Annotated in this window: 48 protein-coding genes, 1 tRNA gene and 1 pseudogene; 38 read left to right on the plus strand and 12 right to left on the minus strand. The window is 71.0% G+C overall.

Annotated elements, in window-relative coordinates; all coding sequences use genetic code 11:
• Positions 1 to 740 (minus strand): hypothetical protein (locus ACWGPF_RS11970; protein ID WP_452333036.1); only part of this gene is annotated, 740 nt, incomplete at its 3' end.
• 36 nt (positions 741 to 776) lie between these two features.
• Here ACWGPF_RS11970 and ACWGPF_RS11975 point away from each other — a divergent pair.
• The 22 genes from ACWGPF_RS11975 (at position 777) to ACWGPF_RS12080 (ending at position 23574) form a co-directional block, all read left to right on the plus strand.
• Complete coding sequence (locus ACWGPF_RS11975) at positions 777 to 2024, plus strand: hypothetical protein (protein ID WP_452333037.1); 1248 nt, start codon at positions 777 to 779, stop codon at positions 2022 to 2024.
• A 4-nt stretch (positions 2025 to 2028) separates the two neighbouring features.
• Complete coding sequence (locus tag ACWGPF_RS11980; RefSeq protein ID WP_452333038.1) at positions 2029 to 3054, plus strand: HAD-IIA family hydrolase; 1026 nt, start codon at positions 2029 to 2031, stop codon at positions 3052 to 3054.
• Between the two features lie 48 nt (positions 3055 to 3102).
• Positions 3103 to 3252 carry a hypothetical protein gene (locus tag ACWGPF_RS11985; RefSeq protein WP_452333039.1) on the plus strand — a complete coding sequence of 50 codons (150 nt, stop codon included), beginning with the start codon at positions 3103 to 3105 and terminating at the stop codon, positions 3250 to 3252.
• Positions 3249 to 4049 (plus strand): TlyA family RNA methyltransferase, encoded by an 801-nt coding sequence (locus tag ACWGPF_RS11990; protein WP_452333040.1) that lies wholly within the window; start codon positions 3249 to 3251, stop codon positions 4047 to 4049. Before ACWGPF_RS11985 ends, ACWGPF_RS11990 begins: the two co-directional genes overlap by 4 nt.
• A complete protein-coding gene (locus tag ACWGPF_RS11995; RefSeq protein ID WP_452333041.1) occupies positions 4046 to 5056 on the plus strand; it encodes an NAD kinase in 1011 nt (336 codons plus the stop codon). Before ACWGPF_RS11990 ends, ACWGPF_RS11995 begins: the two co-directional genes overlap by 4 nt.
• Positions 5053 to 6744: a DNA repair protein RecN gene (recN, locus tag ACWGPF_RS12000; protein ID WP_452333042.1), complete on the plus strand. Its 1692-nt coding sequence runs from the start codon at positions 5053 to 5055 to the stop codon at positions 6742 to 6744. Before ACWGPF_RS11995 ends, recN begins: the two co-directional genes overlap by 4 nt.
• Positions 6745 to 6925: 181 nt before the next feature.
• Complete coding sequence (locus ACWGPF_RS12005) at positions 6926 to 8614, plus strand: CTP synthase (protein ID WP_452333076.1); 1689 nt, start codon at positions 6926 to 6928, stop codon at positions 8612 to 8614.
• Positions 8615 to 8618: 4 nt separating this feature from the next.
• Positions 8619 to 9194 (plus strand): NUDIX domain-containing protein, encoded by a 576-nt coding sequence (locus ACWGPF_RS12010; protein ID WP_452333043.1) that lies wholly within the window; start codon positions 8619 to 8621, stop codon positions 9192 to 9194.
• Between the two features lie 6 nt (positions 9195 to 9200).
• Positions 9201 to 10103 (plus strand): site-specific tyrosine recombinase XerD, encoded by a 903-nt coding sequence (xerD, locus tag ACWGPF_RS12015; RefSeq protein WP_452333044.1) that lies wholly within the window; start codon positions 9201 to 9203, stop codon positions 10101 to 10103.
• A gap of 179 nt (positions 10104 to 10282) precedes the next feature.
• Positions 10283 to 11356: a hypothetical protein gene (locus ACWGPF_RS12020; protein ID WP_452333045.1), complete on the plus strand. Its 1074-nt coding sequence runs from the start codon at positions 10283 to 10285 to the stop codon at positions 11354 to 11356.
• A gap of 2 nt (positions 11357 to 11358) precedes the next feature.
• Positions 11359 to 12969, plus strand: a complete 1611-nt coding sequence (locus ACWGPF_RS12025) for a hypothetical protein (protein WP_452333046.1) — start codon at positions 11359 to 11361, stop codon at positions 12967 to 12969.
• The gene (locus ACWGPF_RS12030) at positions 12966 to 13643 is read left to right on the plus strand and encodes an ABC transporter ATP-binding protein (RefSeq protein ID WP_452333047.1); all 678 of its coding nucleotides are present in this window, start codon (positions 12966 to 12968) and stop codon (positions 13641 to 13643) included. Before ACWGPF_RS12025 ends, ACWGPF_RS12030 begins: the two co-directional genes overlap by 4 nt.
• Positions 13640 to 15004, plus strand: a complete 1365-nt coding sequence (locus ACWGPF_RS12035; protein ID WP_452333048.1) for an ABC transporter permease — start codon at positions 13640 to 13642, stop codon at positions 15002 to 15004. Before ACWGPF_RS12030 ends, ACWGPF_RS12035 begins: the two co-directional genes overlap by 4 nt.
• Before the next feature lie 76 nt (positions 15005 to 15080).
• Positions 15081 to 15983 carry a ParA family protein gene (locus tag ACWGPF_RS12040; protein WP_452333049.1) on the plus strand — a complete coding sequence of 301 codons (903 nt, stop codon included), beginning with the start codon at positions 15081 to 15083 and terminating at the stop codon, positions 15981 to 15983.
• Complete coding sequence (locus ACWGPF_RS12045; protein WP_452333050.1) at positions 15967 to 16791, plus strand: segregation and condensation protein A; 825 nt, start codon at positions 15967 to 15969, stop codon at positions 16789 to 16791. The genes ACWGPF_RS12040 and ACWGPF_RS12045 overlap by 17 nt, the downstream gene beginning before the upstream one ends.
• Entirely contained in the window at positions 16781 to 17377 is a 597-nt protein-coding gene (scpB, locus tag ACWGPF_RS12050) for an SMC-Scp complex subunit ScpB (protein ID WP_452333051.1), read from the plus strand. Before ACWGPF_RS12045 ends, scpB begins: the two co-directional genes overlap by 11 nt.
• Positions 17374 to 18171 (plus strand): pseudouridine synthase, encoded by a 798-nt coding sequence (locus ACWGPF_RS12055; RefSeq protein WP_452333052.1) that lies wholly within the window; start codon positions 17374 to 17376, stop codon positions 18169 to 18171. Before scpB ends, ACWGPF_RS12055 begins: the two co-directional genes overlap by 4 nt.
• 26 nt (positions 18172 to 18197) lie before the next feature.
• The gene (locus ACWGPF_RS12060) at positions 18198 to 19319 is read left to right on the plus strand and encodes a prephenate dehydrogenase (RefSeq protein ID WP_452333077.1); all 1122 of its coding nucleotides are present in this window, start codon (positions 18198 to 18200) and stop codon (positions 19317 to 19319) included.
• Positions 19312 to 19995 carry a (d)CMP kinase gene (cmk, locus tag ACWGPF_RS12065; RefSeq protein ID WP_452333053.1) on the plus strand — a complete coding sequence of 228 codons (684 nt, stop codon included), beginning with the start codon at positions 19312 to 19314 and terminating at the stop codon, positions 19993 to 19995. The genes ACWGPF_RS12060 and cmk overlap by 8 nt, the downstream gene beginning before the upstream one ends.
• The gene (gene der, locus ACWGPF_RS12070; RefSeq protein ID WP_345442279.1) at positions 19985 to 21511 is read left to right on the plus strand and encodes a ribosome biogenesis GTPase Der; all 1527 of its coding nucleotides are present in this window, start codon (positions 19985 to 19987) and stop codon (positions 21509 to 21511) included. The genes cmk and der overlap by 11 nt, the downstream gene beginning before the upstream one ends.
• Before the next feature lie 239 nt (positions 21512 to 21750).
• A complete protein-coding gene (locus ACWGPF_RS12075; RefSeq protein WP_452333054.1) occupies positions 21751 to 22650 on the plus strand; it encodes an NUDIX hydrolase in 900 nt (299 codons plus the stop codon).
• A 159-nt stretch (positions 22651 to 22809) separates the two neighbouring features.
• Positions 22810 to 23574 carry a hypothetical protein gene (locus ACWGPF_RS12080; RefSeq protein ID WP_452333055.1) on the plus strand — a complete coding sequence of 255 codons (765 nt, stop codon included), beginning with the start codon at positions 22810 to 22812 and terminating at the stop codon, positions 23572 to 23574.
• On the opposite strand, the gene ACWGPF_RS12085 is transcribed toward ACWGPF_RS12080, so the two are convergent.
• Entirely contained in the window at positions 23575 to 23952 is a 378-nt protein-coding gene (locus tag ACWGPF_RS12085; RefSeq protein WP_345442274.1) for an RNA-binding S4 domain-containing protein, read from the minus strand.
• Positions 23953 to 23974: 22 nt separating this feature from the next.
• Positions 23975 to 24553: a GNAT family N-acetyltransferase gene (locus ACWGPF_RS12090; protein ID WP_452333056.1), complete on the minus strand. Its 579-nt coding sequence runs from the start codon at positions 24551 to 24553 to the stop codon at positions 23975 to 23977.
• A 105-nt stretch (positions 24554 to 24658) separates the two neighbouring features.
• On the opposite strand from ACWGPF_RS12090, the gene ACWGPF_RS12095 reads away from it, so the two are divergent.
• The 4 genes and pseudogenes from ACWGPF_RS12095 to ACWGPF_RS12110 all read left to right on the plus strand — a co-directional run.
• A tRNA-Pro gene (locus tag ACWGPF_RS12095) sits at positions 24659 to 24732 on the plus strand.
• A gap of 181 nt (positions 24733 to 24913) precedes the next feature.
• Positions 24914 to 25153 carry a helix-turn-helix domain-containing protein gene (locus tag ACWGPF_RS12100; RefSeq protein ID WP_452333057.1) on the plus strand — a complete coding sequence of 80 codons (240 nt, stop codon included), beginning with the start codon at positions 24914 to 24916 and terminating at the stop codon, positions 25151 to 25153.
• A 4-nt stretch (positions 25154 to 25157) separates the two neighbouring features.
• Positions 25158 to 25961, plus strand: coding sequence for a tyrosine-type recombinase/integrase (locus ACWGPF_RS12105; RefSeq protein WP_452333058.1), 804 nt, complete (start codon positions 25158 to 25160; stop codon positions 25959 to 25961).
• Between the two features lie 18 nt (positions 25962 to 25979).
• Positions 25980 to 26339: pseudogene (locus tag ACWGPF_RS12110) on the plus strand (tyrosine-type recombinase/integrase); the annotation flags it as partial.
• Positions 26340 to 26343: 4 nt separating this feature from the next.
• Here ACWGPF_RS12110 and ACWGPF_RS12115 read toward each other — a convergent pair.
• The 6 genes from ACWGPF_RS12115 to ACWGPF_RS12140 all read right to left on the minus strand — a co-directional run bounded on the left by ACWGPF_RS12115 (position 26344) and on the right by ACWGPF_RS12140 (position 33316).
• Entirely contained in the window at positions 26344 to 26574 is a 231-nt protein-coding gene (locus ACWGPF_RS12115; protein ID WP_452333059.1) for a hypothetical protein, read from the minus strand.
• A gap of 166 nt (positions 26575 to 26740) precedes the next feature.
• Entirely contained in the window at positions 26741 to 27811 is a 1071-nt protein-coding gene (locus ACWGPF_RS12120; RefSeq protein WP_452333060.1) for a DUF4236 domain-containing protein, read from the minus strand.
• Positions 27812 to 28047: 236 nt separating this feature from the next.
• The gene (locus tag ACWGPF_RS12125) at positions 28048 to 29037 is read right to left on the minus strand and encodes a hypothetical protein (protein WP_452333061.1); all 990 of its coding nucleotides are present in this window, start codon (positions 29035 to 29037) and stop codon (positions 28048 to 28050) included.
• Complete coding sequence (locus ACWGPF_RS12130) at positions 29037 to 31013, minus strand: ORC-CDC6 family AAA ATPase (RefSeq protein WP_452333078.1); 1977 nt, start codon at positions 31011 to 31013, stop codon at positions 29037 to 29039. The genes ACWGPF_RS12125 and ACWGPF_RS12130 overlap by 1 nt, the downstream gene beginning before the upstream one ends.
• Positions 31006 to 31995, minus strand: a complete 990-nt coding sequence (locus ACWGPF_RS12135; RefSeq protein ID WP_452333062.1) for a phosphoribosyltransferase-like protein — start codon at positions 31993 to 31995, stop codon at positions 31006 to 31008. Before ACWGPF_RS12135 ends, ACWGPF_RS12130 begins: the two co-directional genes overlap by 8 nt.
• Positions 31988 to 33316 carry a hypothetical protein gene (locus ACWGPF_RS12140; RefSeq protein ID WP_452333063.1) on the minus strand — a complete coding sequence of 443 codons (1329 nt, stop codon included), beginning with the start codon at positions 33314 to 33316 and terminating at the stop codon, positions 31988 to 31990. The genes ACWGPF_RS12135 and ACWGPF_RS12140 overlap by 8 nt, the downstream gene beginning before the upstream one ends.
• A 191-nt stretch (positions 33317 to 33507) precedes the next feature.
• On the opposite strand from ACWGPF_RS12140, the gene ACWGPF_RS12145 reads away from it, so the two are divergent.
• The 4 genes from ACWGPF_RS12145 (at position 33508) to ACWGPF_RS12160 (ending at position 37207) form a co-directional block, all read left to right on the plus strand.
• Positions 33508 to 33750: a hypothetical protein gene (locus tag ACWGPF_RS12145; RefSeq protein ID WP_452333064.1), complete on the plus strand. Its 243-nt coding sequence runs from the start codon at positions 33508 to 33510 to the stop codon at positions 33748 to 33750.
• Positions 33751 to 33754: 4 nt separating this feature from the next.
• Entirely contained in the window at positions 33755 to 35302 is a 1548-nt protein-coding gene (locus ACWGPF_RS12150) for a deoxyguanosinetriphosphate triphosphohydrolase family protein (protein ID WP_452333065.1), read from the plus strand.
• A 714-nt stretch (positions 35303 to 36016) separates the two neighbouring features.
• Positions 36017 to 36496 (plus strand): DUF6389 family protein, encoded by a 480-nt coding sequence (locus ACWGPF_RS12155; protein ID WP_452333066.1) that lies wholly within the window; start codon positions 36017 to 36019, stop codon positions 36494 to 36496.
• Between the two features lie 9 nt (positions 36497 to 36505).
• Positions 36506 to 37207 carry a lysophospholipid acyltransferase family protein gene (locus tag ACWGPF_RS12160; protein ID WP_452333067.1) on the plus strand — a complete coding sequence of 234 codons (702 nt, stop codon included), beginning with the start codon at positions 36506 to 36508 and terminating at the stop codon, positions 37205 to 37207.
• Here ACWGPF_RS12160 and ACWGPF_RS12165 read toward each other — a convergent pair.
• Genes ACWGPF_RS12165 through ACWGPF_RS12175 form a run of 3 tightly spaced genes read right to left on the minus strand, consistent with a single transcriptional unit; the run spans position 37196 to position 39022 of the window.
• The gene (locus tag ACWGPF_RS12165; RefSeq protein WP_452333068.1) at positions 37196 to 38050 is read right to left on the minus strand and encodes an ADP-dependent NAD(P)H-hydrate dehydratase; all 855 of its coding nucleotides are present in this window, start codon (positions 38048 to 38050) and stop codon (positions 37196 to 37198) included. The two genes, ACWGPF_RS12160 and ACWGPF_RS12165, sit on opposite strands and share 12 nt — an antisense overlap.
• A gap of 4 nt (positions 38051 to 38054) precedes the next feature.
• A complete protein-coding gene (locus ACWGPF_RS12170; RefSeq protein WP_452333069.1) occupies positions 38055 to 38819 on the minus strand; it encodes a histidine phosphatase family protein in 765 nt (254 codons plus the stop codon).
• Between the two features lie 50 nt (positions 38820 to 38869).
• Positions 38870 to 39022 carry a hypothetical protein gene (locus ACWGPF_RS12175; protein ID WP_345442237.1) on the minus strand — a complete coding sequence of 51 codons (153 nt, stop codon included), beginning with the start codon at positions 39020 to 39022 and terminating at the stop codon, positions 38870 to 38872.
• Positions 39023 to 39129: 107 nt separating this feature from the next.
• Here ACWGPF_RS12175 and ACWGPF_RS12180 point away from each other — a divergent pair, with 107 nt between their 5' ends.
• From ACWGPF_RS12180 to ACWGPF_RS12215, 8 genes are all read left to right on the plus strand, one after another.
• Positions 39130 to 39729, plus strand: a complete 600-nt coding sequence (locus tag ACWGPF_RS12180; protein ID WP_452333070.1) for an NADPH-dependent FMN reductase — start codon at positions 39130 to 39132, stop codon at positions 39727 to 39729.
• Positions 39730 to 39793: 64 nt separating this feature from the next.
• Positions 39794 to 40348, plus strand: a complete 555-nt coding sequence (locus ACWGPF_RS12185) for a PadR family transcriptional regulator (RefSeq protein ID WP_345442231.1) — start codon at positions 39794 to 39796, stop codon at positions 40346 to 40348.
• Positions 40345 to 42030, plus strand: a complete 1686-nt coding sequence (locus ACWGPF_RS12190) for an ABC1 kinase family protein (protein WP_452333079.1) — start codon at positions 40345 to 40347, stop codon at positions 42028 to 42030. The genes ACWGPF_RS12185 and ACWGPF_RS12190 overlap by 4 nt, the downstream gene beginning before the upstream one ends.
• A 41-nt stretch (positions 42031 to 42071) precedes the next feature.
• Positions 42072 to 43550 (plus strand): class I adenylate-forming enzyme family protein, encoded by a 1479-nt coding sequence (locus tag ACWGPF_RS12195; protein ID WP_452333071.1) that lies wholly within the window; start codon positions 42072 to 42074, stop codon positions 43548 to 43550.
• Positions 43547 to 44773, plus strand: a complete 1227-nt coding sequence (locus ACWGPF_RS12200; protein WP_452333072.1) for a beta-ketoacyl-[acyl-carrier-protein] synthase family protein — start codon at positions 43547 to 43549, stop codon at positions 44771 to 44773. The genes ACWGPF_RS12195 and ACWGPF_RS12200 overlap by 4 nt, the downstream gene beginning before the upstream one ends.
• 9 nt (positions 44774 to 44782) lie before the next feature.
• Positions 44783 to 45952: an acyl-CoA dehydrogenase family protein gene (locus ACWGPF_RS12205; protein WP_452333073.1), complete on the plus strand. Its 1170-nt coding sequence runs from the start codon at positions 44783 to 44785 to the stop codon at positions 45950 to 45952.
• A gap of 70 nt (positions 45953 to 46022) precedes the next feature.
• Positions 46023 to 47141, plus strand: a complete 1119-nt coding sequence (locus ACWGPF_RS12210) for an AI-2E family transporter (RefSeq protein WP_452333074.1) — start codon at positions 46023 to 46025, stop codon at positions 47139 to 47141.
• Positions 47142 to 47203: 62 nt separating this feature from the next.
• Positions 47204 to 47491, plus strand: coding sequence for a sugar ABC transporter ATPase (locus ACWGPF_RS12215; RefSeq protein ID WP_452333075.1), 288 nt, complete (start codon positions 47204 to 47206; stop codon positions 47489 to 47491).
• Positions 47492 to 47572: the final 81 nt, after the last annotated feature.

A 47572-nucleotide genomic window follows, 5' to 3' on the forward strand; every position in this document is an offset into this window, starting at 1 on the left:
AGGGTCAGTCGGGCGAGCGTCGTCCCTATAACCGTGATGGTCAGTCGGGCGAGCGTCGTCCCTATAACCGTGATGGTCAGTCGGGCGAGCGTCGTCCCTATAACCGTGATGGTCAGTCGGGCGAGCGTCGTCCGTACAACCGTGATGGTCAGTCGGGTGCGCGCCGCCCCTTCAACCGTGATGGCGGTTCGGATGAGCGCCGCCCCTTCAACCGTGATGGTCAGTCTGGTGAGCGTCGTCCGTACAACCGTGATGGTCAGTCGGGTGAGCGTCGCCCGTACAACCGTGACGGCCAGTCGGGTGAGCGTCGCCCGTACAACCGTGACGGCCAGTCGGGCGAGCGTCGCCCGTACAACCGTGACGGCCAGTCCGGTGAGCGTCGCCCGTACAACCGTGACGGCCAGTCCGGTGAGCGCCGGTCGTACGACCGTGACAGTCGCCCGGATCGGCGCCCGCAGAGCCGCGACGGCTTCTCGGGGCCCCGTCGCCCGTACGACGGCGACTCCCGTCCGCCGCGCGACGACCGCAACTCCCGTCCGCCTCAGACCGACCGCGTCCGTGATCCCGAGCTTCCCGAGGACATCGACGCGCGCGACCTGGCCTCGGCCGCGCGCAACGAGCTGAAGACGCTCAGCAAGGAGAACGCCGACCGCGTCGCGCTGCACCTCGCAGCAGCCGCTCGGTTCATCGAGACGGACCCCGAACGGGCGCACGAGCACGCACAGGCCGCTGTCCGCCACGCGGGACGAATCGGTGTCGCACGGGAGACGCTCGCCGTGACGGCGTACGCCACCGGGGACTTCTCTCTCGCCCTGCGCGAGCTGCGCACGCACCGCCGCATCACCGGGCGCGAGGACAACATCGCGCTGATCGTCGACAGCGAGCGCGGAGTCGGCCGGCCGGAGAAGGCTCTCGAAGAGGGCCACGCCGTGGATCGGATGACCCTCGACGTCGCGACCCGCGTCGAGCTCGCGATCGCGATGTCGGGCGCGCGCCTCGACCTCGAACAGACCGAACTCGCGCTGAGCGAGCTCGACATCCCGGAGTTGGACCCGGATCGCGCGTTCTCCTGGAGCCCGGGGCTGTTCGCCGCGCGCGCCAACGTGCTCGAGGACCTCGGACGCGACGAGGAAGCAGCACAGTGGCGCCGTCGCGCCGAGATCGCCGAGGACGCACTCGGCCTCAACGACGTTCCCGACGCCGACGACTTCATGTTCGTCGACGAGATCGAGGAGCTCGACCTCGACCCTGTCGAGTCGGATGACCCCGAGCCGCTCGATGCAGACGGGACGGCAGCCGCTCCGGACGAGGACATCCCCGTCGAGGTCGTCGACGAGACCGCGGCCGCGCAGACCGAGGAGGAGACGACCCCCGCCGTCGTCGTCGAGGATGCTTCTGCCGAGCCTGCCGAGCCTGCCGAGCCTGCCGAGCCTGCCGAGGATGCTCCCGTCGAGGACAAGCCCAAGCGCTCCCGTGCGAAGAAGGCCGCGTCCGTCGAGGATGCTCCCGCCGAGCCCGTCGAGGACGCCCCGGCGGTGGAGGAGAAGCCGAAGCGCACTCGTGCGAAGAAGGCTGCGCCCATCGAGGACGCTCCCGCCGAGGTCGTCGAGGATGCTCCCGCGGTGGAGGAGAAGCCGAAGCGCACTCGTGCGAAGAAGGCTGCGCCCATCGAGGACGCTCCCGCCGAGGTCGTCGAGGATGCTCCCGTTGACGCCGCGGAGGACGCGCCGGCCGAGGAGAAGCCCAAGCGCTCCCGTGCGAAGAAGGCCACGCCCATCGAGGACGCTCCCGCCGACGTCGTCGAGGACGCGCCGGCCGAGGAGAAGCCGAAGCGCACCCGTGCGAAGAAGGCGGCCCCCGCTGAGCCCGCCGACGTGGTCCCGGCCGAGGAGAAGCCGAAGCGCACCCGCGCGAAGAAGGCCGCCCCCGCGAAGGCCGCCCCCGCAGCCGAGCCGACAATCGAGGACGAGGTCACCCAGATCCTCATCGAGGCCGGCATCGACGACCCCGACGAGGCGAAGTAACCCGATGGCGCTGTTCTCGAAGAAGCCCGCGACGCCCCTCGACGGGGTCGACGTGCTCCTGGCCGACCTCGACGGCGTCGTGTACGCCGGGCCGGGGGCCATCCCGCACGCCGTCGAAAGCCTCAACCGGGCGACGGCCGAAGGGCGCCGCCTCGGGTTCATCACGAACAACGCCTCGCGCACCGACGCGTCCGTCGCCGCCCACCTGAGCGATCTCGGCATCCCGACCGCGGCGGCCGACATCGTCACGAGCCCGCAGGCGGCCATGCGGCTGCTCGCGGACAGGATCCCGGCCGGTTCGACCGTCCTCGTCGTGGGCGGCGAGGGGCTCGTCGTCGAGGTCGAGAAGGCGGGATTCGTCGTCACGCGCAGCGCCGACGACGCCCCCGCCGCCGTCGTGCAGGGCTTCGCGCCCGAGGTGGGATGGGCCCAGCTCGCGGAGGCCGCGTACGCGCTGGCCCTCCCCGAGGAGGAGGGCGGGATCCCCTGGATCGCGACCAACACCGACTGGACCATCCCGCAGGCACGTGGCATCGCGCCGGGCAACGGGACGCTCGTCTCGGCCGTGCACACCGCGGTCGGGCGCCTCGCGACGGTGGCCGGCAAACCGGAGGCGCCGATCTTCCACGCCGCCGTCGCACGCTTCGAGGCGCGCAAGCCGCTGTTCCTCGGCGACCGCCTCGACACCGACATCATGGGCGCGCAGGCGGCCGGCATCGACTCCGCCGTCGTGCTGACGGGCATCGACCGGCCGAAGCACATCCTCGCGGCGCCTGCGCACTCGCGGCCGACCTACATCCTCTCCGACCTGCGCGAGCTCTTCGAGCCCTATCCCGAGACGCGCGTGAAGGGCGACACCGTCTGGGTGCGCGAGGCGGGCGTGCGGATCGACGGCGCCGACATCCACATCGTCCGCGAGGGCGACAGCGACATCGACCTGCTCCGCGCCGCGGCGCGCGCCATCTGGGACACGGGCCGGCAGATCTTCGGCTTCCGCGTTCCCGAACGCCTCTACGAGGACCGCTTCTGACGTGCGCGGCTCCCCGCCCCGTGCGAGGAGCCGCGTTAGTCTGAACGGATGACGCACGCAGACGAGGACGCCGAGCTCGTGAGCCGCGTGCGCGTGATCGAGGAGCAGCCGCTCGAGACGCGTGCCGACGCCTTCGCCGCGCTGCACGACGAGCTCGCCGCGCGCCTCGAGTCCGCGCCGGGCGATGCCGGCCGATGACGCTCCGCCTCGACCAGGCGCTCGCCGATCGCGGTCTCGCACGCTCCCGCTCGCACGCCGCGGTGTTGATCGCCGACGGCCTCGTGACCGTCGACGGCCTCCCCGTCTCCAAGGCGTCGCTGCGGGTCGACGACGACGCGCTCGTCGAGGTGCATGGCGCCGACGGATACGTCAGCCGCGGTGCCCATAAGCTCGTCGCCGCGCTCGACGCGTTCCGCGTCGACGTCTCCGGCCGCGCCGCGCTCGACATGGGCGCCTCGACGGGCGGGTTCACGCAGGTGCTGCGCGAGCGCGGGGCCGTTCCCGTCATCGCCGTCGACGTGGGCCACGACCAGCTCTCCCCGCTCATCCGGGCGGATGACCGTGTGCACGCCGTCGAGGGATACAACGTCCGGCACATGGACCGCGCCTCCCTCGCGCGCGAGAGCGGAGTGGACGCCCTCCCCTCGGTCGTGACGGGCGACCTCTCGTTCATCTCGCTCGCTCTCGTCCTCCCCGCGGTCGCGGCGGTCGCGGCGCCCGACGCCGACATCGTGCTCCTCGTCAAGCCCCAGTTCGAGGTCGGCCGCACCGGCATCCGCGGCGGCGTCGTCGTCGACCCGTCCCTGCGGGTCTCCGCGACGCGCGCGGTCCTCGACGCCGCCTGGCAGCACGGGCTCGGCACGCTCGGCGTGCGGCGCTCGCCCATCGCCGGCGCGCACGGCAACATCGAGCTGCTCGTCCACATCTCGCCGGGCCGGGGCGGGCATCCGACAGAATGGACGGACACGATCGCCCACGAGGCAGGAGGACGATGACCGACCGCAGGATCCTGATCGTCGCCCACGCGTACCGCGACGACACCGTCCGCGCCGCCGTCCGCGTCGTCGAGGCCATCCGCAAGGGCGGGGCGACCCCCGTGCTCGCGCGCGACGACCGAGCCGAGCTCTCCGCCATCGCCCCCGCCCTCGCCGACGTCGCCGTGCTGCACGACGACGTCCCGCTCGCCGACATCGAGATCGCCATCGTCCTCGGCGGCGACGGCACGATCCTCCGCGCCGCCGAGCTCGTGCGCGACGGCACGGCGCCCGTGCTCGGCATCAACATGGGCCACGTCGGGTTCCTCGCCGAGATCGAGCGCGACGACATGGACGAGGCCGTGCGCCGCGCCATCCTGGGCGACTACGCCGTCGAGGAGCGCCTCGCGCTCGCCGTCGTCGTGAAGGACGCCGCCGATCGCGTCGTGTACGAGACCTGGGCGCTCAACGAGGCCGCCATCGAGAAGGACCAGCGCGAGCGGATGGTCGAGGTCGTCATCGAGGTCGATCGCCGGCCGCTCACGGCATACGGCGCCGACGGCGTCGTCGTCGCGACGCCCACCGGGTCGACCGCCTACAACTTCTCGGCCGGGGGCCCCGTCATCTGGCCGACCGTGCAGGCCATCGCCGTCGCCCCGCTGTCGGCCCACACCCTCTTCTCGAAGCCGCTCGTCGTGGGCCCCGAGCACGCCGTCGCCGTCGAGCTGAAGGCCGACTCCGCAGGATCCGCGGTGCTGTGGTGCGACGGCCGCCGCTCGCATCCGCTGCCGGCGGGCGCCCGCGTCGTCGTGCGCCGCTCGTCGAAGCCGGTGCGTCTCGCGCGCCTGCATCCCGCGGCGTTCACCGACCGCCTCGTGCGCAAGTTCAAGCTGCCGACGGAGGGATGGCGCGGGCCGAGTGAGACGACGCCGACCGCCGCCATCGCCCTGCCGACCCTGGGGGCCGCGCCGAACCTGGGCGCCCCGCCGACGACGGAGACCCTGCCCACCCTGGAGGGACACGCGTGATCGAGGAGATGCGGCTGCGGGACCTCGGCGTCATCGCAGAGGCCACGCTGCCGATGGGCCCCGGATTCACCGCCATCACGGGAGAGACGGGCGCCGGCAAGACCATGGTCGTGACGGGGCTCGGACTGCTGCTGGGCCAGCGCGCCGACTCCGGCGTGGTCCGCGCCGGCGCCGGGCAGGCCGCCGTGGAGGGGGTCTGGATCGTGCCGGAGGACGGCGCCGTCGCCGACCGCGTGCGCGACGCCGGGGGAGACCTCGAGCCCATCGGCGACGGCAGCGCCGAGCTGTACCTCTCGCGCACGCTCGCGGCCGAGGGCCGCAGCCGCGCGAGCGTGGGCGGCCGCTCGGCGCCCGCCGGCGTGCTCGCCGACCTGGCGGACGCCCTCGTCGTCGTGCACGGCCAGACCGACCAGCTGCGACTGAAGTCGGCGGCCGCGCAGCGCGACGCCCTCGACCGCTTCGCGGGCGCCCCCGTGCGGGAGGCGCTCGCCGCCTACCGTTCCGCGTGGGAGGAGCACCGCCTCGTGGCGCGCGAGCTCGACGAGCTGCAGACCGCCGGCGCCGCACGTGCGGCAGAGGCGGAGGCGCTGCGTGCGAGCCTCGCGGAGATCGAGCGGATCGCGCCGGAGCCGGGGGAGGACGTGCAGCTCGCCGGGCGCGCCGAGCGGCTCGCGAACGCGGAGGAGCTGCGCGCCGCGGCCGCCCTGGCCAGGGAGGCGCTCTCGAGCGAGGAGGGTGCCGCCGACGTCTCGACGCTCCTCAGCGAGGCGCGCCGTTCCGTCGAGCGCGCGGGAGACGCCGCGCTCTCGGCCGTCGGGGAGCAGCTCGCCGACCTCGGCTACCGTGTCGCCGACCTCGCCGTCGAGCTCTCGGGCTATCTCGCCGACCTCGACGAGTCGGGCCCCGCGGAGCTCGCAGCCGTCGAGGAGCGGCGGGCGGAGCTGGGCTCCCTCGTCCGCGCCCACGGCACGCTCGACGCCGCGATCGCTCTCCTCGCATCGGGATCGGCACGCCTCGCCGAGCTCGACGACGACGGCGACCGCATCGAGCGCCTCGCCGCGCAGCGCGACGCCCTCCGCGGCACGCTCGACGAGACCGCGGCCGCGCTCACAGCCGCGCGCTCGCAGGCGGCCGAGCGCCTGGGGGCGGCGGTCACCGAGGAGCTGCATGCGCTCGCGATGCCCGATGCGCGGCTGGTCGTCGCGGTGTCGGATGGCGCGGAGTCGGCGGCAGGGCGCGACGACGTCGCCTTCCTCCTCGCCCCGCACCCCGGGGCCGAGCCGCGCTCCGTCGCCAAGGGCGCATCGGGCGGCGAGCTCAGCCGCGTCATGCTCGCCATCGAGGTCGTCATCGCCGCGACCGACCCGGTGCCGACCTTCGTCTTCGACGAGGTCGACGCCGGCATCGGCGGCGCCGCGGCGATCGAGGTCGGCCGCCGTCTGGCTCAGCTCGCCCGGACATCCCAGGTCATCGCCGTCACCCACCTCGCGCAGGTCGCGGCCTTCGCGGGCAACCACCTCAGCGTCGTCAAGGGCAACGACGGGGCGGTCACGCGCTCGAGCGTGCAGCGCCTCGACGGCGCCGAGCGCGAGGCCGAGATGGCGCGCCTGCTCTCCGGCCTCGCCGACTCCGACGCCGCGCTCACGCACGCCAGGGAGCTCCTCGACCTCGCCCGTCCGGTCGCGTGACCGACCAGCCGCGACCGTCGGCCATCCCGCCCTCGCGACTCGACGGCGCGCCGTGGCACGATAGCCCGAAGACCTCCGCGACCGGCACGCCGGCCGATCGGGCCCATGCACCCGCCGCTGGGAGCACCCTGCACGCGGCACCCCTCCACCGGCACCACGACTGTTAGGATTGAAGCCCGTGATGCAGACTTCTCCGGCACGGCGCGACGACACCACCAAGCACATCTTCGTGACGGGCGGTGTCGTCTCCTCGCTCGGCAAGGGGCTCACCGCCGCCAGCCTCGGCAACCTGCTCACGGCGCGCGGGCTGCACGTCGTCATGCAGAAGCTCGACCCGTACCTCAACGTCGACCCGGGCACGATGAACCCGTTCCAGCACGGCGAGGTGTTCGTCACGGACGATGGCGCGGAGACCGACCTCGACATCGGGCACTACGAGCGCTTCCTCGACATCAACCTGTCGCAGGCCGCCAACGTCACGACCGGCCAGATCTACTCGCAGGTGATCGCGCGCGAGCGCCGCGGCGAGTACCTCGGCGACACCGTGCAGGTCATCCCGCACATCACCGACGAGATCAAGCGCCGCATGCGCCTGCAGGCCGAGGACGACCCGCGCCCCGACGTCATCATCACGGAGGTCGGCGGCACGGTCGGCGACATCGAGTCGCAGCCCTTCCTCGAGGCCGCCCGGCAGCTGCGCCACGAGCTGGGCCGCGACAACGTCTTCTTCGTGCACGTCTCGCTCGTGCCGTTCATGGGCGCATCCGGCGAGCAGAAGACGAAGCCCACGCAGCACTCCGTCGCCGCGCTCCGTCAGGTCGGCATCCAGCCCGACGCGCTCGTGCTGCGCAGCGACCGCCCCGTGAGCGAGGGCAACCGCAACAAGATCGCGCTCATGTGCGACGTCGACGTCGAGGGCGTCGTCAACACGGTCGACCTGCCGAGCATCTACGACATCCCCTCCACGCTCAACGACCAGGGCCTCGACGCGTACATCGCGCGCCGCCTGGGTCTCGAGGACAAGGTCGGCGAGGTCGACTGGACGCGCTGGGGCCGTGTGCTCCACGCCGTGCACAACCCCAAGCACGAGGTGACGATCGGCCTCGTCGGCAAGTACATCGACCTGCCGGACGCCTACCTCTCGGTGACCGAGGCGCTCAAGGCGGGCGGGTTCGCGCAGGAGACGAAGGTCACGATCCGCTGGATCCCCTCCGACACGTGCGAGACGCCCGAGGGCGCGAAGGAGCAGCTGGCGTCGCTCGACGGCATCTGCGTGCCGGGCGGCTTCGGCATCCGCGGCATCGAGGGCAAGCTCGGCGCGCTGAAGTTCGCGCGCGAGCAGGGCATCCCGACGCTCGGCCTCTGCCTCGGCCTGCAGTGCATGGTGATCGAGTACGCGCGCGATGTCGCCGGCATCGCCGACGCCTCGTCGAGCGAGTTCGACCCGGAGACGTCCGCGCCCGTCATCGCGACGATGGCCGAGCAGGTCGACATCCTCGAGAGCGGCGACCTCGGCGGCACGATGCGCCTGGGTCTCTACCCCGCGCGCCTCGCGGAGGGATCGATCGCGGCGGAGGTGTACGGCGCCTCCGAGGTGCAGGAGCGCCACCGCCACCGCTACGAGGTGAACAACGCCTACCGCGCGCAGCTCGCCGAGGCGGGCCTGCTCTTCTCGGGCATCAACCCCGATCTCGACCTCGTCGAGTTCGTGGAGCTGCCGCGCGACGTCCACCCGTACTACATCGCCACGCAGGCGCACCCCGAGCTGCGCTCGCGCCCGACCGATCCGCACCCCCTCTTCCGCGGGCTCGTCGGCGCCGCCGTCGAGCGCAGCCGGTCGAGCGAGCTGTTCGACGTCGAGAACGCCTGATCGGATGGCCGTGCGCGACGACCTGCACGACGAGCCGTTCGCGGCGGAGGTCGTCGCGCGCGAGCGCGTCTACGAGGGCGCCATCTGGGACGTCGTCTCGGAGCGGTTCGCGTACGGCGACGGCGAGCTGACACGCCAGTTCATCGCGCACCCGGGTGCCGTCGCCGTCGTCGCCCTCGACGACGAGGGACGGGTCCTGCTCATCCAGCAGTACCGCCATCCGATCGGGGAGCGCGACTGGGAGATCCCCGCCGGGCTGCTCGACGTCGCGGGCGAGGACCCCGTCGACGCGGCGCGCCGCGAGCTCGCCGAGGAAGCCGACATCCGCGCGGCGCAGTGGGACGACCTGGGCGCCGTCCACCTCTCGCCCGGATCGAGCTCCGAGCTCATCCGGCTCTTCCTCGCACGCGACCTCGCCCGCACCGCCGAGGCGTTCGCACGCGACGGGGAGGAGGCCGACATCCGCATCGAGTGGGTGCCTTTGGCCGACGCCGTCGACGCGGTCGTGGCCGGCCGCTTCCGCAACGCCACGACGGGGATGGCCCTCCTCCTCGCCGACGCGCGGCTGCGCACCGGGTAGCCCGGGATGCGCATCGAGCGCGCCGTCGACGCGTACCTGCGCCACATCTCGATCGAGCGGGGTCTCTCGGACCACACCGTGGCCGCCTACCGACGCGATCTCGCCGGCTACGCCGGCTGGCTCGTGGAGCAGGGCGTGGTCGACTCCGACGACGTCGACGCCGCGACGGTTGCCGCGTTCGCCGCGGCCCGCGCGTCGGACGACCCGGCTCCTGCCGCGTCGTCGCTCGCGCGGATGCAGTCGTCCGTCCGCGGCCTGCACCGCTTCCTCGCACGGGAGGGGATCGCCGCAGACGACCCGTCGCGACGTCTGCGGCCCCCGAAGCAGGCGCAGCGGCTGCCCAAGGCGCTCGCGATCGACCAGGTGGAGCGCCTGCTGTCGGCTCCGCCCTCGGACGAGCCGCTCGGGATCCGCGATCGGGCCCTGCTGGAGCTGCTGTACGCGACGGGCGCCCGGGTGTCGGAGGCGATCTCGCTCGACGTCGACGACCTCGCCGACGGCGAGGTCGTGCGCCTGCGCGGCAAGGGCGGCAAGGAGCGCATCGTGCCGGTCGGGTCGTATGCCCGAGCGGCCGTCGAGGCGTACCTCGTGCGCGTTCGCCCCTCCCTCGCCGAGCGCGGCAGAGCGTCCGCGCGGCTGTTCCTCGGTGCGCGTGGGGCGCCGCTCTCCCGGCAGAGCGCATGGCTCGTCATCCAGGCGGCCGCCGAGCGCGCGCAGCTGGAGGCGCATGTCTCGCCGCACACCCTGCGGCACTCGTTCGCGACGCACCTCCTACAGGGCGGCGCCGACGTGCGCGTCGTGCAGGAGCTGCTCGGCCACGCCTCCGTCGCGACGACGCAGATCTACACGCACGTCACGGTCGACACGCTCCGCGACGTGTACCTGACGAGCCATCCGCGCGCCCGCTGATCACGGCTGGATAACGAAGCGCCCGGCGATGTCAGGAACGGACCGCCCGACGACACAACCCTGATGAGGGCTCCCTCGGACGACATCATCCTCGCGATGGATGCGCGGACCATCCGGGACCCGACAGCATGGCAGGACACAGCTCCGCGCGCCCCGCGCGCCATCCAGACAGGGACACGATGCGCACCACACGCCCCCTCCTCCTCGCGGCCTCCGCGTCCGCCCTCGCCCTCGGGCTCACCGCCTGCTCCACGACGGGCGGCGGCGGCGCCAACGAGCTCGACTGGGAGGACTCCCCGCTCTACGAGTACACGAACGCGGGCTACGGCGGCGACCTCTCCATCGAGGAGCAGCAGGCGCAGGCAGACGAGCAGAACCGCGAGATCGAGGAGAAGACCGCGGCCTGCATGCAGGAGCAGGGCTTCGAGTACATCCCCAACCTCGACAACGGCGGCGTCGTCTACGGCGAGGACGACGGAGTCTGGGACCCGGAGTCGCGCGAGTGGGTCGAGCAGTACGGGTACGGCATCTTCAACGACCCCTACGCCGAGCAGAACGCCGAGATGTCGGAGCAGGGCGAGGAGTACGTCGACCCCAACGCCGACTACGTCGCGACGCTCTCGGAGTCGGAGCAGACGGCCTTCTACGAGGTGCTCTACGGCGAGTCGCCCTCCGAGGAGGAGTCGATGGACCCCGAGTTCGACTGGGACGCGTTCTACGAGACCGCCGACCAGGGCTGCTACAACACGGCGTCGAACGAGGTGTACGGCAGCGACCAGTGGGAGGACCTGTACGAGCAGTTCCAGCCGCTCATGGATGCGATGAACGAGCTCTACACGACGACGCAGGAGTCGGACGCGATGGTCGAGCTCGACGCCGAGTGGGCCGCGTGCATGGCCGACGCCGACTACGCGCAGTACACGAAGCAGGCGCAGCCCACCGAGGAGCTGTACGAGCAGCAGAACGCCTTCTGGGAGGACCAGAACGCGGCCATGGAGGAGATCGACTGGGAGACGGCGACGGAGGAGGAGATCGAGGCCCTGTCGCAGTCGACCGACCCCTCGCAGTCCGACGAGTGGAAGCAGGCCGCGGAGGACGAGATCCCGCTCGCGCTCGCCGACCTCGACTGCCGTGAGGCGACCGACTACCGCGACCGCGCGCTCGAGATCCAGTTCGAGCTGGAGGAGCAGTTCATCGCCGACAACAAGGCCGAGCTCGAGGCGTACAAGGCCGCGGCCGAGCAGGCGAGCTGAGGGTGGCGGAGCAGGACGCACGCGGGGCCGCACAGGACGGCGGGGACGAGCAGGACCGAGAGAACGGGCTCGTCCCCGCAGGGGGCGTCGTCGAGGCGCTCATCGAGGAGGAGGACGACACCCCCGTCGCCTCCGGACGTCGAGGCGGATGGCGCAGGGCGCTCGGCCGCAATCGCGGCCTGTGGATCACGGCCGCGGTTGCCGTCGTCGCGCTCGCCGGAGGCCTCGTGCTCGGGCGCTTCGTCATCTCGCCGCTCGATGCGGCGGCGGGAGCCGGCGCGCCGGAGCCGGGGCTCGTCACCGTGCCGGTGGAGTTCGGCGAGCTGAGCAACGACGTCACGCTGCGCGGCGACGTCGGCTACACCGACGCCGTCGAGCTGAAGCTCGACACGTCGTCGTTCGAGGGCGCGGCGATCGTCACGGGCCAGGTGCCAGAGGTCGGGGCGGAGCTCGACCGGCTGTCGATCGCGCTCGAGGTGGCAGGTCGGCCCGTCATCGTGCTGCCGGGCGACCTGCCCGCCTACCGCACGCTGCGCGTCGGCGTCTCGGGGCCCGACGTGCTGCAGCTCAAGCAGGCGCTCGCCGCGGCGGGCATCGGCGTGGGCGATGCCGAGTCCGACGTCTTCGACGAGGCGACGGCGCTCGCCGTGGGCGAGCTGTACAACCAGGCCGGGTACCCCGCCCCCGCGGCCGAGGAGGGCGTCACGGAGTCGGTCGTCGCGGCCGAGGACGGCGTGCGGATGGCCGAGCAGGCCGTCATCGACGCGCGCGCGGCGCTGACCGCCGCCGGCCAGGGACCGTCGGAGATCGAGGTGCGCGAGGCCGACAACCAGGTGGCGAGCATCCAGCGGCAGATCGCGGCGGCCGACGCGGCCGGCGAGGACACCGCCGATCTGTACGACCAGCTCGCCGTCGCCCAGCTGCAGCGGCAGGCGCTCGACGCCCCGCGCGACACGAGCGCCGAGCAGGCCGCCGTCGACAGCGCCGTGGCCGGCGTCGAGACCGCCAACGAGACCCTCGCCGCCGCGCGCGAGGCCGCCCTGCCGTACCTCCCCTCGAGCGAGGTGCTGTACCTCCAGGAGCTGCCGCGACGCGTCGACTCCGTGGCGGTGTCGCGCGGCACGACGCTCGAAGGCGCCGCCATGACGGTGTCGGGCGCGACCGTCGAGCTCACGGGCACCGCGGCCGAGGCCGACGTCGCCCTGCTCGAGGTCGGCGCGGAGGCGACGTTCGAGCTGCCGGACGGCGGCGAGCACCGCGCCGTCATCGCGTCGCTCGAGGCCGCGGAGGACGGCGGGCGCACGACGATCTCGTTCGAGCCCGACCCGCTCACGCCCGAGCAGATGGCGCAGGTGCAGGGGACCAACGTGCGCATCACCGTGCCCGTCGGCGCGACCGAGGGCGAGGTGCTCTCGGTACCCTACGCGGCGCTCACGGCGGGCCCCGGCGGCGAATCGCGCGTCGAGGTCGTCACGGGCGATCCGCGCGACGGCGAGAACGCCGAGACCGTGCTCGTCACGGTGGAGACCGGGCTCGCCGCGGGCGGCTACGTCGAGGTCACGCCCACCTCGGGCGACCTCGCCGAGGGCGACCTCGTGGTGGTCGGCTCGTGACGGCGCCCGTCGTCGAGCTGCGCGACGTCACGCGGTCGTTCCCCGGCCCGCCCGAGGTGCAGGCGCTCAAGGGCGTGTCGCTCGTGCTGGAGGACGGTGAGTACGTGTCGATCGTCGGCCCGAGCGGATCGGGCAAGTCGACCATGCTCAACATCCTCGGCCTCCTCGACCGGCCGACCGTGGGGGAGTACCGCATCGCAGGAGCGCTCACGGGCGACCTCACGGAGGACGAGCGCGCGGCCGTCCGGGCGCAGTTCATCGGTTTCGTCTTCCAGGCGTTCCACCTCATGCCGCGCCGCACCGTGCTCGACAACGTGCTCATGCCCATGCTCTACAGCGGAGTGCCGCGCGCCGAGCGCGAGTCGCGCGCGAAGGAGGCGCTCGAGCGCGTCGGGCTCGGGCACCGGATGGCGTTCCTCCCCGGGACGCTGTCGGGCGGCGAACGGCAGCGCGTCGCCGTCGCCCGCGCCGTCGTGAGCGGGCCGAGGCTGCTGCTCGCCGACGAGCCGACGGGCAGCCTCGACCAGCGCACGTCGTCGGAGGTGATGGCGCTCTTCGAGGAGCTCAACGCCGACGGGCTCACGCTCGTCGTCATCACGCACGACCAGGGCGTGGCCGAGCGGGCGCGGCGGACCATCCGGATCTCCGACGGCCGGCTGAGCGAGGTCGCATGACGACCGACACGCTCGCGCTCGACGCCCCGGCCGACGACGGCGCCGAGGCCCCGCGGAAGCGGCGGCGCGGATGGCGGCGCCGGAGGAAGGCCGCGCCGGAGGCGACGGCCGGGGCGGCGGAGCTCCTGCGCCCCGTCGCGCGTCGCGACCGCTTCACCGCCAGCGACCTCTTCGCGGAGGCGACCACCGACATCGGCTCGCGGCCCGGCCGCCTCGTCATGACGATCCTCGGCACGGTGCTCGGCATCGGCTCGCTCGTCGCGACGTGGGGCTTCGCGCAGACGGCCGCCGCGCAGATCGCGAGCCAGTTCGATGCCGTCGCGGCGACGCAGGTCACGATCACACCGGCCGAGACGAGCACGGGGCAGGATGGCCGCACGGGCGCCCTCGGGACGCTCCCGTGGGACGCGCCGGAACGGCTCGAGCTGCTCGCGGGCGCGGAGGACGCCGCGCTGCTCTCCGAGGTGGCGATCGGCGAGGCCGCCATCACGGCGGTGCCCCTCAACGATCCGTCGGCGCCCGCCGTCGCCCCGCCGCCGCTGCTCGCGGCGTCATCGGGCATCCTCGACGTCGTCGGCGGCGAGCTCACCGCGGGGCGCATGTTCGACGAGGGCCACGACGCCCGCGGCGACCGCGTGGCCGTGCTCGGCTCGCGCGCTGCGGAGCGCCTCGGCATCGCGCGCGTGGAGTCGCAGCCGTCGATCTTCATCGACGGCCTCGCGTACGCCGTCGTCGGCATCGTGGGGGAGACGCAGACGCGCGGCGAGCTGCGCGACGCCGTGCTCATCCCGGATGGCGCCGCGCGCGCCGACTTCGGCCTGCGCGTCCCTGCGGAGGCCGTCATCCGCATCGCCGTGGGCGCGGGGCCGCAGCTCGCCGAGCAGGCCCCGCTCGCGCTCTCGCCCGACGCCCCCGAGAACATCGAGGTGCGCGCGCCGGCGGCCGGGTCCGATCTCGGCGACGCCGTGCAGTCCGACGTCAACCTCGTGTTCGTCATCGTCGGCGCCGTGTCGCTCCTCGCGGGCGGCCTCGGCATCGCGAACGTCACGCTGCTCTCCGTCATGGAGCGCGTGGGCGAGATCGGCCTGCGGCGCGCGCTCGGCGCGACGCGACGGCAGATCGCGGCGCAGTTCACGGTCGAGTCGATCGTCATCGGGCTGCTCGGCGGGCTCATCGGCGCGGCCGCCGGCGTGCTCGCGGTCGTCGCGGTGGCCGCGGTGCAGCAGTGGACGGCCGTGGTCGACCCCGTGGTCGCATGCGCGGGCGTCGTGCTCGGCGCCGTCGTCGGCTGGGTGTCGGGCTGGTACCCGGCACGGCGCGCCGCGCGCATCGAGCCCGTCAACGCGCTCCGCGGCGCGTAGCCGCTGACGACTTCCGGCCGCCTGGCCCGTCGCGCGGGCGGCCGGGGGCGTCGGCGACTAGACTCGATCGAACCGCATGAACACGTTCGGCATCGCGAAGGCAGGAGTTTCGGTGACGCGCAAGACCCAGCAGGACGCCGTCCCGATCGGGCCCACGGGTCGTCCCTACCAGGGGTTCCCGACGCCGCCGAAGCTCGACAGCCACGGCCCGGCGCGCATCATCGCCCTGTGCAACCAGAAGGGCGGCGTCGGCAAGACGACGACGACCATCAACCTCGCCGCGTCGCTCGCCGAGTACGGTCGCAAGGTGCTCGCCGTCGACTTCGACCCGCAGGGCGCGCTGTCGGCGGGCCTTGGCGTGCAGACGCACGACGTCACGACGATCTACGACCTCCTGCTCGAGCCCAAGCGCGACGCGCACGAGGCGATCGTCCACACGGCGGTCGACGGGCTCGACATAATCCCCGCCAACATCGACCTCTCGGCCGCCGAGGTGCACCTCGTCAACGAGGTGGCCCGCGAGATGATCCTCGCGCGCGTGCTGCGCGGCGTCGCGAACGAGTACGACGTCATCCTCGTCGACTGCCAGCCCTCGCTCGGCATCCTCACCGTCAACGCGCTCACGGCGGCGCACGGCGTGCTCATCCCGCTCGAGTGCGAGTTCTTCGCGCTGCGCGGCGTCGCGCTGCTCATCGAGACGATCGACAAGGTGCGCGACCGCCTCAACCCGTCGATCGAGCTCGACGGCCTGCTCGCGACCATGTACGACTCGCGCACGCTGCACTCGCGCGAGGTGCTCGAACGCATCGTCGAGGCGTTCGGCGACAAGGTGCTCGAGACCGTCATCGGCCGCACCGTGAAGTTTCCCGACGCCTCCGTGTCGGGCGTGCCCATCACGGAGTTCGCCCCCGAGCATCCCGCAGCGCAGGCGTACCTGCGGCTCGCGCGGGAGCTGGTCTCCCGTGGCGCCGTCGCCTGAGGCGGCGGAACCGGCGGAAGCTCCGGACGCGGGCTTCCGCGTCTCGCTCGCGAACTTCGACGGGCCCTTCGATCTGCTCCTGACGCTCATCTCGAAGCACGAGCTCGACATCACCGAGATCGCGCTCAGCAGGGTCACCGACGACTTCATCGCATACCTGCGCGACCTCGGGCCGGACGAGGAGCTCGACCAGGCGAGCGAGTTCCTCGTCGTGGCGGCCACCCTGCTCGACATGAAGGTGGCCGGCCTGCTGCCGCAGGGCGAGCTCGTCGACGCCGAGTCGGTGGCGCTGCTCGAGGCGCGCGATCTGCTGTTCGCGCGGCTGCTGCAGTACCGCGCGTTCAAGGAGGTGTCGGACTGGTTCCGCTCCCGGCTGCAGGCGGAGGACAGGCGGCACACCCGCTCCGTGCCGCTCGAGGAGAAGCACCGCGCGCGGACGCCGGAGCTCGTCTGGACGCTGTCGGCCGACGAGTTCGGGGCGCTCGCCCTGCTCGCCTTCGCGCCGAAGACCCTTCCGCAGGTCGGGCTCGACCATCTGCACGCGCCGCTCGTGTCCATCCGCGAGCAGGCGGCGGTCGTGGTCGCCCAGCTGCGCTCCCGCGGCACGATGAGCTTCCGCGAGCTCGTCGCCGGGGTCGAGCTCGCGGGCGTCGTGGTGGCGCGCTTCCTCTCCGTCCTCGAGCTGTACCGCCATGCCGCGCTCAGCTTCGAGCAGCTCGAGCCGCTCGGCGAGCTCACGCTGCGGTGGACGGCCGAGCGATGGTCCGACGACATGCTGGCGACCCTGGGGGCCGACTATGACCGATGACCCGACTCCGACCGACGAGACCCCGCCCGACGAGGCGCCCGTCGCCCAGCGGCTGGAGGCCATCCTCGTGGTCGCCGACGAGCCGCAGAGCCTCGTGAGCCTCGCGACCGCGGTCGGCGCCCCTGTGCCCGCCGTGCGGCAGGCGCTCGAGACGCTCGTGGCTGACTACGACGGCGCGGCGGGCGGGCCGCAGCGCGGCTTCGAGCTGCGCGAGGTGGGCGGCGGATGGCGGCTGTACGTGCGCGAGCGGTTCGACGGCCTCGTCGCCGACTACGTCGGCGCGCAGGCGCCCGCCCGGCTCTCGCAGGCCGCGCTCGAGACGCTCGCGGTCATCGCCTACAAGCAGCCCGTGACGCGCTCGCAGGTCGCGTCGATCCGCGCCGTCAACGTCGACTCGGTTGTGCGCACGCTCGTGGCGCGCGGCCTCATCACGGAGCTCTACGCCGACCCGGAGACGGGGGCGATCAACTACGGCACCACCGACATGCTGCTGCAGCAGCTCGGCATCAACTCGCTCGACGAGCTGCCGCCGATCTCGCCGCTGCTCGACGACGGGGCCGACGGATTCGAGGAGATGACGGCATGACGGAGCAAGAGGGCGTGCGCCTGCAGAAGGTGCTCGCGAACGCGGGGGTCGCCTCGCGGCGCGTGTCGGAGCAGTACATCGTCGAGGGGCGGGTGCGCGTCAACGGCGTGGTCGTGTCGGAGCTCGGTGCGCGCATCGACCCCGAGCGCGACCTCGTCGACGTCGACGGCACGGCCGTGCAGCTCGACACGACGAAGCGCTACGTCGTGCTCAACAAGCCCACGGGCGTCGTGAGCACGATGAAGGACGAGCACGGCCGCCCCGACCTGCGCCGCTTCACGAAGGAGTGGCCGGAGCGCCTCTACAACGTGGGCCGGCTCGACGCCGAGACGAGCGGGCTGCTCGTGCTCACGAACGACGGCGAGCTCGCGCACGTGCTCGCCCATCCGAGCTTCGGCGTCACGAAGGTGTACATCGCGAAGGTCGACGGACGCGTGTCGCCCGCGACGATCGCGAAGCTCACGCGCGGGATCGAGCTCGACGACGGCCCCATCGCGGCCGACAAGGCGCGCCTGCTCGACGCCTCGTCGGGGTCGAGCCTCGTCGAGCTGACGCTCCACTCGGGGCGCAACCGCATCGTCCGCCGCATGATGGCGGCCGTCGGCCATCCCGTCGTCGAGCTCGTGCGCCGGCAGTTCGGCCCGCTGCACCTGGGAACGCTCCCTGCCGGGCGCGCCCGCGAACTGACTAAGGTGGAACTCGGCGCGCTGCTGACGCTGTCGCGCCGGGGAACGGATGCTCCGCCGGAGCGCGGCGTCGAGCTTCCGCCTTCGGAGGATCAGGAGACCTCGTGAGCGATACACGCGTGCCGAGCGGCGTCGTGCCCGACGCCTCGTCGCCGACCGTGCCCGGCCGCGCCGCGCGCGTCGTCGGCACGGTGCGCGTCGTCGGCTCGGGCCTGCTCGGCGCGAGCATCGGCCACGCCCTCACGCAGCTGGGCGTCGACGTCGCGCTCGCCGACGCGTCGCCCGCGCAGCTGCGCCTCGCGGTCGACTACGGCGCCGGGCGCGCCGCTGCCGACGGAGACGACCCGGCGATCGTCGTCGTGTGCGTTCCGCCCGACGTCGTGGCGGATGTCGTCGCCGACGAGCTGGCGCGGTTCCCGCGCGCCGTCGTCACCGACGTCGCGTCGGTGAAGCTCGAGCCGCTGCGCGCGCTGCGCGCCCGCGGGCTCGACCTCACGCACTACATCGGCTCGCACCCCATGGCGGGGCGCGAGCGCGGCGGCGCCGTCTCGGCGCGCGCCGACATCTTCACGGGCCGGCCCTGGGTCGTATGCCGCGACGGCGAGACGCCGGTCGCCGACCTCGCGCTCGTCGAGGACCTCGCCCTCGACCTCGGCGCCGTGCCGATCGAGATGACGCCGGAGGAGCACGACCGCTCGGTCGCGCTCGTCTCGCACGTTCCGCAGGTCGTCGCGTCGCTGCTCGCCGCCCGGTTCGCCGAGGCGCCGGAGCTGTCGCTGTCGCTCGCGGGCCAGGGCGTGCGCGACACGACGCGCATCGCGCACTCGGCACCGGAGCTGTGGGTGCAGATCCTCGGCGCCAACGCGGCGCCCGTCGTCGAGGTGCTCGACGCGCTCGCCGCCGATCTGCGGGAGGCGGCCGACGCGCTGCGCCACCCCGACGAGCCGGGCGCGCGCAGGGCCGTGGCCGAGGCCATCCGGCGTGGCAACACGGGCGTGGAGCGCCTGCCCGGCAAGCACGGCCAGCGCCGCCGGTTCGAGACGGCCGTCGTCATGATCGACGACCGCCCCGGCCAGCTCGCGCAGCTGTTCGCCGACGTCGGCGACATGGACATCAACATCGAGGAGGTGCGCCTCGAGCACTCGCCCGGCGCGCCCATCGGCCTCGTCGAGCTGTCGCTCGACCCGGCCGTCCTCACGAGCGCCGTGGAGGGCCTGGAGTCCCGCGGCTGGCGGATTGCGAGCACGAGTGACTGAGCCCTTCTTCATCGGCATCGACGGCCCCGCGGGCGCCGGCAAGTCGAGCGTCTCAAAGGAGAGCGCGCGCCGGCTCGGCTACGGCTACCTCGACACGGGGTCGGTGTACCGCGCGCTCGCGTGGCATGTCGTCGACTCCGGCGCGTCGACGGACGACGAGGCGGCGGTGCTCGCCGCGTCCGAGACCTTCGCGCCGGAGGTGTCGCTCGATCCCGACGTGCGCACGGTGCGGGTGGGCGGTGTCGACGTGACCGAGGCCATCCGCACGCCGGAGACGTCGGCCGCCGTGAGCGGCGTGGCGCGCGTGCTGCCCGTGCGCGAGAAGGTCAACACGCTCTTCCGCGCGCTCGTGGTCGACTCCGGGCTGCCGGGCGTCGTCGTGGAGGGGCGGGATATCACGACCGTCGTCGCCCCGGATGCGCCCGTGCGCATCCTGCTGACGGCGCACCCCGACGTGCGCGCCGCACGGCGGGCCGCGGAGCTGGGCGACGCCGACACGGCCGCCGTGGCCGATGCGATGCGCCGACGCGACGCGTCGGACAGCGAGGTCGTGAACTTCCTCGACGCCGCCCCAGGGGTGGACGTCGTCGACACGACCGACTTGGATTTCGAACAGAGCGTCGCCGCCGTGCTCGCGGTGATCGACGAGAGGACAGGAGGCCGGGATGGCCGCTGAGAACGAGTACGAGGGGTCGCCCGACCGCCTCGTCGAACGACTGGCCGAGCTCGACGAGGAGCTCATCGAGCGCCGCGCCGAGTCGCTGCGCGCGAGCCTCGCCGACTACGAGCTCGACGAGGAGGACGCCGACCTGCTGGCGGGCCTCGCGTCGGGCGAGGACGGTGTGGAGTACCTGCCGGCGCTGCCCGTGATCGCGATCGTGGGGCGCCCGAACGTGGGCAAGTCCGCGCTCGTGAACCGCATCCTCGGGCGTCGCGAGGCGGTCGTCGAGGACACCCCCGGCGTCACGCGCGACCGCGTGACGTACAAGGCGGAGTGGCTCGGACGCCGGTTCTCGCTCGTCGACACGGGCGGCTGGGAGCCCGACGCGAAGGGCATCGACCGCTCGGTCGCCCTGCAGTCGGAGGTCGCGATCGAGCTGGCCGACGTCATCCTGTTCGTCGTCGACGCGTCGGTGGGCGCGACGTCGACCGACGAGCACGTCGTGCGGCTGCTGCGCAAGACGTCGAAGCCCGTGTTCCTCGTCGCGAACAAGGTCGACGACGCGCGGCACGAGCCGGAGGCCGCGGCTCTCTGGAACCTCGGCCTCGGCGAGCCGCACCCCGTCTCGGCCATCCACGGCCGCGGCGTGGCCGACCTGCTCGACGCCGTGCTCGAGAAGACGCCCGACGTGTCGGCGGTCGCGAAGCACGAGATCGGCGGCCCGCGTCGCGTGGCCATCCTCGGGCGGCCGAACGTCGGCAAGTCGTCGCTGCTGAACAAGGCGGCGGGCGAGGAGCGCGTGGTCGTCAACGATCTCGCCGGGACGACGCGCGATCCCGTGGACGAGGTCGTGGAGCTCGGCGGCAAGCTGTGGCGCCTCGTCGACACGGCCGGTATCCGCCGTCGCGTGCACATGGCGCAGGGCGCCGACTTCTACGCGTCGCTGCGCACCTCGGCGGCGCTCGAGAAGGCGGAGGTCGCCGTCGTCGTGATCGACGTGACGCAGCCGATCAGCGAGCAGGACGTGCGCATCATCGACCTCGTGCTCGAGTCGGGCCGCGCGCTCGTGCTCGCGTTCAACAAGTGGGATCTGCTCGACAGCCCCGAGATGGTCAACGCCGAGCGCCGCCGCTACCTCGAGCGCGAGATCGAGCAGGACCTCGCGCACGTCGCGTGGGCGCCGCGCGTCAACATCTCGGCGAAGACGGGGCGCCGGCTCGACAAGCTCGTGCCCGCGCTGGAGCAGGCGCTCGACTCGTGGGACACGCGGATCCCGACCGGCAAGTTCAACGCGTTCATCACCGAGCTCGTCGCCGAGCACCCGCACCCGCTGCGAGGCGGCAAGCAGCCGCGCATCCTGTTCGGCACGCAGGCGGGCACGCGCCCGCCGACCTTCGTGCTGTTCACGACGGGATTCCTCGACCAGGGCTACCGCCGGTTCGTGCAGCGGCGCCTGCGCGAGCTGTACGGCTTCGAGGGCACGCCCATCGTCATCAACATGCGCGTGCGCGAGAAGCGCCAGCGGAAGTAGGGCTGTGTCGGCCGTCGCCCCTGGCGGGCGGCGGCCGTTCCGGCATGGGTCGAGCGTCGGCGCCGCTGCGGGATGTCGCCGCGTGCCGCCTTTCGGATGGCTGGGGCCGGCGTGCGCGTGTCGGCCCCGGCAGGCGTCACCCGCACCGCCCCTCCGAATCGCGGCCCGGCGGTTCCGCCCGTTGCGCGGCATGACCCCCGCGTCATCCGCTCGACACGCGCGTGTGCGAGGGTGGAGGGGTGACGATCGAGCGCCCTGCACCCGGTGAGCCGCGACGGCCGGATGGCCCGCGCGATCCGGGCGACGCGTGGGTCGTGGCCGACGACGGCACCCGGTACTGGGGTCGGTTCGGGGCAGCGGGGCTGCTCGCCTTCGATGCCGCGCGCGGGGTGCTGCTGCAGCATCGTGTCGGGTGGAGTCACTTCGGCGGCACGTGGGCGCTGCCGGGCGGCGCGCTGCACCAGGGCGAGAGCCCGCTGCATGGTGCCGTGCGCGAGGCGCAGGAGGAGGCCGGCGTTCCCGATGGTGCGGTCGTGCCGCGGTTCACGTCGGTGTACGACGTCGGCATCTGGCGCTACACGACGGTCGTGGCGGATGTCGCCGATCCGTTCGAGCCCGTCATCAGCGATCCCGAGAGCCTCGAGCTGGCATGGGTGCCGGTCGACGACGTGGATGCGCTGCCGCTGCATCCCGGGTTCGCGGAGGCGTGGCCGATGCTGCGGGCGCAGCTGGCCATCCGTCCCGTGGTGCTGATCGACGCGGCGAACGTCGTGGGGTCGGTTCCGGATGGCTGGTGGCGCGACCGTGCCGGGGCCGCGCGTCGTCTGCGCGATCGGATCGCGGCGCTCGCTGTCGCGGGACTGCCGGCCGATGCGCTGGGGCTGGAGGGGAGCCGGTGGTTCCCGCGGTTCGCGCTCGTCGTGGAGGGCGCGGCGCGCGGAATCGAGCACGCCGATGACGTCAGCGTCTACACGGCGGACGGATCGGGCGACGACGAGATCGTGCGCCGCGCCGAGGCGGGCGTGGGTGCGGGCCTTCGGCTCACGGCCGTGACGAGCGATCGCGAGCTGCGCAGTCGGCTCGAGGCGGTCGGCGCGTCGGTCGTCGGCACGCGGTGGCTGCTCGACCGGCTGGACTGAGTCGCGGAGCTTGACGGGTTTTCGTGCGCTCCCTAGCGTGTGAGCATGCGCTGGATCGGGGGGATCTCAGCCGCGCTCGTCGCGGCGTTCGTGCTGTCGGGATGTGTTCCGGGTAGTGACGTCGAGCAACCCACAGAGTCCGTCTCATCGGAGCCGTCCGTGTCGGAGACGACCGCTGTGCCGAGTGTCGATCCGGAGGGCATCCGCTCGTACGATCTCGATGCGGCGACCTGGACATGGGACACGCAGGGCGAGTGGGTCGAGGTGACGCTTCAGGGCGGGGTGGGAACGGCGGTCGACCCGTATTTCCAGCAGGAGGCTCGGTTCACAGCGGGTGATCCCGTCTACGCCGATGCGAACGGGGACGGTCTGCTCGACGCCGCGGCGCCGCTCACGTGGGAGGCCGGGAACGGCATCTACACCGCGCACTTCGTGTGGCTGGCGCAGCCCGAGCAGGGGGCGCCGCCGCAGCAGGTGCCGTATCCGCTCACGTTCGGAGGGCGCTGCGCAGACAGCGCTGCCGAGGTGACGGCGGTCTCCGAGGGATTCGAGATCCGGCAGGTGCGACGGGGCACGGGCGAGGAGTCGCCGTGCGCGGAAGTGGGGACACTGGACACGGTGCGCACGGTGACGATCGTCGGCGATGGCACGGCGGACGGCTCGTGGCCGATGACGACGGATGGTCTCGGCTGGGGCGGACACTGTCCTGTGCGCACGGACGGCGGAGCGACCGTGATGGCGGCGACCGGTCGGGTGGCGCCGTCGGCCGCGGCACCTGCGACCACGGCATCGGGCGAGCGTGCGTACTATGCGCTGACGCACTACCCATTGCGGCAACCGGATGGATGGGTGCTGGCGGGGTTCGCGCCGGAGCCGGATGTCGACGACACGCTCGTGTGCGTGTGGGTGCCGACGGGCGCCTGATCAGTACGCGTCGTCGCGGCCGAGCAGGCGGTCGATCTCTCGGCGTTCGCGTTTCGTGGGTCGTCCGGCTCCGCGGTCGCGGGTGACGATGGGGGCGACGAACTCGCGGGGCGGCGGGGGAGGGGTGCGGTCTTCGAAGGCCTCGGCGGCGAGGGGTGCGCTGACGCGCTTGTGGAGGATGCCCCGGACGCCGAGGATGCGGTCGAAGCCGTTGATGCGCACGCGCACCTCGTCGCCGATTTTGACGCTGTAGGCGGCTTTGATGGGGTCGCCGTTGACGCGGACGTGTCCGCCGCGGATGGCCGTGGTGGCGGCCGAGCGGGTCTTGTAGACGCGGACGGCCCACAGCCAGACGTCGATGCGGACGGAGTCGCTCATGATCCGTCCATCGTAGGCAGGGTCAGAGGGTGAGCGAGACGACAACGCGCGTGGTGGTGGGGTGGGCGACGAGGTCGAAGCCGGCCTCCTCGAAGGTGGAGAGGGAGCCGACGAAGAGCGCGTTCGAGCTGGTCTTCCCGGCCGCCACGTCGATGGGGTAGGCCTCGAGAACGCGTGCGCCTCGTTCGCGGGCGTAGCGGATGGCGCCCTGCAGGAGTTCGCCGACGAGTCCCTGGCGGCGGTGCTCGCGGCGGACGGAGAAGCACGAGACGGCCCAGACGCTGTCGTCGTCGAGGGGTTCGGTGGTGCCGGTCTTCACGATGCGCGAGCGCCCGAGGCGCTGCTGGGTCGGGCGGGGGCCGACGCGGACCCATCCGGCTGGGGTGCCGTCGACGTAGGCGACGAGGCCCGGGGGAGGGCCGGCAACGATCTCGTCGCGGAGCATCCGCTCGCGTTCGTCGACCGTGGTGGTGCGCCAGTCGGCGTTCGAGAGGACGGGCCACATGCACTGGCAGCTGCGCCCGTCTCCGCCACCGGTGAGGGCGCTCTGCACGTCGTTCCACTGCGCCGTGGTCGCCGGCGTCATCGTGATCTCGGCCATGCCCCGACCGTACTCCGTGGCGCCGACACTCGCGGGGTGCGCCCCGGTTCGCGGCACCCTTCGCGACAGGCTAGACTGTTCGAGTTGTCCGGGTTCGCCCGGCAGCGGGCTGTGGCGCAGCTTGGTAGCGCACTTGACTGGGGGTCAAGGGGTCGCAGGTTCAAATCCTGTCAGCCCGACCGAGAGGTCCCGGAAACTCAAGGGTTTCCGGGACTTTTTCTGTAGGTGGATGTGATCCGGTCATCGAAAGCCCATCACTTTGACGCCCTCCCCGCTCGTTCGGGCCGCCGCGCTCGGCAGCCGCCCCGTCTTGCCGGTTGCTCCCGATCCGTGGGTGGGAGCAGGACGCACCTGTTCGGTATGGACACCGAACACCGCCCGACCGACAACCCCTGGGGCCTGGAACCGCTGCTCGACGTCGGCGAGCTCGCCGCTTACCTGGGCGTGCCCGTCTCGACGGTCTACGACTGGCGCACCCGTGGCCTCGGTCCGCGGGCGTATCGCTTCGAGAAGCATCTGAAGTTAGCGCTCTCGGACGTACGGATCTGGATCGAGCATCAACGCGACCCCGAGCCGCCTGCCTCTCCAGAGGGGAGGTGATCCGATGAGCCGGCAGCCTTTGACCATCGGCACCTTCGGGGAGATCGGCTACCTCCTGAGCCCCGGCGGACGCGTCGTCGCCCGCGCCCGCTACCGCGACTGGGACGGCAAGACGCGACTCGTCCAAGCGACCGGAGACACACGGAAGTCCGCCGAGCGGGCGTTGAAGGCGAAGCTCGCCGATCGGAGCCTGTTCCAGCCGTCGTCCTCGGCGCTCACCCCGCACCGCCCCTTCCCGGACCTGGTCGCGTACTGGCTTGAAGACCTCGAACTCGAAGACCGCCTGTCGAAGCGCTCTCTGCAGCTGTATGAGCGGAACATGCAGACCCTTGTCATGCCCGCCTTCGGGAATCTGACGCTGCGGGAGATCGGCGTCGCTCGCTCCGACCATTTCCTCAAGCAGCTCGCGAAGCAGAGCTACAACCGCGCCAAACAGGCCCGCGTGGTCCTGCGTCTCGCGCTCGGTCTCGCCGTCAGGCATGAGCTCTTACCGCGGAACCCGATGGATTATGTCTCGAGACTGCACCGGCCGGCGTCCACACCGAACGCGTTGACGCCAGCGGAGGAGAACGCGATCCGGGCCGCGATCGCTTACTGGGAGGCCGGACGCTCGATCTCCGGTCCGAAGCCCGACGGACAGCTCGGCGCGATCGTCGAGGTCATGCTCGGCACCTCCGCCCGCATCGGCGAGGTCCTTGCCATCCGACGCCGAGACATCGACGTCACCAGCCCGACCCCATCCATCCGGATCACCGGCACGATCGTCAGCCATCGCGGCGAGCCGACCACGCGGCAGGACCATCCGTAGACAGCGAAGTCGCGGAGGACCGTGGCGATCCCGTCGTTCACCGCTGAAGCGGTACGACGCAGGCTCACCCGGCTGGAGGATACGTCACTCGACGCCCTGTTGTTCTGCAGTCGAGAGGGAACACCGCTGACGACGAACAACGTGCGCCGTCAGCTCCGGCACGTCCTCGACCGTGCCGGGATCACCGACGTCACCCCGCACATGTTCCGCCGCACGGTCGCCACCGCCATCAACGAGCAGGCAGGTGTCGAGCTCGCCGCCGAACTGCTCGGGCACACAGACCCGAAAATCACCATCCAGCACCACATCCGCCGCAGCGAGATGGTCAACCCGGTCACGGCCGAGATGCTGGAGCGAGTGTTTTCTCGAGAGCAGTAACGGGTCAACCAGCTGGCGGGGCGAGCCCCCCGCCCTCGTTGCCCTCAGACCTGCTCAGAATCCGCAAGGCCGCATCCACCTGTGCCTGAAGCTCGAGATCACTGACCTCGAGCGTGTATGCGTAAATGTCGGGGTGCTCAGCTCTGAGGGACTCCCTGTAGCCGTCGACGTCCAAGAGGACGTCTGGTCGTAGCGCATAGATCCTCTTGAAACCGCTCAGTGACTTATCGTTCATGATTGACCTGCCCCGACCCTTCGCGTGATGCTCGTCTCTCTCATAGGTGCTCCCGTCTTCCCTATACGGGCGGTGTCCGGTCGAGGGGCGGTTTCGGGCGGGAAGTAGAGCGCGGGATAGGGGTTGCTTCGCGCGACATCTCGGGACGTTGCAAAGAATCGACCCGCTAGGGAGCTACCTTGGGGATGGGCGCTGCGGCGATGACCTGTGAGATGGAGGGTCCGGCGTCGGGTCTGGAGCATTGGATCTCCCAGTCGAGCCCCTGTGGTGTCCTCAGCTTGAGGTCGCTGTAGAGCATGATCGGGAGAACCGGGTTGTTGGAGAACCTCCGGTCGGGTCCTCCACCCTTGTTGACGTACTGCCATGTTTGTCCGACTTGCTGCGAGTCTTTCGGGACCACACCCGGGCTCTCAATAAACCGTTGGCGCTTCCCGACCGAGTCGAGAGCGCGGTAGCTCGCGTCCGTGTAGTGCTTTCCTTCGCGAATGAGCAAACGGTCGGGGAGGAAGTGGATGCTGGCAGATCCTGCGGTTATGGTCGGCACTGCAACGTTCGTCGCAAGGTGCTTCGGTCCAGCGAGTGTGGCGGTGGCTGACTCCTTGCGGACGAGGTTGCTGGCGCCGGCGTTCGTCTTGTGCTGGTAAAGGGTCTGCACCTGCCCCGACGACACGGTTCTCCAGAGTCTCTGAGCGTCGGTGAACCAAGACCACTGCGCGACTAGCGAGTCGAACCATGCCGCGGCGGAGTCGTTCACGTCGTAGAAGAGCACGACTCTCCGTTTAGCCGCGTCCCGCTGGAAGAGCCACCAGCATAGCGGTGCCGCCAGCACCCAGACCAGCATCCCCCAGGGCAGGATTGCGGCGCCGATCACGAAAGCCGCGATGGCGGCGATCCACCAGGTCGAGAAGTGCTTCGCGGCTGCGTTGAGTTGATCGACGACGTCGCCACCACCTGTCGGGTGCATGTCGAGCGTTGTTGCCCCTGTGACGTCTTCCATGATCACTGCGTTCGGGTCAAACACTCTCGGCGGGATCATCGCCGCGCCGCCAGCGGCTGGCCTACCTGAGCCGAGCGAACCGCGGTAGTACACACCACCCCGTCCCATGTGGACGTAATTCCCACGAGGCCCAGTGCCTACTCGAAATCCCGGAACCCCCGTGCTGATGCCAACGCCGGACTTGCTGAGATTGAAGCGGAATGGCCCAGCCTTGACGCTCTTTCTGACGTAGAACCCCATCGTTCCCCGATCTTGCCCTTTATGACGCCTGTTGTTGTTCCCCAGACCCGACCTTATCGACTCGGGACTAGCGAGTTGTAGGCCGTCGCGGATCCTCAACCGGGCGGTGCTGGGCCGCATGCATCGTCAAGCGTTGGACTGGCGTGCGGTCCTCGGGGCCAGACCGCAGGCGGCTGCCGTCAGTTGCAGTCGTTGAGACGGGTAGCCGGGATCCCGTCGTGATACGCGAAGCGCGTCTACAACTTCGCGGCAGCCTTCGGGCGTCCAAGGTCACGCACAAAACCGAGTTCGAGCACGTACTCGTGGATGGTCGCGATTCCGTTAGTCGTGTCCTGCTCATACCGCTCGGCGAACGGGAACAGGAAGCTGGTGTTCTGCCCAGCTGCCTCACACCAGTAGTACCAAGCGAAGCCAAGGACCTGCGGTTTCGTGCCGACAGCGGTCAGATAGATATGGTCAAGGTCCCCCAATGCGACGACCTTCGCCGCGATGACCTGCGCCGTTGCGAACGGGTTGTTCGCTGGCGCGAAGGATCGCGTTGCGGGCCGGTAGTCCCGTATCGACTCTCGAGCGTTCTCCAGCTTCAGGACACTCTCCTGATACATATGCGGTTGCAAGCTCGGCAGCCCCAGCAGGATCACGTGCTCAGCGTTGGGCTTGTCGTCCGCAACAGCTTTGACCAGTCCGTGGTCGTATCCTGCGCCGATGATGAGCGCGTCGCGAGGGCTGGGGCGGTTGGTATGGGCACCTTCCATCCCGGGGATGAGCCCTACCCGAGCGACCGGCCCTTTGGTGAATCGCGTGCGCTCACCCTGAACGTAGGACTCTGGATCGGAGTAGTAGACCGTGACTTCGTCGACTCCTGCTCGCTTCAGTGCGAACGGCAGCATGGCGATGTGTGGGCGCATCATCCCGGTGATGTCGATGGCAACCCGCATCCCTGACAGTGCGGACGCACCGCCAAGATGGTCGAGCACCTCCGCCCACGACTCCGCCGGAGCGATGGCCTGCGACGCGTTGACAAGTTCACCGTCAGGAAGTTCGTCACTGGTGTAGGCGTACTCCTCGTGGGCGATCCATACCTTCCGCGTCGCGTTGACCGCGTCCGCGAGGAGTCGAACTCGTCTTGAGCTGTTGAACGAGGAGAGGAACAGGTCGTAATGCTGCGCGGGCAACTGCGCCAACGTGATCTTCGCCCGCCGGAACGCGGAGTATTCGATGCTCATCAGAACAGCGGGTCTCGGGTGTCGATTGAACGACCGAATGGAGCGTTCAGCGCGAGTTCCAGGGATTCACGTGCACGGGAGAAGGAGAGCTCCGATACGGCGGGGCTGAAGATCGCTTCGATGGTCTCGCTGCTGAACGTCGCGTCCCCGCGCCGGCCGGGCTTCAACCCCCACAAAGGTGTCAGCATCGGGTGAAGCTGGAACTTCCGATGCTGTGAGCCGTGATTGCGAGCGGCTCGACCTCCAATCACTTCAACGAGAAGGCCATGGTCAAGGCACCGTTCCAGGACGCTCAGAGCGTCCTCTGACACTCCCGTCAGCGGCGATGAGAATGTCGTGATGTCGATCTCGCTCGGTTTGTCCGAATACCGGATCGATTGCAGGTAGACGCCGAGCCGTCTCACCGCGATCTCGCATTCCTCGCCTTCGGTGCCGAGCGGTTTCGCGTCGGCGAGATACCACCGTGCCGCGTCGAGCACTCCTTCACTGAGCGCCCGTTCCGAAATGGGAACGGCTCCGCTGAACACGTCCTCACCGTGGAAGTCCGCCCAATGCGACACGTATTTGAGGATCATGAGGAGGCTGCGCGGGAGGAACCCGGACATGCCGACGAGTTCACCGAAACCGGCATACGCGGTGCGCCGGTTCGCTTCCTTGTAGATCTGGGCGACCGCGTCGCTCTTGCGCTGCTTGAAGAAGTTCGCAAGCTTTGTGCTCTCGCGGCCCTCGATGAGTGGTTCCACCCACACGCGAGCCCTCGATGCGGTCTCGGCAGACGGTGTCTGTCCGCTGGCCCAGTATTGGTAGAACTTGAGAACCGCCAGCTTCTCCAGCAGCGGGTAGTCGGGCAGGGCGACTGAGGCGCACACGTCATCGGCGACGGCGGCGGAACGCGCGCGTTGGGTCGCGGTACGCAGCCGCGTGAGGTAGGGACGTTCGTGCGGCGCGTACTTCTCGAGGACGGCTCCGAGGCGCTTACTGAAGAACCGGTCGTCGGACTCGAACGATAGTCGACCTATCCAGGTCTCCGCCTCTTCGGCGCTGAGTTCGAACTCTCGCAACCGCACGCTGATCAACTCGCGGCAGAACGCCTCATACGCTTTGGGGTCGCGCGCGTACGTGTCCTCAATCGTGTAGATCTCGTACTCGCTGCCCTTCTTGTTCTCCTCACCCGCGCTCAATGTCTTGTGCGTCTTGATACCCCAGCTTCGACCACCGACCAGGAACGTCGCCGGTGCTTCCTTCTCACGGATCAGGGTGTTGAAGTAGATCTGCTGGTCATGGGCGAGGTTCTCGTACTCGTCGGCGAGGAACGTCACCCGGATGCCCTCAAAACCCGGGAGTCTGCTCACGGCCTGGCAGACCCGGAAGACGAGCTCTCCCGGGTTGGAGCGGATGTTGATGTCCAGCCGGCCGGTGTGAGCGGCGTTGTTGATGACCCAGTCGAGATCGCCTCGGATCACGGACAGCCGTGCCAGCGCGTCCGACAGCGAGCGGCCCGCCCCGACGCTCTCGTCAGCCGACAACTGAATGGTGCCCGCGACCGCGTCGAATACGTCGGCCACATCTGCCTCCGCCCAGCTCTCGGACTCCCCGACATCCCGCACCGTGGCGATGAGCAGTTCGGACAGCCACAGGTCCATGTAGTACGCGAACGCGGACGACCAGATGTCCGCGCTCTGTCCTTTTCCGACGAACCGGCTGCCGTTGAGTCCGCTGCATCGGAAGTACACGCCGAGGTAGCCGTCAGCTTGGATCTCGGCGAGCGGTCGCGTACCTCGCGCCTTCTGCAGCGGAAACGAGAAGTGCCGCATCAGGTGCGTACGACCGCCGCCCTTGACCCCCGTGAGAAACTGCGGCATCGGGCTGGCAGGGTCGACGATTGCGCGCTCACGGCCGGCGAACGCGACGTAGGTCCGTTCGATCTGCGGGTCGTTGAGGTCGACTGCTTTCGTCACCTCGAACGGGCTACGCATCACTCCCCAGCTCCTTCTTGTAGCGGCGGAACACCGGCTCCCACGCCACGACACTGTCGTTGACCCAGAAGATGGGCAGGGTGTGGTCGGGAACGTTGTGGTGCAGGCCCAGCATCAACTGTCCGTCCCCGAAGCCGAAGCAGTTCCCCGGCGCCAGGTCAGCACCATAGCGCTCAGCGACCATGCGCCCGATGTCTCGCTCGATCCCCGCCGGAGGGTCCGAGTACACATGAGACTCCTCGCTGAAGGTGAGCTGCGACTGGTTCAGTTCATGGACGGCTTCCACCCGGTCAAAGCCCAGGTCGCGGACCGCGTCCAGTCCTATCGGCTTCGCGAACATCGTGAGGTACCAGATCTCAACATCCTGGCCGCTGCGGGTCGCGGCTGCGCGGAGAAGCTCAACGAAGTCCACGTTGTGTTGCACCGCTTGGGTGCCCGTGCCGAGCACATCGTCGATAAACACCACGCGTCGAAGCTCGGGGTCCGCGATCCGGAACTCATTGTCCTCACTCGAGTGGGAAAGGATCTGGTAGGGGTTCGGGAACAGTTCCTTGTCGAGGGTGTTGTCCTGGCGGAAGTAGTAGAGCAGGTGCGTTCCGCTCTCGGACGGGTTGCCGACGCCCAGAAACCTGGTGCGTGCCAGCTGCGCCTCGTACTCGGCCTGGAGGTACTCCGCATCAGAGCGTCCGCCCGCGTCGGCCCGAATGCGCTGGATGATCTCGTACCGGAAGAGGTCTCGGTACATCGCCGTGAGCAGCTCACGTACTTCACGCAACCCGAAGTACGTGAAGTGGGACAGCAGGTGAGCTGCGTGGGATTGCTCCACCCGAACGGAGACGTTCTCGGTCTTGCCGGTGAAGTTCTCCAGCCACCGGTTCACATCGGGGACCGTGCCGTTTCCTTCCCACAGCACTTCGGACAGCACTTTGATACGTCGGCGGACGCCTGCTTCGTCCTCGTCTGCACCACCCAGCTCAAGCATCTGGATTCACCTCGAAGACGTCGATGTACTCTGCGGGCGATGGCGTCCCGTTGCGTCGGGCGGTCAGCAGTGCGCGGCCACGGATCGGGTCGCGCACAGACAGCGTCCGCTGGTAGCCCAGATACTGCACGATCTCCGCGAGATGCTGGTTTGTGTGCAGAGTGCTCCCTACGACGCTGTTCGTACCGGTCACGAGAGCGATCCGCTTCACGCCCGTCGTGCGTGCGTTAGTGAACGCCGCCTGCATGTCGACGAAATACGTCAGGTAGATGGCTGCCCGGCGTGCGTCCTTCCTACCGATGCCTTCGAGGAGGCCGCGGAGGCTCGGGCTCCACACGTCGGCGGTCGTCAGTGTCGCATCCTTCGCCGAAAGGTGTTCGCGGCCGATGTTGCCATGCTCTATATGCACGGTCCGTCCCGTCGGCGCGTGTCCCAACCAGCCCGCCTCCAGACTCGTGCTCCGCACGTACTTCTGCGCCGCGCCGTACGGGGGGCTCGAGAGCAGCAGGGTGGTGCGTGCCTCCTCTCGCGAGGGCCACATGTCGAGATTGCGCGCGTCACCAGTCCACACGTGCGCGGGTGGACGGTGCCTCGGCAGCCGCTCGAGCTTTGCCGCCATCGCCGTCGCCTCGGCACGCCACTCCTCCCACACATCCGAGGCGGTCGCGGCCGCGTTCCTCTGCGTGCGCACCGGGACGGGAATCCGCGGGTCGGTTGTCGCGACCCGCCGCGCCGTCAGCACCAGGCACAGCATCGCCACGTCCCGGTCGGCGTCGCAAATGTCGGCGGTCTCCGAAACGACAGTGAGGAGCCTTCCCAGCGCCGAAAGCGCCGCCGGCGCGTACCAGCGGCCGAGCGCGGTCGACGGGATCGTGGGACGGCGGCACCGTTTCGCTGCCGCGAGGACCTCATCGAGCCGCGCCTCCACGTCGCCGACCTCCTCCGCGCGCACTTTGACACGGCTGACAAGCGCAGCGACAGGGTTCTGCTCCACACCGACGGACGCGATGCCCCGAAGCTGCGCTTCGAGCAGTACGGTACCCGAGCCTACGAACGGGTCGAAGACCAAGTCGACGCCGTCGACTACCGCATCGGTCGCGAGCAGGAATCTCGGAATGTGACGCAGGAGTCGCGCAGGGTACGGGTACAGTCCATGCGTGTACTCGTTCGCCGGAAGCACACCCACTAACTGTCGAAAACTCACGTCGAGCGACTCACCCGAATATCTGCGCGCCAAGTTGGCGTATTCGCGTGAGTAGTGGCGTGAGGTGACGTGGGTCGGATGCGGCACCGCCTCAGCGGACACGAGGTCACTCGACACTGCTAACTCCTGCCCGTCACGTCTTTGCGGCTCACTCTCTATCACGGTACAGTGCCCACGCCCCGGGACGAGCTCTTGCCGACGCCGACGCACCCGGATCATCTGCTCGTTTGATCCGCCGCAGGGTATGATTCACAGCCCGAAGCCGGTAGGCTTAAGACCTCCTACTCGTCGCCCTGGAGGGGATCTCGATGACACTTGTTGCCGACCGCGTTGCAGACTCACGAACCCAACAGTTGAAGGAACTTATCGAAATCCTCGTCGAGGTCGTCAAGGAGCACGGCGGGACAGTGTCTCAGCGCGAAGCGATGCGCGAGGCGGCAACGAACGCCGAAATGTCGGTTTCCGAGATGCCGTACGTCGTCAACTCTGCCGTCGCCGACCATCGGATCACCGCGGACCTGCGGTCTGGGAAGTTGGAACTTGTAGACTGAGCCAGTGGCAGTTGAGAACCCGCCGGACGCGCTAGTCAAACTTGCCGACGGATCGTGGGTTCTGCCGCGCACCTGCGAGCAACGCTACGGCCGACGGGAAGCGTCCCAGCCGAGTGATCGGGATCACCGCACGGAAACCGAACGCGACCGCGGCCGGTTGGGCTACTCGGCGTACCTGAGACGCCTTGCCGGCGTGACCCAGGTCGTCTCGCCCGAGCTTGCGTCCGCGCAGATGCACAGTCGCTCATCGCACACCCACAAGGTGGCCATGATCGCGCGAGAGATCGCTGACCATGTGGCACGCAGCGCCGATAGGAACGACGCCTGGCGGTCAGTCATCGCCGCTGCGGGCGGCCTGGATATCGCCGCCTGTGAGGCTGCCGGACTTGCACACGATATAGGCCACCCCCCGTTCGGCCATGCCGGTGAGGACGCGTTGGACGCCTACCTGGAGCTCAAGGACGTCGAGGACGGATTCGAAGGGAACGCGCAGACGTTCCGAACCGTGACACGTCTTGACCGCAATAAGGGCACCACCGTCTACGGGCTGAACCTGACGAACGTCACCCTGGCGGCGATCCTCAAGTACCCGTATGCGAAGCGCAAGCCATACGACGACAGGCGGAATCGGAAGTTCGGGGCCTACCAGGACGATGCCGACCAGCTTCGGTACGTGCGCGCTGCGGTCCTCAACCTTGGGGTGGCCGGGGAGGACCACGGACGACAAACGCTGGAAGCGTCCATCATGGACCTCGCCGACGACGTTGCCTACGCCATCCACGACCTGGAGGACTTCCTCGCAGCCGGTCTCATCGATGTCGGCCTTGTCCTCAACGACATCAATGCGGCGCTCGACGACGCCGGCATCGTTCACGACATGCGTGAGAAGCAGGACTTCAGCGCCGCCAACTTCACGAAGACATCAGGACGGTTCTCCCAGCCCCTGGTGTTCGTCGAAGCGTCAAGGCGGCATCGGGCAGGGTATTCACCCCACTACAACGACCGGGACTATGCGGCCGCCCTGCACGATGTGAGCCGCTTCCTCACCCAGCTCGGGGACCCCGATCTTCAGGACTACGCGCAGAATCTGCGACTACTGCTGAAAGACTTCATCACGAAGTTCTTCGACGCCATCGAATTGAACGAGGAACCACCGTACGCGGACGGCCCGTCGGTGTACCTCACGTCGGAAGCCTGGCATCAAATGCAGGTGCTGAAATCCATCACGCGCCATTACCTAGTGTCTCGACCCCGCATGGGTTCGATGCAGCGGGCTCAGACGAGGTCCATCGAGATTCTGATGGAAGGTCTCGCGGATTGGATCTGCACCGCCCCCAAGGAACACTCTCTCCCGCCGACGCTGCTGACCATGCTCGCGCGCAACAACGTCGCGGTGCCCATCACTCGGCAGTCGACAGAATCCCTCGAGCCTGGGCACTTCCGCGCCCTGTCCGACTACGTGTGCACCATGTCCGACTCCGAGGCTCTCATGCGATCCCAGTGGCTCGCAGGCACGGAGGTCCCCGGCTCGTTCCGCCTCGCACTGTCCTGAGGGTCTTGCAATAGGAGGTTACCGTCGCGCGGTGCGGGCGAGTTCTAGCACGCCGACTTTCGGGCCCGATGACGTTCGTGGACCCTCGGAGAGAGTGCGCGATCAGCGGCGGCTGAGCGTGCTTGGAATTGCGTACGTGAGCCCCGGACTGTCGTCGCGCGGACAGGGCGAGTCGTGCGTGGCGTCCAGTGCGCGTATACGCCGCTCGATGCTTTGCACGATAGCGGCTCCTTTATGCGCATGATTAGCGACGCTTCGCCGGGTCGAGGCGTTCCGAACGCGCTGCGCCGTCTGTGAACCTCCCGTGCCCGAACGACTCCGCGCAGCTTGACATCGCGCGCTGGGCACAACGATGACCAGAAGTCGTCCGGAGGGCTGTCATCAGCCGGTACTCATTCCGTCGAACGACCGCCATGGGAACCGCGAATACGCACGGACTCTCAGTGATCCGCCTCTCCATCCGGATGCCGCTCGAGCCCGTCAATTGTTCTCGGCGCGAGTCCGAAGAGCGACCCATCAGGAACCCACCTGAATCACCCGCCAAGGCCCGCCGCCAACCGGGTACACTCGGACCAAGCGAACCGCTCGGTTCCCTGTCAACACAAGGGAATCCGCGAGTTCCCGAGACGATCGGCGGAGACCGGCATTCGACCGGATCCTCCAAGGGGTCGCAGGTTCAAAATCCCAGCCCGTCGCCTCAACAGAGTGAGCGCCATGGATCACACCGAGTACCAGCGCACCGTCCTCACAGTCCTCGACGGCGCGACCACAGCATCCTCCGCGTGCGTCGCCGCGATCCATCGCGCAACAGTCAACGCTGGCGCCGGCGTCCTCATCGAGGTGTTCGTTGACCAGGACGCCGAAGGCCCGTTCAGTGTCTGGGTTTGGTTCGAAGGCGATGACGCCGTCGCGCTCGACCGCGAGCTCGGCGTTGAGCACGAGCGCTTCGGCGTGATCTGGGGCGAGGAAGGCTGGGAGCCTCCGGTTCCGCCGCGACCGGTCGGATGGTCGCGGCAGCTGCTGACGGAGACGATCGTCGCTGGCGTCGCGGAATGGGTAGACCCGCTCATCCCCTCAAGAACAACCGTGGTGCACTGGGAGGTCGCACCGCACGACGGGATCGCCGACGGCATCGCCGGCGGACCCCGCAACCGCCTGACGCCCTCACTGCCGGGGAGACACCCACCCGGCTAAGGTATCCACGTGCCAGACGCCGTGCCCGCCCCCGTTCCCCGCCCCGGCGCCGTCTACTTCGTCGGCCGCGTGATCCTGCGCCCGCTCTTCTGGCTGCTCTACCGCCCCCGCATCGTCGGCCGCGACAACGTGCCGGCCAGCGGCCCCGTGCTCCTCGCGAGCAACCATCTCGCATCGCTCGACACCGTCATCATCCCGACCGCGGCCATCCGACCCGTGCAGTTCCTCATCAAATCGGCGTACTTCACCGGCTCGGGCCTGCTCGGCCGCGCGAAGCGCTGGTTCTTCACCTCGATCGGCGGCGTGCCCGTCTACCGCGCCACGGGCCGCGACGCCCGCGCCGCCCTCGACGCGGGCAGCAGCATCCTCCGCGCCGGAAGCGTCTTCGCAGTCTTCCCCGAGGGCACCCGCTCGCGCGACGGCAAGCTGCACGACGGCCACGGCGGCGCCGCCTGGATGGCTCGCGACACCGGCGCCGCCGTCGTGCCCGTCGGCCTCGTCGGGACGGGAACAGCCACGCCCTTCAGCCACCTGCGCCCCGGACGCCCGCGCCTCGAGGTGCGCTTCGGCGAGCCGCTCGACCTCACCGACCTCGACGGCATCCCCGACGGCAAGGCCCGCCGCGAGATCACCGAGCGCATGATGGCCGCCATCGCCCGCCTGAGCGGCCAGGAGCGCTCCGGCAGCGTCAACGCCTCCTCACGAGACTGACGACACTCGCCCGATCACCCCCGGAAGGCGCCCCGCCAGCTCCCCGGCGAGATAGCCGACGCCATCCCGCCGCCCGGCCAGCTCGTCACCCGCGGCCGCATGTACATACGTGCCCCACACCGCCGCGCGCGCGGGGGAGAGGCCCCGCGCGGCGAACCCCGCCACGGCACCGGCGAGCACATCGCCCGAACCCGACGTCCCGAGCCCCGGCCCGCCCGCGCGGATGCGCCACGCCGAGCCGTCGGCATCCGTCACGAGCGACTGCGTCGCGACCGCCGCGCCGTACCGCTCCGCCACGGCACGTGCGGCCCGCACGAACGCCCGGCCCTCAGACGGAACCTCCGCGCCGAGCAGCACCCCGACCTCGGTCGGGCTCGGCGTGAGCACGAGCCGCCCGCGCAGCGCATCCGCGAGCGACGGCCGCCGCGCCAACGCCGCGAGCGCGAACGCATCCACGACGAACGCGACCGACGGCGGCGCATCCGTGATGAGCCCCGCGAGCAGCCCGCCCGCCGCATCGACGTCGTCGAGCCCCGACCCCACGAGCACGCACTGCACGCCCTTCAGCTCCGCCGCGAGCGACACGTCGCCGCGGACCGACCCGCCTTCGTCCGCGAGCGGCACGATCCCGGCCTCCGGAACCGCCGCGCCGACCGCCGCCGCGACCGATCGCGCGACCGCGAGCGTGATCCGCCCCGCACCCACCCGCAGTGCCGCCGTGCCCGCGAGCATCGCCGCACCGGGGCTCCGCAGCGCCCCGCCGACGACGAGCACGGTGCCGCGGTCGTACTTCGACGACCCCGGATCGGGCAGCCCCCACCGCCGCAGCCTGCGCTGAGTCACCCGCTCACTCCGCCGTGACACGGCTCTCCTCCTCGGCGTCGTCGGGCTCACCCGGATCGATGTCGCCGCCCTCGGCCGCCGCATCGCGGCGCCCCGCGTGCAGCGTCGGCGCGATGCCCGCCTCGACGAGATGCGCGACGTCGCCGACGCGCTCGGCGTGCCACGCGCCATCCGACCGCTCGAGCACCGTGACCGAGGCGTTCGCGACCGGCTCGGCGATCGCGGCCGCGAGCGCCCGCCGCTCGTCCCACCCCTCGACGACATACCGCGTCAGGTGCACGAGCGCCTCATGCGCGAACACGACCACCGTCTCGTGCGGGGCATCCAGCGCATCGCTCAGGAACGACCGCAGCCGCAGCGCGACGTCGGCCCACGACTCGCCGCCGGGCGGACGGTAGTAGAACTTGCCGAGATGCGCGCGCCGCTCGTCCTCCGACGGGAACCGCTCGCGCACACCGTGCGACGTGAGATGGTCGAGCACGCCGAGCTCGCGATCCCGCAGCCGCTCGTCGACGGATGGCCTCGCCCCCGCGAGCAGGCCCGTGCGGTGCGCGCGCACATACGGCGACGACCAGACCTCCGCGTCGCCGACCTCCCTCAGCACCGCCGCCACCGCCTTCGCCTGCCTCTCGCCGAGCGGCGACAGCGGGGCGTCGACATCGCGGAACGGGAGGTCGATCACCTCGTCTCCCGCGGCCTCCGCGGCGCTCGCCGCCTCGTTGCCGACGCTCTCGCCATGACGGATGAGGATGAGTCGTTGCACGCGCATCGCACGAGGCTAGCGACGACGACGTCGCGGCGGGAGGGGGTTGCGCCCGGTCAGTGCCGCGCGTGATCCTCGGTATCGGGCTCGGCGCGCAGCACGTCGGCGATCTCCTCCTCGGGGCGGGGCGCGACGTTCTCGTCCTCCTCGAGCTCGGGAACCGTCGGTTCGTCGGGCAGGGGCACGTGATGCTCATCCGGTCGGCTCATGACAGCTCCTTCGCACGCGGGGTTCCAGCGTAGACCGGCCGACGCCGGCGGCGGCGACGCCGACACCACCCCGTGACATCCGCCGCGTGTCGGAGTAGACCGGAGCCATGACGTACCGCATCGGATACCTCGTCGGCAGCCTCTCGAGCGACTCGATCAACCGCGTGCTCGCGAAGGCCCTCGTCCACCTCGCCCCGCCGAGCCTGCAGCTCGAGGAGATCCCCATCCGCGACCTGCCGCTGTACAACCGCGACGACGAACTCAGCCCCGTCGACGCCGTGCCGGCCCTCAAGAAGGCGATCGAGGCATCGGACGGGCTGCTCTTCGTCTCACCCGAGTACAACCGCTCCATCCCCGCGCCGCTCAAGAACGCCATCGACTGGGGCTCGCGCCCGTGGGGCCAGAACTCGTTCGCCCGCAAGCCGACCGGCATCATCGGCGCCTCACCCGGCGCCATCGGCACGGCCGTCATGCAGGCGTCGATGCGCAGCGTGCTCAGCTTCCTCGACGCCCCGCAGCTCAACGCCCCCGAGGCCTACGTCACCTTCCACGCCGACGCGTACGCCGACGACGGGTCCGTCACCGACCCGCACACGGAGACCTTCCTCCGCCACTACATGGAGGAGTACGCGGCGTTCGTCGAACGCGTGCTGTCGGCGACGCTGCCGGGCCACGAGGGCGACGCCGACCCGGATGTCATGCACTGACCCCTATCGTTCCGAGCGATCACGACATATCGTTGGGTATCGTTCGAATCCGATGGAGGTCATCATGAGCACCAACTCGTTCCCGTTCGGCGGCGCCAACCCCGTCGACGGCGTCTGGCAGATGATGGAGCAGCTGCGCTCGTCGTTCGACAAGCGCGCCGCCTCCCCGCGGATGGCCCGCGGCGACGTGCGCGCGGCCGTGCTCGTGCTCCTCGCCGAGCAGCCCATGCACGGCTACCAGATCATCCGCGAGATCGAGGAGCGCAGCGGCGGCAGCTGGAAGCCGAGCGCGGGCTCCGTCTACCCGACGCTGCAGCTGCTCGCCGACGAGGGCCTCGTCACGGCGGAGGAGTCGAACGGCCGCAAGACCTACGTCATGACGGAGGCCGGCCGCGCGGTCGCCGCCGAGGCCGAGGTCCCGTGGAGCACGGGCGCCGGCTCGGGCTCGTCCACCGCCTCGGATGGCCCCTCGTTCGGCGCCCTGCCCAAGGCGGGCGTCGACCTCGCCCAGGCCGCCGCGCAGATCGGCCGCACGGGCACGCCCGAGCAGGTGCAGCAGGCCGTCGACATCCTCGACGACGCCCGCCGCCGCATCTACGCCATCCTGGCGCAGGGCTGAGCGCGGTGGCGGCGGGCGCCGACGGGGCCGCGACTCCCGAGACGCGGGCGCGCTACCGGCGCATCCTGCGCTTCGCGAGCAGGCACCTCGCCGTCGCCTGGTGGTACGAGGTCGTCCTCCCGCGGATCGGTCTGCAGGCGGTCGCCGACCGCACCCGCGAACGCCGGATGACACGCTTCGCGCGGCGCTTCCACGGCCTCGCCGTCGAGCTCGGCGGGCTCATGATCAAGGTCGGGCAGTTCATGTCGTCGCGCCTCGACGTGATGCCGCCCGAGATCACCGCCGAGCTCGAGGGCCTGCAAGACGAGGTGCCGCCCGTGCCCTTCGACGCGCTCCGGCCCGCCGCCGAGGCCGAGCTCGGCGCGCCGCTCGACCGCGTCTTCGCCTGGTTCGACGAGACGCCCATCGCGGCCGCCTCGCTCGGCCAGGCGCACCGCGCGCGCCTGAACGCCGCCGACGCGGAGGACACCGGGCTGACGGACGTCGTGGTGAAGGTGCAGCGCCCCGGCATCGACGCCGTCGTCGACGTCGACCTCGCGGCGCTCCGCAAGGTCGGCCGGTGGCTCAGCCGCGTGCGCGTCGTCTCGAACCGCGTCGACATGCCGGCGCTCGTGGAGGAGTTCGCCGCGACGAGCCGCGAGGAGATCGACTACCTGCACGAGGCGGCCTCGTCCGTGCGCTTCGCGGACGACTTCGCGGGCGACGCCCGCGTCGCCGTGCCCTCCGTCGTCTGGGAGCGGACGACCCGCCGCGTCCTCACCCTGGAAGACGTCACGGCCGTCAAGATCACCGACCACGACGCCCTGCGCGCGGCGGGGATCGACCCCGCCGACGTCGCTCCCGTGTTCGCCGCCGTCATGTTCGACCAGCTCTTCGCGCACGGCTCCTTCCACGCCGACCCCCATCCCGGCAACGTCTTCGTGACGCCCCGCGCCGACGGCGGCTTCGTGCTCACGTTCATCGACTTCGGGATGATGGGCGCCGTCCCCGACTCCACGCGCGCGGGCCTCCGGAAGCTGCTCATCGCCGCCGCCGGGCGCGACGGGCACGGCCTCCTCGCCGCCGTCCGCGACATCGGCATGCTGCTCCCGTCGGCCGACACCGCCGAGCTCGAGCGCGCGCTCGCGCAGCTCTTCGCCCGCTTCGGCGGGATGGGCTTCGCCGAGCTGCGCGAGGTCGACCCGCGCGAGTTCCGCGCCTTCGCCGACGAGTTCGGCGACGTCGTGCGCTCGCTGCCGTTCCAGCTCCCCGAGAACTTTCTCCTCGTCATCCGCGCCATGTCGCTCACCTCCGGCGTGTGCAGCGCCCTCGACCCCGCCTTCAACCTGTGGGACTCGGTCGAGCCCTACGCCGCCCGCCTCCTCCGCGAGGAGAGCGCAGGCGTCGTCCGCGACGTCATGGCCGAGGCGGGCGAGGTCGCCGCCGTCGCGTGGCGGCTGCCGAAGCGCGTCGACGGGCTCATCTCCCGGTTCGAGGACGGCACCGTGCAGGTCGCGACGCCGAAGCTCGACCGCCAGCTCGCGCGGCTCGAGAACCTCGTGCGCCGCGCCGTCTCCGGCGTGCTGTTCGCGGGGCTCCTCATCGGGGGAGCCGTGCTGCAGAGCGCCGAGGTCGGCTTCGGGGCCGTGCTCATGTGGGCGTCGGCGCTTCCGCTGCTGCACGCGCTGTTCGCGCGCCGATGACGGATGGCCGCACCCGCGCCCCCGCTTCCTAGACTGGGCGGGTGCCGATCACGTCCGCGATCCTCGATGCCGCCGCGCGGCATCCCGACCGCGTCGCGATCGCGGGCGACGACGGACGCCTCTCCTACGCCGAGCTCGTCGCCGACTCCCGACGGGTCGCCGCCGCGGTCGATGCGCTGCACCGCGCCCATCCGGTCGCGCCCGCGCCCGAGACCCGCGGCATCCCGATCACGGCCGTGAGCGTTGGCTCCGCCTTCCACACCGCGCGCATCGTCGCGGGCCTCGCCGGGTACCGGTCCGTGTCGGCCGTCATCGACCCGCGCTGGCCGCTCGCGCACCGCGTCGGCGTCGTGCTCCAGACCGGCATCGGCGTCGTCGTGGGGGAGGACCCCGCCTTCGCCGCGGCCCTCCGAGAGCGAGGATGGCGCGGAGCGTTCGTCGGGCTCGACGGGCTCGACCGGCACGGCACGGCCGCGCCGCCGACCGTGCGCGACGCCGACGAGGCGTTCCTCCTCCTCTTCTCCTCGGGCACGACGAGCGATCCCAAGGCGTTCCTCAAGACCCGCGGGCAGTACCGCGCCAACGTCGCCGTCTCGAGCGCGCACCTCGAGCCGCTGCCCGGTGTGCAGACCCTCGCGCCCGGACCCGTCTCGTACAGCCTCACGCTCTACGCCGTCATCGAGTGCCTCGCGACCGCGGGCGGCGTGCACCTCGCCGACGCCTTCCATCCGCTCGACGCCGCGCGCACCATCCGCGAGGAGGGCATCACGCGCGTCGTCGCCGTGCCCGCCGTCGTGCAGGGCCTCGTCGACGCGGCCCGGCGCGACGCCGCGGCGCTCGCGCACCTCGACCTCGTCGTCACCGGGGGCGCGCACCTGCCGGCGAGCCTGCGCGACGGGCTCGCCGGCGTCCTGCCGCGCACGCGCCTCGTCAACTACTACGGCGCCGCCGAGATCGGCTTCATCGGCGACAGCCGCGGCGGCTCGCACCTCGACGTGTACGACGGCATCGAGGTGCGCATCCGCGACGACGCGGGGCGCGACCTCCCGGGCGGCGAGCTCGGCACCCTCTGGGTACGCGCCGCCGCGTGCTCCGACGGCTACCTCGCCGGCACCTCCGACGCCGTGCTCCGCGGGCCCGACGGCTGGGCGACCGTGCACGACCAGGCGCGGATGGTCGACGGCCGTCTCGCGCTCGCGGGCCGTGCCGGCGACATCGTCGCGACGGGCGGGCACGAGGTCTCGCTCGCCGACGTCGAGCGCGCCTTCGACGGGATGGCGGGCGCCGTCTGCGCGATCGCCCTCCCGCACGAGACCCTCGGCTCCGTCATCGCGCTCGTCGTCGAGGGCGACTCGGCCTCGAAGGACGCGCTCGCCGGCCGCGCACGCACGGCCCTCGCCCCGCAGTTCGCGCCGCGCCGCTGGTACCGCGTGCCCCGTCTCCCGCGCACCGTGGGCGGCAAGCTCCGCCGCGGCGAGACGGCCGCGCTCGTCGCGCGCGGTGAGGCGGAGCGGCTGTGAGCGCGCGCCGCGTCGTCGCGACCGGGTTCGGCGCCGTCACGCCGAGCGGCATCGGCGTCGACGCCCTGTGGCATGCCGTCTCCCACGGCCGCAGCGCCATCCGCCGCCTCGAGGGGGTGGACGTCGACGGCCTCCCCGTGCGCATCGGCGGGCAGGTGCGCGGCTTCACGACGGCGCTCGACCCCGCGCTCGCCCGGAGGCTCAGCCCCGTGCTGCAGTGGGCCGTCGCGGGGGCCGACGAGGCGCTCGGGCAGGCAGGCGGCCTTCCCGCGGCGCCCCACCGGGTGCACGTCATCGCCGCGACGGGCTCGGGGCCCGTCGACGCCATGCAGGCGGCGACGCGCGCGCTCGACGCCCGCGGTCCGCGTGCCGTGCCGCTGACCCTCGCCATCCACGGGGCCCCCGACGCGGCAGCCGCCCTCATCAGCCAGCGGCACGGCATCACGGGCGCCGCCTCGGCCATGTCGGCGACGTGCGCGAGCGGCGCCGTCGCGCTGGGCGAGGGGATGCGGCGCATCCGCCACGGCTACGCCGACGCCGTGGTCGTCGTCGGCCTGGAGGACTGCCTCGGCCCGGTGAACCTCGCCTCGAACGCCAACCTGCGCGCGCTCGCGACGGGGCACGACGACGCACCGGAGACCGCGTCGCGCCCCTTCGATCGCGCCCGCCGCGGCTTCGTCATGGCGCAGGGAGCGGCGGCGGTCGTCCTCGAGTCGGCGGACGGCGCACGGTCGCGCGGCGCGACCGCCCTCGCGGAGATCGCGGGATTCGGCGCCTCGAGCGACGCGCACCATCCCACGGCGCCGCTCCCCGACGGAGCGGGCGCGGCAGCGGCCATCCGCGACGCGCTCGCCGACGCCCACGTCGACGCCGGCGCGGTCGACCACGTCAACGCGCACGGCACCGGCACCCCCGCGGGCGATGCCGCCGAGCTCGCGGCGCTCGCCGCGGCCCTCGGCGACGGGGCCAGGGCCATCCCGGTCACCGCGACGAAGTCGTCGACAGGGCACCTGCTGGGGGCCGCGGGAGTCGTCGAGGCGATCATCGCCGCGCGGACCATCCGCGACGGCGTGCTGCCGCCCACGCTCAACCTCGACGACCCCGAACCCGGATGGCGCTTCGTCGGCTCGCGCACGGAGGCCCGCGTCGACACCGTGCTGTCGACGTCGTTCGGGTTCGGCGGGCACAACGGCGCGCTGCTCATCGCGCGCGCAGACGGATAGGAGACCGACATGGACCGAGAGCAGCGCCACCGCGCGCTCGCCGAGCGCTTCCTCCCCGACGACCTGCGGGAGCGGTTCCGCGCCCGCGCCGCCGTCGCCGATCGCGACAACGCGTTCTTCGACGACGACCTCGTCGAGCTGCGCGCCCAGGGGTACCTCACGCTCCTCGTACCCGAGGAGCTCGGGGGCGCGGGGCTGTCTCTCCACGAGGTCTCGCGCCTCCAGCAGCGTCTCGCGGCAGCCGCCCCCGCGACGGCACTCGGCATCAACATGCACCTGCTCTGCACGGCCGTCGTGCGCGCCATGATCGCGCGCGGCGACGACTCGCTCGCCTGGGTGCTCGACGACGCCGCGGCCGGGGAGGTCTTCGCCTTCGGCATCAGCGAGCCGGCGAACGACTGGGTGCTGCAGGGGTCCACGACGCGCGCGGAGGCGCAGGACGACGGCGGATGGCTGCTCACCGGCACGAAGGTCTTCACGTCTCTGTCGCCCGTGTGGACGCGGCTCATCGCGCACGGCCTCGACGACTCCGACCCCGACGACCCCCGGCTCGTCTACGGCTTCGTCGCGCGCGACTCCGACGGCATCACGGTCTCGGACCACTGGGACGTGCTCGGCATGCGCGCCTCGCAGAGCCGCACGACGCGCCTCGACCGCGCGCGCATCCGCCCCGAGCACGTCGCACGGCGCATCCCCGCCGGCCGCCATCCCGACCTGCTCGTGTTCGCGATCACGAGCGCCTTCCAGCTGCTCGTCGCCTCCGTCTACGCCGGCGTCGCCGAGCGCGCTCTCACGCTCGCCGCGGAGGGGCTGCGGCGCCGCACGTCGGCGAAGAGCGGCACGACGCTCGCCGAGGTGCCGGAGCACCGCGCGCGCCTCGCCGACGCCTACCGCGCGCACCTCGCGGTGCCCGCCCAGCTCGACGCGTACACGCGCGACTTCGACGACCTCGTCGACCACGGGGCCGGATGGCCCGTGCGGCTCGTGAGCGCGCGCCTGGCGGCCTCCGACGACGCGAGGGCGGCGGTCGAGACGGCGCTCGTATGCGCCGGGGGCGCCGCCTTCGACAACGGCCACGAGCTCGCCCGCCTGCATCGCGACGTCACGGCCAGCCTCTTCCACCCGCCGAGCGCCGACGCGGCGCGCCCCCTCTTCGCCGCGGCGCTGCTCGACGGCTGAGCGCGCCCATAGGATCGGACGCGACAGGACCGGACTCGACGGGACCGTCGTCGACGGAAGGGGGAGCGCCATGCGCCGCAAGACCGCGTTCGAGAAGGAGCTGCCGCCGCAGAACGAGGTGCGCGTCATCGGCACGCGCATCCGCCCGTTCACGTTCGGGCTGTTCGGGGCGCTCGGCGTGCTCGTCGCGCTCCTCATCGGCTCGATCGTCGGCCAGCTCGCGACCGTGCTCGTCTACGTCGGCATCGCGCTGTTCCTGTCGCTCGGCCTCGACCCCGTCGTGTCGTTCCTGGAGCGACGGCTGCCGCGCCCCGCCGCCGTCACGATCGTCGTCGTCGGCGTGCTGCTGGCGTTCGCGGGCATCATCACGGCCATCGTCCCCGTCGTCGTCGAGCAGGTGACGAACCTCATCGACGACGGACCGCAGATGGTGGACGACGTGCTCGCGAGCGACTGGTACCAGACGCTCGCGGCGCAGTTCGGCGACTCCTTCGAAGACGCCGCGGCCGGCGTCCTGAGCTTCGTGCAGGACCCCGCCAACCTCACGTCGATCGGCGGCGGCATCGTGGCGGTCGGCGCGGGCATCGCGGGCGGCGTCACGGGCGTGACGATCGTCGTCATCCTCACGCTCTACTTCATGGCGTCGCTGCGCGGCATGAAGCGCCTCGCGGCGCGGTTCGTGCCCGCCTACCAGCGGGATCGGTTCAGCGAGCTGCTCGAGGACGTCTCGGGAGCCGTCGGACGCTACGTCATCGGCCAGGCGAGCCTCGCGCTCATCAACGGCGTGCTCACGCTCGTCGTCATGTCGATCATCGGCGCCCCGCTGCCGGCGCTGCTCGCGCTCATCGCGTTCGTCGGCTCGCTCATCCCGCTCGTCGGTACGCTCAGCGCGTCGATCATCAACGCGCTCATCTGCCTCTTCGTGTCGCCCGTGACGGCGCTCATCGCCTTCGGCTACTACCTCGTGTACATGCAGATCGAGGCGTACGTGCTGAGTCCGCGCATCATGAGCAAGGCGGTCGCGGTGCCGGGAGCCATCGTCGTCATCGCCGCGGTCGCGGGCGGAGCGCTCGGCGGGGTGCTCGGCGCGCTCGTGGCGATCCCCGTCGCGGCGAGCATCATCATCATCGTGCAGAAGGTGCTGTTCCCCGCGCAGGACGCCAAGACCCAGCCGCCCGCCGGCGCCTAACGCGCGCCCCGGCCGCACGCAACCCCCTGCGGCGGGCACGGCGCGCGGGGGAGGCTGGCGGCATGCACACGACAGACGATCCCGACGCCATCCGCCCCGTCCGCGACGCGGAGTCGAGCGCGTACGCCGATCCCTCGGATGATCCCGCGCAGGCGGAATGGGAGGGGCGCGCCCCCGAGCCCGGTACCGCCACGGGCGCCGACCCGGCGGAGATCCCCGACGAGGCGGACGAGATCCCCGCCGCCGACCTGCCGCGCGGCGAGGAGCAGCCCGAGACGCAGGAGGCCGACCCGATCGTCGCCGACCTCGGCGAGGACGGCGAGGGCGACCTCGCCCCCGAGGACCTCTGACGACCGAGGACATCTGACGACCGGAGACCCCCGACCACCGGACCTCAGACGGCGAGGAGCCCGGCGCGATCCGCGCCGGGC

The sequence above is a fragment of the Microbacterium sp. NPDC055683 genome (assembly GCF_053617895.1).

What these genes read in the sequence shown, in the direction of transcription:
- ACWGPF_RS11990 (WP_452333040.1), top strand. Translation starts at nt 3,249, where the DNA reads ATGACGCTCCGCCTCGACCAGGCGCTCGCCGATCGCGGTCTCGCACGC.
- ACWGPF_RS12105 (WP_452333058.1), top strand. Translation starts at nt 25,158, where the DNA reads ATGAGCCGGCAGCCTTTGACCATCGGCACCTTCGGGGAGATCGGCTAC.
- ACWGPF_RS12085 (WP_345442274.1), bottom strand. Translation starts at nt 23,952, where the DNA reads ATGAGCGACTCCGTCCGCATCGACGTCTGGCTGTGGGCCGTCCGCGTC.
- ACWGPF_RS12210 (WP_452333074.1), top strand. Translation starts at nt 46,023, where the DNA reads ATGCGCCGCAAGACCGCGTTCGAGAAGGAGCTGCCGCCGCAGAACGAG.
- ACWGPF_RS12205 (WP_452333073.1), top strand. Translation starts at nt 44,783, where the DNA reads ATGGACCGAGAGCAGCGCCACCGCGCGCTCGCCGAGCGCTTCCTCCCC.
- ACWGPF_RS12155 (WP_452333066.1), top strand. Translation starts at nt 36,017, where the DNA reads ATGGATCACACCGAGTACCAGCGCACCGTCCTCACAGTCCTCGACGGC.
- ACWGPF_RS12145 (WP_452333064.1), top strand. Translation starts at nt 33,508, where the DNA reads ATGACACTTGTTGCCGACCGCGTTGCAGACTCACGAACCCAACAGTTG.
- ACWGPF_RS12170 (WP_452333069.1), bottom strand. Translation starts at nt 38,819, where the DNA reads ATGCGCGTGCAACGACTCATCCTCATCCGTCATGGCGAGAGCGTCGGC.
- ACWGPF_RS12005 (WP_452333076.1), top strand. Translation starts at nt 6,926, where the DNA reads ATGCAGACTTCTCCGGCACGGCGCGACGACACCACCAAGCACATCTTC.
- ACWGPF_RS12035 (WP_452333048.1), top strand. Translation starts at nt 13,640, where the DNA reads ATGACGACCGACACGCTCGCGCTCGACGCCCCGGCCGACGACGGCGCC.
- scpB (WP_452333051.1), top strand. Translation starts at nt 16,781, where the DNA reads ATGACCGATGACCCGACTCCGACCGACGAGACCCCGCCCGACGAGGCG.
- ACWGPF_RS12135 (WP_452333062.1), bottom strand. Translation starts at nt 31,995, where the DNA reads ATGCTTGAGCTGGGTGGTGCAGACGAGGACGAAGCAGGCGTCCGCCGA.
- ACWGPF_RS12020 (WP_452333045.1), top strand. Translation starts at nt 10,283, where the DNA reads ATGCGCACCACACGCCCCCTCCTCCTCGCGGCCTCCGCGTCCGCCCTC.
- ACWGPF_RS12175 (WP_345442237.1), bottom strand. Translation starts at nt 39,022, where the DNA reads ATGAGCCGACCGGATGAGCATCACGTGCCCCTGCCCGACGAACCGACG.
- ACWGPF_RS12120 (WP_452333060.1), bottom strand. Translation starts at nt 27,811, where the DNA reads ATGGGGTTCTACGTCAGAAAGAGCGTCAAGGCTGGGCCATTCCGCTTC.
- ACWGPF_RS12130 (WP_452333078.1), bottom strand. Translation starts at nt 31,013, where the DNA reads ATGCGTAGCCCGTTCGAGGTGACGAAAGCAGTCGACCTCAACGACCCG.
- ACWGPF_RS12100 (WP_452333057.1), top strand. Translation starts at nt 24,914, where the DNA reads ATGGACACCGAACACCGCCCGACCGACAACCCCTGGGGCCTGGAACCG.
- ACWGPF_RS11980 (WP_452333038.1), top strand. Translation starts at nt 2,029, where the DNA reads ATGGCGCTGTTCTCGAAGAAGCCCGCGACGCCCCTCGACGGGGTCGAC.
- ACWGPF_RS12040 (WP_452333049.1), top strand. Translation starts at nt 15,081, where the DNA reads ATGAACACGTTCGGCATCGCGAAGGCAGGAGTTTCGGTGACGCGCAAG.
- ACWGPF_RS12055 (WP_452333052.1), top strand. Translation starts at nt 17,374, where the DNA reads ATGACGGAGCAAGAGGGCGTGCGCCTGCAGAAGGTGCTCGCGAACGCG.
- ACWGPF_RS12125 (WP_452333061.1), bottom strand. Translation starts at nt 29,037, where the DNA reads ATGAGCATCGAATACTCCGCGTTCCGGCGGGCGAAGATCACGTTGGCG.
- ACWGPF_RS12090 (WP_452333056.1), bottom strand. Translation starts at nt 24,553, where the DNA reads ATGGCCGAGATCACGATGACGCCGGCGACCACGGCGCAGTGGAACGAC.
- ACWGPF_RS12180 (WP_452333070.1), top strand. Translation starts at nt 39,130, where the DNA reads ATGACGTACCGCATCGGATACCTCGTCGGCAGCCTCTCGAGCGACTCG.
- ACWGPF_RS12115 (WP_452333059.1), bottom strand. Translation starts at nt 26,574, where the DNA reads ATGAACGATAAGTCACTGAGCGGTTTCAAGAGGATCTATGCGCTACGA.
- xerD (WP_452333044.1), top strand. Translation starts at nt 9,201, where the DNA reads ATGCGCATCGAGCGCGCCGTCGACGCGTACCTGCGCCACATCTCGATC.
- der (WP_345442279.1), top strand. Translation starts at nt 19,985, where the DNA reads ATGGCCGCTGAGAACGAGTACGAGGGGTCGCCCGACCGCCTCGTCGAA.
- ACWGPF_RS12185 (WP_345442231.1), top strand. Translation starts at nt 39,794, where the DNA reads ATGAGCACCAACTCGTTCCCGTTCGGCGGCGCCAACCCCGTCGACGGC.
- ACWGPF_RS11995 (WP_452333041.1), top strand. Translation starts at nt 4,046, where the DNA reads ATGACCGACCGCAGGATCCTGATCGTCGCCCACGCGTACCGCGACGAC.
- ACWGPF_RS11985 (WP_452333039.1), top strand. Translation starts at nt 3,103, where the DNA reads ATGACGCACGCAGACGAGGACGCCGAGCTCGTGAGCCGCGTGCGCGTG.
- ACWGPF_RS12215 (WP_452333075.1), top strand. Translation starts at nt 47,204, where the DNA reads ATGCACACGACAGACGATCCCGACGCCATCCGCCCCGTCCGCGACGCG.
- ACWGPF_RS12010 (WP_452333043.1), top strand. Translation starts at nt 8,619, where the DNA reads ATGGCCGTGCGCGACGACCTGCACGACGAGCCGTTCGCGGCGGAGGTC.